45 protein-coding genes (2 of these 45 only partly in view) are annotated in these 57,671 nt (G+C 40.7%); 23 read left to right on the plus strand and 22 right to left on the minus strand.

All coding sequences use genetic code 11. The features are described from left to right. The 8 genes from OQ289_RS08025 to OQ289_RS08060 all read right to left on the minus strand — a co-directional run. Positions 1–58: the beginning of a heavy metal translocating P-type ATPase gene (locus OQ289_RS08025; protein ID WP_270090214.1), read on the minus strand. The gene continues 2,360 nt to the left of window position 1, outside the view; 58 of the gene's 2,418 nt are visible here — the first part of the coding sequence; the start codon lies at positions 56–58; the stop codon falls past the left edge of the window. Between the two features lie 158 nt (positions 59–216). Continuing rightward, on the minus strand, positions 217–1,308 hold the full coding sequence (locus OQ289_RS08030; protein ID WP_270090215.1) for an efflux RND transporter periplasmic adaptor subunit: 1,092 nt from the start codon (positions 1,306–1,308) through the stop codon (positions 217–219). A 25-nt stretch (positions 1,309–1,333) separates the two neighbouring features. Beyond that, a complete protein-coding gene (locus OQ289_RS08035; RefSeq protein WP_270090216.1) occupies positions 1,334–4,501 on the minus strand; it encodes an efflux RND transporter permease subunit in 3,168 nt (1,055 codons plus the stop codon). Positions 4,502–4,510: 9 nt separating this feature from the next. Then, on the minus strand, positions 4,511–5,887 hold the full coding sequence (locus OQ289_RS08040) for a TolC family protein (RefSeq protein WP_270090217.1): 1,377 nt from the start codon (positions 5,885–5,887) through the stop codon (positions 4,511–4,513). 109 nt (positions 5,888–5,996) lie between these two features. After that, entirely contained in the window at positions 5,997–6,404 is a 408-nt protein-coding gene (locus tag OQ289_RS08045) for a hypothetical protein (RefSeq protein WP_270090218.1), read from the minus strand. 287 nt (positions 6,405–6,691) lie between these two features. Then, positions 6,692–7,492 carry a glycoside hydrolase family 16 protein gene (locus OQ289_RS08050; RefSeq protein ID WP_270090220.1) on the minus strand — a complete coding sequence of 267 codons (801 nt, stop codon included), beginning with the start codon at positions 7,490–7,492 and terminating at the stop codon, positions 6,692–6,694. A gap of 4 nt (positions 7,493–7,496) precedes the next feature. Continuing rightward, on the minus strand, positions 7,497–9,083 hold the full coding sequence (locus tag OQ289_RS08055; protein ID WP_270090222.1) for a RagB/SusD family nutrient uptake outer membrane protein: 1,587 nt from the start codon (positions 9,081–9,083) through the stop codon (positions 7,497–7,499). A gap of 79 nt (positions 9,084–9,162) precedes the next feature. Next, positions 9,163–12,135, minus strand: a complete 2,973-nt coding sequence (locus OQ289_RS08060) for a SusC/RagA family TonB-linked outer membrane protein (protein ID WP_270090223.1) — start codon at positions 12,133–12,135, stop codon at positions 9,163–9,165. 240 nt (positions 12,136–12,375) lie between these two features. Here OQ289_RS08060 and OQ289_RS08065 point away from each other — a divergent pair, with 240 nt between their 5' ends. Together OQ289_RS08065 and ispE are read left to right on the plus strand one after the other, a co-directional pair. Next, on the plus strand, positions 12,376–15,249 hold the full coding sequence (locus OQ289_RS08065) for a triple tyrosine motif-containing protein (RefSeq protein WP_270090224.1): 2,874 nt from the start codon (positions 12,376–12,378) through the stop codon (positions 15,247–15,249). Between the two features lie 397 nt (positions 15,250–15,646). Continuing rightward, the gene (gene ispE / locus OQ289_RS08070; RefSeq protein ID WP_270090225.1) at positions 15,647–16,456 is read left to right on the plus strand and encodes a 4-(cytidine 5'-diphospho)-2-C-methyl-D-erythritol kinase; all 810 of its coding nucleotides are present in this window, start codon (positions 15,647–15,649) and stop codon (positions 16,454–16,456) included. A gap of 53 nt (positions 16,457–16,509) precedes the next feature. Here ispE and OQ289_RS08075 read toward each other — a convergent pair whose 3' ends face one another. Both OQ289_RS08075 and OQ289_RS08080 read right to left on the minus strand, forming a co-directional pair. Further along, complete coding sequence (locus OQ289_RS08075) at positions 16,510–17,256, minus strand: TIGR00730 family Rossman fold protein (RefSeq protein ID WP_270090227.1); 747 nt, start codon at positions 17,254–17,256, stop codon at positions 16,510–16,512. Positions 17,257–17,263: 7 nt separating this feature from the next. Beyond that, on the minus strand, positions 17,264–18,109 hold the full coding sequence (locus tag OQ289_RS08080) for an ATP cone domain-containing protein (protein WP_270090229.1): 846 nt from the start codon (positions 18,107–18,109) through the stop codon (positions 17,264–17,266). A gap of 108 nt (positions 18,110–18,217) precedes the next feature. On the opposite strand from OQ289_RS08080, the gene OQ289_RS08085 reads away from it, so the two are divergent. Then, the gene (locus tag OQ289_RS08085; RefSeq protein WP_033564395.1) at positions 18,218–18,517 is read left to right on the plus strand and encodes a YgaP family membrane protein; all 300 of its coding nucleotides are present in this window, start codon (positions 18,218–18,220) and stop codon (positions 18,515–18,517) included. 156 nt (positions 18,518–18,673) lie between these two features. On the opposite strand, the gene OQ289_RS08090 is transcribed toward OQ289_RS08085, so the two are convergent. From OQ289_RS08090 to OQ289_RS08105, 4 genes are all read right to left on the minus strand, one after another. After that, positions 18,674–19,756 carry an EamA family transporter gene (locus OQ289_RS08090; RefSeq protein ID WP_270090230.1) on the minus strand — a complete coding sequence of 361 codons (1,083 nt, stop codon included), beginning with the start codon at positions 19,754–19,756 and terminating at the stop codon, positions 18,674–18,676. 14 nt (positions 19,757–19,770) lie between these two features. Continuing rightward, positions 19,771–20,244 (minus strand): Lrp/AsnC family transcriptional regulator, encoded by a 474-nt coding sequence (locus tag OQ289_RS08095; RefSeq protein WP_033564397.1) that lies wholly within the window; start codon positions 20,242–20,244, stop codon positions 19,771–19,773. A 184-nt stretch (positions 20,245–20,428) separates the two neighbouring features. Beyond that, a complete protein-coding gene (locus tag OQ289_RS08100; RefSeq protein WP_270090231.1) occupies positions 20,429–22,306 on the minus strand; it encodes a CocE/NonD family hydrolase in 1,878 nt (625 codons plus the stop codon). Positions 22,307–22,470: 164 nt separating this feature from the next. Continuing rightward, entirely contained in the window at positions 22,471–23,001 is a 531-nt protein-coding gene (locus OQ289_RS08105) for an FUSC family protein (RefSeq protein WP_270090232.1), read from the minus strand. A gap of 293 nt (positions 23,002–23,294) precedes the next feature. Between OQ289_RS08105 and OQ289_RS08110 the strand changes: the two genes are divergently transcribed. The 6 genes from OQ289_RS08110 to OQ289_RS08135 all read left to right on the plus strand — a co-directional run bounded on the left by OQ289_RS08110 (position 23,295) and on the right by OQ289_RS08135 (position 32,242). Beyond that, complete coding sequence (locus OQ289_RS08110) at positions 23,295–26,219, plus strand: FAD-binding and (Fe-S)-binding domain-containing protein (protein WP_270090233.1); 2,925 nt, start codon at positions 23,295–23,297, stop codon at positions 26,217–26,219. A 132-nt stretch (positions 26,220–26,351) separates the two neighbouring features. Then, positions 26,352–26,978 (plus strand): hypothetical protein, encoded by a 627-nt coding sequence (locus OQ289_RS08115; protein ID WP_033564400.1) that lies wholly within the window; start codon positions 26,352–26,354, stop codon positions 26,976–26,978. A 69-nt stretch (positions 26,979–27,047) separates the two neighbouring features. Next, positions 27,048–27,956: a hypothetical protein gene (locus OQ289_RS08120; protein ID WP_270090234.1), complete on the plus strand. Its 909-nt coding sequence runs from the start codon at positions 27,048–27,050 to the stop codon at positions 27,954–27,956. Then, positions 27,940–28,764, plus strand: a complete 825-nt coding sequence (locus OQ289_RS08125; RefSeq protein WP_270090235.1) for an alpha/beta hydrolase — start codon at positions 27,940–27,942, stop codon at positions 28,762–28,764. Before OQ289_RS08120 ends, OQ289_RS08125 begins: the two co-directional genes overlap by 17 nt. A 258-nt stretch (positions 28,765–29,022) precedes the next feature. Then, positions 29,023–31,347 carry a TonB-dependent receptor gene (locus OQ289_RS08130; protein ID WP_270090236.1) on the plus strand — a complete coding sequence of 775 codons (2,325 nt, stop codon included), beginning with the start codon at positions 29,023–29,025 and terminating at the stop codon, positions 31,345–31,347. A 115-nt stretch (positions 31,348–31,462) separates the two neighbouring features. Next, positions 31,463–32,242 (plus strand): DUF4249 domain-containing protein, encoded by a 780-nt coding sequence (locus OQ289_RS08135; protein ID WP_033564404.1) that lies wholly within the window; start codon positions 31,463–31,465, stop codon positions 32,240–32,242. Between the two features lie 3 nt (positions 32,243–32,245). Here the strand turns inward: OQ289_RS08135 and OQ289_RS08140 are convergent, their stop codons facing one another. Then, the gene (locus OQ289_RS08140) at positions 32,246–32,854 is read right to left on the minus strand and encodes a polysaccharide deacetylase family protein (RefSeq protein WP_033564405.1); all 609 of its coding nucleotides are present in this window, start codon (positions 32,852–32,854) and stop codon (positions 32,246–32,248) included. A gap of 58 nt (positions 32,855–32,912) precedes the next feature. On the opposite strand from OQ289_RS08140, the gene OQ289_RS08145 reads away from it, so the two are divergent. The 5 genes from OQ289_RS08145 (at position 32,913) to OQ289_RS08165 (ending at position 38,018) form a co-directional block, all read left to right on the plus strand. Beyond that, a complete protein-coding gene (locus OQ289_RS08145; RefSeq protein ID WP_270090238.1) occupies positions 32,913–34,262 on the plus strand; it encodes a TolC family protein in 1,350 nt (449 codons plus the stop codon). Between the two features lie 26 nt (positions 34,263–34,288). Then, positions 34,289–35,665 carry an efflux RND transporter periplasmic adaptor subunit gene (locus OQ289_RS08150; protein ID WP_270090240.1) on the plus strand — a complete coding sequence of 459 codons (1,377 nt, stop codon included), beginning with the start codon at positions 34,289–34,291 and terminating at the stop codon, positions 35,663–35,665. Between the two features lie 55 nt (positions 35,666–35,720). Then, entirely contained in the window at positions 35,721–36,632 is a 912-nt protein-coding gene (locus OQ289_RS08155) for a helix-hairpin-helix domain-containing protein (RefSeq protein ID WP_270090242.1), read from the plus strand. 9 nt (positions 36,633–36,641) lie between these two features. Next, a complete protein-coding gene (locus OQ289_RS08160) occupies positions 36,642–37,172 on the plus strand; it encodes an adenine phosphoribosyltransferase (RefSeq protein ID WP_270090244.1) in 531 nt (176 codons plus the stop codon). Between the two features lie 78 nt (positions 37,173–37,250). Next, on the plus strand, positions 37,251–38,018 hold the full coding sequence (locus OQ289_RS08165; RefSeq protein ID WP_033564410.1) for a TerC family protein: 768 nt from the start codon (positions 37,251–37,253) through the stop codon (positions 38,016–38,018). A 111-nt stretch (positions 38,019–38,129) separates the two neighbouring features. On the opposite strand, the gene OQ289_RS08170 is transcribed toward OQ289_RS08165, so the two are convergent. From OQ289_RS08170 to OQ289_RS08185, 4 genes are all read right to left on the minus strand, one after another. Beyond that, positions 38,130–38,573, minus strand: a complete 444-nt coding sequence (locus OQ289_RS08170) for a VOC family protein (protein ID WP_033564411.1) — start codon at positions 38,571–38,573, stop codon at positions 38,130–38,132. Positions 38,574–38,661: 88 nt separating this feature from the next. After that, positions 38,662–39,120: an SRPBCC domain-containing protein gene (locus OQ289_RS08175; RefSeq protein WP_270090246.1), complete on the minus strand. Its 459-nt coding sequence runs from the start codon at positions 39,118–39,120 to the stop codon at positions 38,662–38,664. Positions 39,121–39,255: 135 nt separating this feature from the next. After that, positions 39,256–41,847 carry a DUF5686 family protein gene (locus tag OQ289_RS08180; protein WP_443020432.1) on the minus strand — a complete coding sequence of 864 codons (2,592 nt, stop codon included), beginning with the start codon at positions 41,845–41,847 and terminating at the stop codon, positions 39,256–39,258. Between the two features lie 240 nt (positions 41,848–42,087). Beyond that, positions 42,088–43,770, minus strand: a complete 1,683-nt coding sequence (locus tag OQ289_RS08185) for an RluA family pseudouridine synthase (RefSeq protein ID WP_270090250.1) — start codon at positions 43,768–43,770, stop codon at positions 42,088–42,090. Between the two features lie 274 nt (positions 43,771–44,044). On the opposite strand from OQ289_RS08185, the gene OQ289_RS08190 reads away from it, so the two are divergent. After that, positions 44,045–45,004, plus strand: a complete 960-nt coding sequence (locus tag OQ289_RS08190) for an aldo/keto reductase (protein WP_270090252.1) — start codon at positions 44,045–44,047, stop codon at positions 45,002–45,004. Between the two features lie 28 nt (positions 45,005–45,032). Then, complete coding sequence (locus OQ289_RS08195) at positions 45,033–45,506, plus strand: Dps family protein (RefSeq protein ID WP_270090254.1); 474 nt, start codon at positions 45,033–45,035, stop codon at positions 45,504–45,506. A gap of 44 nt (positions 45,507–45,550) precedes the next feature. Here OQ289_RS08195 and OQ289_RS08200 read toward each other — a convergent pair whose 3' ends face one another. Continuing rightward, complete coding sequence (locus tag OQ289_RS08200) at positions 45,551–46,468, minus strand: DMT family transporter (protein WP_270090256.1); 918 nt, start codon at positions 46,466–46,468, stop codon at positions 45,551–45,553. Between the two features lie 174 nt (positions 46,469–46,642). Between OQ289_RS08200 and fabV the strand changes: the two genes are divergently transcribed. The 5 genes from fabV (at position 46,643) to lysA (ending at position 52,877) form a co-directional block, all read left to right on the plus strand. Next, the gene (gene fabV / locus OQ289_RS08205) at positions 46,643–47,842 is read left to right on the plus strand and encodes an enoyl-ACP reductase FabV (protein ID WP_270090258.1); all 1,200 of its coding nucleotides are present in this window, start codon (positions 46,643–46,645) and stop codon (positions 47,840–47,842) included. Positions 47,843–48,127: 285 nt separating this feature from the next. Further along, a complete protein-coding gene (gene serC, locus OQ289_RS08210) occupies positions 48,128–49,195 on the plus strand; it encodes a 3-phosphoserine/phosphohydroxythreonine transaminase (RefSeq protein WP_270090260.1) in 1,068 nt (355 codons plus the stop codon). A gap of 126 nt (positions 49,196–49,321) precedes the next feature. Further along, the gene (locus OQ289_RS08215; RefSeq protein WP_270090261.1) at positions 49,322–50,269 is read left to right on the plus strand and encodes a D-2-hydroxyacid dehydrogenase; all 948 of its coding nucleotides are present in this window, start codon (positions 49,322–49,324) and stop codon (positions 50,267–50,269) included. 131 nt (positions 50,270–50,400) lie between these two features. After that, a complete protein-coding gene (locus OQ289_RS08220; protein ID WP_270090262.1) occupies positions 50,401–51,714 on the plus strand; it encodes an aspartate kinase in 1,314 nt (437 codons plus the stop codon). A gap of 5 nt (positions 51,715–51,719) precedes the next feature. Continuing rightward, on the plus strand, positions 51,720–52,877 hold the full coding sequence (gene lysA, locus OQ289_RS08225) for a diaminopimelate decarboxylase (protein ID WP_270090263.1): 1,158 nt from the start codon (positions 51,720–51,722) through the stop codon (positions 52,875–52,877). A 161-nt stretch (positions 52,878–53,038) separates the two neighbouring features. On the opposite strand, the gene OQ289_RS08230 is transcribed toward lysA, so the two are convergent. Beyond that, positions 53,039–53,992, minus strand: a complete 954-nt coding sequence (locus tag OQ289_RS08230; protein ID WP_270090264.1) for a DUF4377 domain-containing protein — start codon at positions 53,990–53,992, stop codon at positions 53,039–53,041. 338 nt (positions 53,993–54,330) lie between these two features. Here OQ289_RS08230 and OQ289_RS08235 point away from each other — a divergent pair, with 338 nt between their 5' ends. Next, positions 54,331–56,142, plus strand: a complete 1,812-nt coding sequence (locus OQ289_RS08235; protein WP_270090265.1) for an OmpA family protein — start codon at positions 54,331–54,333, stop codon at positions 56,140–56,142. Between the two features lie 37 nt (positions 56,143–56,179). Then, positions 56,180–57,013, plus strand: a complete 834-nt coding sequence (locus OQ289_RS08240) for a vWA domain-containing protein (RefSeq protein ID WP_270090266.1) — start codon at positions 56,180–56,182, stop codon at positions 57,011–57,013. Between the two features lie 60 nt (positions 57,014–57,073). Here the strand turns inward: OQ289_RS08240 and OQ289_RS08245 are convergent, their stop codons facing one another. Next, positions 57,074–57,671, minus strand: partial view of an NAD(P)/FAD-dependent oxidoreductase gene (locus OQ289_RS08245; RefSeq protein WP_270090267.1) — the 3' portion only. It continues 572 nt past the right edge of the window; 598 of the gene's 1,170 nt are visible here — the last part of the coding sequence; the start codon falls outside the window, past its right edge; its stop codon occupies positions 57,074–57,076.

Genomic DNA, 57,671 nt, shown 5'->3' on the forward strand with positions numbered 1-57,671 from the left:
GTTCATCATCTAGCCCCTGAATAGGTATTTTAATGGGTGTTATATTGTCTGTTGTCATGTTGTACTATTTTAAATTTCTAATAATACAAATGTAGCAATCAGGGAAGGCCACCCTGTTATACTTTTTCAGAAATCAAGTATATGATTATATTTTGAGCCAGTTAGTTTTTCGAAAGGAGTGGAGATCTACATTCACAGATCTCCACTTGAAATAGATTACAAGGTTTCTAACTCTTCCGATGGCTTTTTCAGGACTGCGTCTTTAGCATGTATCTCTCCAAAAACCTCTGACAAAGAATCTAATTGGATTCCTTCTTTGACCGAAATTCTTTTGAGTGCTTTGTCCGCTTGCTGTATAATGACAAAAGTTCCAGATTGAGTGCGCATCACACTCTTCTTTGGTACCCATAATGATGCTACAGGACGCTTTAAATGTAAATTAACTTGCGCATAGTCTCCCCCTTGAAGTTTATTGTTGCTGTTGTCTACGTCAAATTCCAGGGTTAGTGATCGGTCCTGTGCACTGAGCATTCCTGAAGTACGGGACAGCAATGCCGTGTATTTCTCCCCTGGGTGGGAGCTTACTGTAAAGTTGACGACGGTACCTGTCGAGATTGCTGACGCATGCTTTTCAGGAACAGATATGGTCAAGCGTAGACGATTATTTTGGGCAATCGAAAATAAGGGTTGGTTTGCATTCGTTCCAATAAGAGCGCCTGTCGACAAAAGCCGTTCTGTAATGATACCATCGAATGGAGCGGTTATCCGTAGATACTCCTGTAGTTGGGAGGATTGGGCCGTGCTTGCTCTTGCTGAACTATACGCAGAGCTGTCACTCATCATTTTGCTCTTAGCCCGATCCAATTCAATGGGTGCGACTGCGCCGCTGGTAATTGATGCTTCGGTGAGTCTATCATAAGCCTGTTTACTGAAAAGATAATTACTGTAGAGTTTCTCATGGTTCGATTTGTCGGATAGATACCGCTGGTTCACTTCTTGCGCCTCTAAGGTCGCCAGTAGCTGTCCCTTCTTGACTCGGTCACCTCGATCTACATATATTTTTTTTATAAATCCTGTCATTTTACCGTAGATATCTACCTGTTCATAGGGCTTTAGTTCTCCAGGAGTCACGATGGTATATCCTGGATTGTCTTCGATTGGAGATACCGTTTCATAAACCGAATCTATTTTTGAGGAAATTGTTGGCGTTTGTGGCTCGTCATTGGACGTACATCCGACGAGCAGTGCAGCACTCAGCAAGAGGCCGAAGCTGTATTTAATCTTATGTGCTTTTATTTGTATTTGCATGTTCATTGTTTTCTAGTGTCGATAATTATGGAGTATTGATGCGATAGTATTTGCTCTCTTGGTCATCAGGATCCAGAGAAGGTCCTACAATACCTGATTTGCGCATGGCCAAAGCAAAGAAATGGGGGAGTAGCAAAAGGATAACGATGGTTGAAGCAAGTAACCCACCAATGACTGCCTGACCAAGCGGTGCGATCTGCTCGCCACCATCGCCTAAGCCTGCAGCCATTGGCAACATACCCGCTACCATAGCAGCAGCTGTCATTAATACGGGTCTAAGTCGCGATGAAGCAGCCAATCTTGCTGAATTGTTGACTTTCAAAGCTAGTTTTTGACGGTAGTGCTCCGCCTGATTGATTAACAATACAGCATTGGATACCGATACTCCAATGGACATGATGACACCCATGTACGATTGCAAATTTAGGGTGCTTCCCATCAGGTGCAATGCCAAAAGACTACCTGCAATTACCGCAGGAACCACAGAAAGAATGACCAATGGTACTTTGAACGACTGGTAATAAGTCGCCAACATCAAAAAAATGACAATTACCGCGACCGCCAAACCACTCAGTAGACTATCCAAGGTTTCATCCAATAGTTGCAATGTGCCTTCTGTCCATACTTGGATACCTCGAGGAGGAGGACCTAATTCTTTTATTACATTTTTTACAGCCGCTGAAGCGTTCCCTAAATCTTTATTGTGTAGGTTGGCAATTACCGTTACGTATCGATTTGGCCCCTTTCTATTGACTTGGGCAGGACTGTTGGTCCTCTTGATTGTGGCGACATCATCCAATAAAGGACGAAGGCTCCCTTTCTTCAATGGAAGTGATTTAAGCTTTTCCTCAGATTGCATAAGGGCCTCAGGAATCTGTACCTGTACTTGGAATACTAATCCCGAACGAGGGTCTATCCATAAGTTCTTGTCAGTATATCGAGTGGAGGAGGTGGCTGTGGCTAGGCTGCGCGTTACATCCTGCATGGTCAGCCCGAATTGTGCTACTAAGTCTCTATTGACTTCGATTTCCAAAGTCGGGTAGTTCAACGGTTCGGCAATTCGGATATCCCTCAGAAATGGTATTTCCTTTAATTTTTCCATAATCTTAATAGCATGCCCCTCGGCCTGTTTCACTTGGCTGGCACTCACTTTTACTTCAATAGGCGTCATCGACCCTTGTCCCAATATCTTTTCTACAAGTTCCATTGGTTCAAAGTTAATCGTCGCCTCAGGATGATTTCGGGCAATGATACTTCGGATATCTTCTCTCAAAATACTGATCTTGCCGGTATATATTTTTTTGTCTATTGATAGTTGTAATACTGCCTCATGAGAGGCACTGGTGAACAAGAAGATTGGATTAATCGGATTGGCCGAAGGATGCATCCCTACGAATGCTGATGAAATGGCTATACCTTTGGACGGAAGCAATGACTCAATATCTTTGATGATAGCTTTCACCAGTTGCTCGGTTTTTTCCAGTCGAGCTCCTTCTGGGGCTTGAATACGAATTTGCATGTCACCACTGTTGGACGCAGGCATGATATCTGTACCCAATGTAGAGAGGAGCAATGCGGATATGCCGATTGCGGTAGATATGTATAATCCCAGCAATAATTTAGGACGTTTAAACCATGGCCTCATTCGATAGGTATATTTGATTCTGAATTTTTCAAAGAATCGACGTTGCGTCCCAGTCTTCAATGTCGCCCTATGTTTGTCTTTCATAAACCAATTGGCGAGTATGGGTACAAGAGTTTGCGAGGCTAGGAAGGAAACAATCATTGCCATAGCGACAGCGAGTGATAGGGGCATAAACATGTCACGGGGGATGCCCGTCATGATAATAGCAGGGGCCAGTACCGCAAGAATACAAAGCAAAATTAGCAGCTTTGGAATTGATATTTCCAATAAAGCATCTATTATAGCCCGTTGTTTGGGCTTTCCCATATCCATATGTTGATGGATATTTTCAATAGTGACCGTAGCCTCGTCCACGAGTATACCTATCGAAAGAGCCAATCCACTCAATGTCATGATATTGATGGTGTGACCCATGAGATATAGAATACTCACCGCTGATAGTATCGCAATAGGAATTGTCAGGATGACTATGAGTGCCCCCCGCTTATCACCTAGAAATAACAAAATCATCAATCCCGTAAAAATGGCACCCAGTATGCCCTCATGAATTAGATTCGATAAAGAATTCTGGATGTATTTTGATTGATCAAATTCATAATGAATGTTGACATCCTCGGGAAGTGTATTTTTAAGAGTTGGCAACGCATTTTTTAGATTTTCGACAACTTCAATGGTCGATGCATCCGCTTTTTTGATTACAGGGAGATATACCGATCTTTTTCCGTTGATTAGCGCATAGCCCACGGTTTGATCGGCGGCATCGTCTACTCGTGCCACATCACGGATATAGATGGTACGGTTTTCATTGGTCTTGATGGGAGTATTTAAGAATTCTTCTGGACCTTTGGCGATAGAGTTGACCGGGGCCATGAGATTTTGGTCTCCGATACGAATGTTTCCGGCAGGTGATGGGTGACTATTTTTTGTAATCGCTACCGTTATTTCCTCAGGGCTCATGCCGTGCGCTTGCATGGCTTCAGGGTCGATATTGACAACAAGTGTTCGAACATTTCCACCAAAAGGAGCAGGGGCAGTAATACCAGGTATCGTAACAAACATAGGCCTAATCTTAGTCAAAACCATAGTTTGCAATTCTGTGATGCTACGTTCAGGACTGTCAAATACTAATTGTCCAATTGGGAGGGAGCTGCCGTCAAATCTAACCACCATCGGTGGTACCGCCCCTGGGGGAAGAAATCCCATAGCTCGAGATACCTGTGTAGACACCTCCCCAGCCGCTTGAGACATATTGGTGCCCGCATAAAAAGTTAATTTCATTAGTGTCAAGCCTTGCACGCTTTTGAAATCAATGTTTTTGACCCCCCCGACAAAGAGTAGTACTTTTTGGAACTCATTTGCCATGAAGCCATCCATATACGCAGGGGTCAACCCTCCATAAGGCATCGCTATATACATGGCAGGCAATTCGATTTCAGGAAAAATATCAATATTGATTTTTTTCATGACATTGATGGAAAAATAGATGGTGGCCATCACCATCACCATAATAGCTATGGGTTTCCGTAATGCAAAACGTATTAAATTCATAAGAAGCTTTTAGATAGTGTCAAATAGAGTTTTGAAATCGGTAGTCAGGCTAGCTTCCTTTACCCATAAGTCCCAGTATGCTTTCGAAGCTTCAATTTGTTTCAGCTCGGTTTGCTCGAGAAGTTGCCTGATTTGTAATAACTCAGATAGTGAAAGAAGCCCACTTTTGTATCGTGCCGTGTACATTTCATATGCAGAAACAGCCTGTTGCACACTCAGTAGATTTTTGTGGAGTTGTAGCGCCTGTTGATTGAGTTCCTGGGTGTAGGCGGATAAGTCTGCATGCAACTTGTTTGTATATTCTCGAAGGGAATACTTACTGCTTAACGATAGTTGTTCAAAACTTTCCTTTTTCAAGCGATTGGTAAAGATGGAAGATACGTTCCAAGTCATGCCGATACCGATAAGATAGTTGTTGGTGGTATTGGAAAAGCCCTCTTGCCATTTGCTAGAAGCGTGGCCCTGGGAATTGATGCCAGATCCCCGGTAGGCATAGCCACCCATGATTTTGACAACGGGAAATCCCGAACGATTTATGGCTTTTCCACTCCATTCTAGGTGTTCTATCTTTCTTTCCAATACCGATAATGCGGGATGCTCCATGACGGATACCCGTGGAGACCAAGCAGGGGGGGACGCAATGATGAATTTTGGAATTGAAGCAGCGTAGTCGATACTGTCACTGCCATACAACTCAGCGAGATGTATAAAATCACTTTGTTTCTTACCATACCATTGGTCTTGATCCGCCAGAGATTGTATATAGGCGGATGACGATAGCAAAGTATCCGCTATTGGACGCAATCCAGCCGTAGAAAGGCTTATGGACACAGCTTTAATATCCGCCAGTCTTATACTGTTCTTAGTTGCCCATTCCATGCGGGTGTGGCTATACAGTAGGTCGATGTATCGCATGGCCAATTCTTGCTTTAATTTAAGTAGGTATAAGTCTTTCTCCATAACTGTTTGAGCAGTATGAGCATCACTGGCTTTGTTTTCAAATGTTTGACGGCCAAAGGTGTATAGATCCCATTCAATGGTGCTGGATCCGAATGTATTGGCTGTTATATCCGATCCAGATAATGATTGCACATTTCCACTGACATTGAAGAAGCCAGTTTGAGGAAAAAATGCACCATTACTGCCTTCAAATGTACCATACGAATTTTGAAGTTGGACTTTGCCTTGAGGTAAAGCTTTGCTATGCGTTGCCTTTGCTTGATATTGTGATGATTTAATGATGGCATCTTTTGCTGCCACACCTGGGTATTGCTTTTCAATCTTATTCCATAGCGTGTGCAGCACGGTGGATTCTTGTGCATAGGTGACTATGGGATATACAAAAGCCATTAAACAAGTCGTCATGACTTTGTTAAGCTTATTCATGATAGTGTATAGCGTTTAGTCTGATTGTTCCAATCAGGACGTTAAATAGAAAAAATAAAGAATAAAAACAGGGATATCTTGATTATGCAAGACGTCGAAGGAAGAGATACTAAATAACCAATTTTCTAAACTTTAAGAATATGGGAATCTGTATTCCATACGCTTTTCGATAGACACTTAATAGCGAATTCTTTTTCTCTGCATAGCCATTCAGGCCCAAAAAGCTTAAAAATCCGGTAACCAGTATGAAGAATAGATGATTGGAGATAGATGCCTGCTTGGGGTTGCTTAGGAGCGTATCCTCTTTATAATTAGCAAGACAGGAATTGGTAGAAGTAAATAGCTTATTGACTTTAGTAGATTGATGCGTTGTTTGCTCTATCGGTTGGGAGCCAAAGACACTCTTAATGGATGATTTAATGAGACAAGATGATAAGATTAGGCAAAGAATACTGACCAAAACAAACAAGTTTTGTGAGAAACGGGTCGATATCTTATGTGGAGGCCTGGAAATCATTGCTAGGCTAATATAGAATTGATTTTGTAGAATACAAAGTTTGACATGATGCTAAGTGGGGTGTGAAGACGATTTTACTTTGTTTAAGTATCTTGTATTTAGGTTTTTACGTTCGTTTGTAATAAAAGGGTTATATTTCGTAGCGCTCAAAAATCTTGAAGCTGTTGTGTTGAATTGTCCTGTACCCATAGTCTAAAAACGTCATTGCACTGTGTTGGTAGACGGGTTTTGGATGCTTTGCATCTTCGCCCCACAGCGACAATGACGTTATGAATTATCGAAAATAGCTACTTTGATTTTAATGGGTAATATCGAATATAGTCCACTTCAAAAGTAGCCGGGAATGTTTCATTTTCCACTCCCTGTCGACCACCCCAATTACCCCCTACGGCAAGGTTTACAATGAGATAAAACTCTTGGTCGAAAGGCCAAGAAGCGTACCCCTTACCATTATTAAGGTATTCATACACCTTCTTGTCATTGATGTAACCGATAATACTTTCTTCTGTCCAATCTATTCGATAGATATTGAAATGCGAAATCGCCCTTTCGACATATGTATTGCTTCCCTTCTGATTGTTGTTCATTCCGTTATAGTCCAAGGTATGAACAGTGATGTGCAATTGATTTGGGTCATATCCAACATGTTCTACAATATCTATTTCCCCTGATTTTGGCCATCCTCCATAGACATTATGGACAGGCATCATCCATACAGCCGGCCATGTACCCACTTGTCTCGGAACTTTGGCCGCCACTTCAATGCGTCCATATTTGAATCCCTTTTTACCCAAGGTCTTGATTTTAGAAGATGAGTAAGCCATTTCATTTGTTGGCTCGTGTATGGCATGGATCTTAAGTATTCCATTGTTTACAGCGATATTCTGAGGAGTATTTACGTAATATTGAAGCTCATTATTGCCCCATCCGTTTTCTCCTGTGCCATAGTCAAAACTCCATTTTAAACTATCAGGCTTACCTTCATAATTAAATTCTTCTGACCAGGATGGAACGCTTTCAAAAGTTTGTCCTTGCGTATACTGTGTCGTGGCCAATAGCGCACTGATACCTATTATTATTTGTTTCATTCGTTTAATAACCGTCATTTTGTGGATAGTTAGGGCCTAGAAGATTAATTTCGGATTGTGGGATTGGAAGATTGACCATGTGAGCTTGAAATAGCGTACGGGCATTCGCTTGATAAAGACCATTTCGTGAATTGCCTGCATACTTACTCATTTGTTGACCTGTGACCCCCAATCTTTTTAAGGTATACCAACGTTGACCCTCAAATCCCAGTTCTCGCGCATCTTCATCCAAAATAGCCTTTAAAGAAAGCTGAGCGATGGGTGACGCTTTCGCCCTAGACCTTACGGCATTGATATACTCCAAACCTTCTGATTCTAAATCTAACTTCCAAGCAGCTTCTGCCGCAATTAGATAGGTTTCGGACAAACGATAGACCATGATGTTCTTTGCCTGATCGACTTCGTTTGGTAGCCCTGTTTCATTTGAAAATTTGAGACAGCCTGGGTTAAGGCGTGCATAGAAAAGGTTGCGGTCGGCAGTATTACTACTCATTTCGTCATACGTATCTATGATGTCACCAATTTTTTTACCCGGAGGCAACGTGCTTGGATTGTTGAAATAGAACGTAGATATATAGTAGCTGCCTTTGGCGCGATTATCTAAAGGGTCCTCATTCAATAGGTCTCTAAAGTAATCATTTAACAACAAAAAGCCAGCTCCGCGACCACCCATTGCATTATCATATTGTGCACCTGGAGTAGCTCCATATTGCGGTAACAACAAAAAATTGAAGCGATGTGGTGCACCTCCACCGAATGTTTGAGCTTTGTATTGAATGACGAACAACGATTCTTTGTGGTTGAGATCACCTTTGAACACGTCAGAAGTATTGGGTAATAAATTATGATGACCTGATTGGATAACTTCCTTCGCTAGTTCAAGGGCCTTTTCATTCTCTTCTTTCCACAGGGCCACCTGAGCACGGACGTGGGTGGCGGTTCCTTTTGAAACTCTACCAGGTTGACTAGTTTCCCATTTCAGGTTATTTCTCGCAAAATCTAAATCTTCTTCAATCAATTTAAAAATGTCCTCCTTGCTGCTCTTATCTGTGACGATATTGGATGCATTTTCAGGAGTGGTCGGCTCCGTTGTGATATATATATTGTTAAAGAGCTTGTACAGGATAAAATACGAATGGGCACGAAAGAATTTCGCTTGCGCTAGCAATTCATTTCTTTTTGCCTCATCCATTTGTATGTTCGCACCGTACTTAATGATTGCATTGCTTCGGTCAATAATTTTGTAGTACGTTTTCCAATAATGACTATATCTTGTCGTGCCAAAATCACCTAATGTTGCACCCCAGGCCAATGTACTATAAAGAGAGGCCTCTCCTGTACGGCCTAGCACCAGATCTGTCTTGGCCTGTAATAAAAACGGAACAGCAAAATTCCACTCTCCATTTTCGTAAAAGGAACGATTAAGGTTGTAGAGAGCGACTACCCCCATGTCTAGTCCTTCAGGCGTATTGTAGATAAAATTCGCAGAGAAGGAAGTCGAAGGTTCTTCAGTCAAATACTTTTCACAAGAAGTGGTAGCCAGTAGCGTGGCTACTGCACTAGCAATATATAGTGTTTTAAATTTTTTCATCTTATTATTTTTTATTCATGAGTGTAGGCTTTAGATGTATTGTTGGGCTCGTTACACTCGAGATTTAAGGGTTGATCGTTTAGAAATCGAATTTAAGACCAGCAGTGAAAGCCTTTGCATCCGGATAAGAATCAGGATTGACCTCGGGGCTATATGATTTGTAGTCGGTAATGGTGAACAAATTGTTGGCCATGACATAGAACTTTAAATTATTCACTTTCAATTTTGAACTCCAAGAATTTGGTAGGGTGTAGCCCAGTGTCAATGTGCGAAGTCTCAAATAAGAAGCATCCTGTACGGCCAATGAATATAGGTGGCTTTGGGTGTCGCGATAGGGGCGAGGGTACTCCGATGAAGGGCTTTCAGGTGTCCAATAAGGAATCTTGATTCCATTGAGGATACCTTGAAGAGATCCACCAGTCTCATATTGTGCAAGATATGGGTTTAGCTTGGTCGCTCCTTGTACCACATACAGGTCGGCATAAAAATCAAAATTCTTGTATTGTACGCTGGTTGAGAACGATCCTATCCATTTAGGGTCTTGTGCAAATACGAAATTGTCTTGGTCATCTATTTTGCTATCTCCATTTTTGTCGATTACACGGATTGAACCTGGCATGATGATATTCTGTGTAGCCTGTGCTGAGGCTTTTATTTCTTCTTCTGATTGGAAGATACCATCAAATTTCTTTTCGTAAATAATATTGATGGGTTGTCCTACAAATCTATTACGGGCGATATCATCTTTTGGGTTACCATTAAGGTCATAAATACCTGTTTCTAGTATTTTGTTTCTATTGCGAGAAAACATGGTTGTGATTGACCAATTGAGATTTTCTTTGCGGATGATGTGACCCGTTAATGCCAGCTCAATCCCTTTGTTTTCGCTTTTTCCTCCGTTGGTAATGGTCGAAGAAAAGCCCGTACCACCAGCCAGTGAAATGTCAACAAGTAAATCTTTTGTCTGGGTATTATAGAATTCAAATGTTCCCGTAATTCTGTTGCCGAAGAGGGCAAAGTCAAGGCCCGCATTAAATGTGGTGGAAGTTTCCCATGTAAGGAATGGATTTGGAAGATTTGATCCTGTAATATTACCTCCTACGATTTCATTTCCAAAGATATAGGGGTTGGAGCCCACCGTTCCCAAAGTTTGATACGGCGCAATGGCTTGGTTACCGACCGAGCCATAGCTGACTCTTGCTTTTAATTCGTTGATGGCACTTATATTCTGGATAAAGGATTCGTTATGTGCTTTCCACGCCATTGAGACAGCTGGAAATATACCCCACTTTTCGTTTTCTGCAAATACGGACGAACCATCATATCTTGCAGTTGCACTGAATAAATATTTGTCCAGTAGACTATAACGGGCACGTCCCATGAAGGATGCAATGTTTCTTTTTGTTTCATTACGTACCGTGTTTTTGTTGAGTGCATCTGAGATACCATGATATCCAAGTATATCATTTGGGAAATTGGTCCCCGTCGTCGTACTAGTCGTATAATTGATTTCATTGATACTTTGTACCGCCGTGAGATCTAATTGGTGGATGTCATTTAGTGTTTTTTCGTAAGTCAAGATATTCTCGATTAGGTATTCTTGACGTCTATTATCCACTATACTGGCGGATCCATTGGTATTTGATCCACCTGAGTGTAATCTAGTGAGGTAGGTGCCTCTTTCTCCTGCATCTCTAGCGAGCAAAGTATTTAGCCGGTATCTCAAACCCGGTAGGATTTGATAGTTAAGCGCAAGATTCAAGTTCAAAAGATTCGTTTTTCTCTCATTGGTCGATTCTCTCAGATTCCAGAGAGGATTCACGGTTAGACTATTCGGTCCTAAAGGGAATTTAACCAACTGACCGCTCTCATCAAATGGTTTGGCTAGGGGCGATAGGCTGATGACATTCAGACCACTAGACTCGATATCCTGTTTGTCTATATTAAAAGTAATATTGGATTCAAACGTCAATTTATCGTTGATAGCGTGGCTTAGATTATTGCGTAATGATAGGCGCTCATAATCCGACCCTATAATCAAGCCTTTATTTTTGAAGTATGTAGCATTTGTATACACTTTGGTTTTGTCTGTACCACCCGAAAATCCTATTGAGTGACTATGGATAAGCGCATTGCGAAGCACCAGATCTTCCCAATTGGCATAGGTGTTGTTTTTGAGTGCTTCCAACTCGAAGTCGTCAAACATCTCCCTGTCTTCAGGGTAGTCGAAATTGGGCTCATTTTTCGCTCTCCACGCCTCTCTCCGTAGTTGAGCAAACTCTTGGGGTGAGTAGAGGTCAAAGTTCTTGGAAAGCTTCTGAGTCGTGACATATCCACTGTAACTGATGCTACTCTGGCCCGATGCCCCTCTTTTCGTTGTGATGAGGATTACACCATTAGATGCGCGTGCACCATATATAGCTTGAGATGAAGCATCCTTTAAAACTTCAATCGAAGCAATGTCCTCCGGATTGACTTGGTTAATATCATCAATAGGATATCCATCTAGTACATATAGGGGAGCATTGCCACCTTGGATGGACTTGGTCCCACGGATCAGGATGCTACTCGCGCCACCAGGTCTGGGGCTCTGCAAAGTCACCTGCACACCTGGTGCTTGTCCTCTTAGCATCTCGTTTATATTTGTAGTGGCCATTGCAGTGGCCTTATCAACCTGAATAGTAGATACCGAACCTGTCACGTCTGATTTTTTCTGAGTACCGTATCCAACAACGATTATTTCCTCCAGCGAAGTTTCATCGCTTTCGAATAGAAATACCAGCGTTTGTTGATCTCCTAATGCTTGAGAGATGGTCTTCCACCCAACCGATGTCAGCCTAAGTACGTCCGTAGGATTAGCTTCGATTATAAACTGCCCATTTTGATTGGTGGATGTACTTTGTCGTTTGCCAAGAATCTGAACGGTGACACCTGCAATAGGATTTCCCGTCAATGCTTCCTTGACCGTACCTTGATAAGTTCGTTGCTGAGCCATTGTTTCATGGGCAAAGCAAAAGAATAATACGAATAAAAATAGGTAATGTAGCCTCATAGATTTGTAATTTGATTTAACAACATAATTTTTATAGGTAATCGACGTCTGGGTATATCCTGTCTGAAGACAAAATGCGATGTGCTGTCCTCATTTTGCACATGTCGCGATTTACAAAGATGTATTACCTTGGTTATTTCTACAATATTATCAGTTATTTATTAAATTTGGGGCACTACAAAAGCACTACATTTATATGTAATGTGTTGATTATCAAATGTATTTTTTGAAACACTAAAAATGAAATATTTAAAGGCAATCAAATATGGTGTCGCAGTACTGTTGTTCGTGCATAGTACCATCGTATCGGCACAAGTATTGATGCCCAAAATAAAAGCCTTCATGAGCTACGACTATCATGCAGGATTGCAAAATTGGGAAGTAGAATTAGATACGGAGGGCCGGGTATATGTGGCCAATAATGAAGGGTTATTGGTTTATGATGGGGTGACCTGGAAGTTGTTCCAGACGCCTAATAAAACAATTGTTAGAAGTATATATATCGATGCTCAAGCTAATCGTGTCTATGTCGGTGCGCAAGATGAAATTGGGTATTTCGAGATTGACCAGGACGGATCGCTTCAATATGTCTCCTTATTAACTTATCTAGCTGAAGCCGATCGTTATTTTGAAGATGTGTGGTCTATCCATAGTTTTGAAGGTCGGCTATATTTTCAGACAAATAAAAAATTATTAATCTATAAAGATCGGCATTTTGATATCTATCAAGCACAACAGAAAATAGAGTTTTTGAACAAACTCAATCATCAATTATTTTTGCATGACACTTCCAGGGGATTGTTGATGGATGAAGGGCAGGGATGGAAGATAATCGGTCAACATCCCGAATGGGTGAAGAAGGGAATTAGAGGAGTAATTCCTCAGTCTAATGGTGGCTATCTCATTGTGACCCGTGTTGGTGATTGTTATACATTAACTGCCGAAGGGCAGGTCAAAGCGGCAGCCTCTGCGTTTTCGAGTATTTTTGACGGACTTAAAATCAATATGGTCGGAATGATTAGGAAGGGAGTGTGGGCTGTGGGAACAATGGATGGACAAGTCATCCTGATTAATGATGATGGCGTTCTGTTGAATGTCTTGAATAAAGATAAAGGATTAAAAATGGGAGGGATACGAAGTGTGACCTCTGATATCATGAACAACATATGGGTTGGGACAGATGTTGGAGTTGGATATATTGGTATAGATGATCCGATTCAAATGATCGTCCCCCATATGCAACAACCCACTAAGATTTATAATGCGACCTACTATAATAATGAACTTTATCTTGCTACCGCCCAAGGCCTTTTAAAATTAGATAAGAATCAACAATATGTAAAGCTTGATAACAGCATTGCAGAAGTCTGGAATCTGCAGAAAATCGAGCATAAACTTTTGGTTTTTTATGACAATGGATTGGCTGAAATTAATGGAGACAAACTTCGTCATATTGTCCAAGGAAAGGGAACATGGATGATGTCTCCTAATGCCGAGAAAAACACCGACTCTTACTTGTTGGGGACCTATCAAGGACTGAGTTGGGTTAAATTAGCACGGGAAGATTCTCTATCCGAACGTGTTGTCACCGATGTCGTGCAGATGTCTACACGGTTTCTATGGTATGATATTCCGAACCAATCAGTTTGGATATCCCATCCCTATAGAGGTGTTATGAAGATATCCTTTAATAAAGAAGGCAATGTGCAGGCAGTGAAAAGTTATGAAAAAGACCATGGGTTGCCTTCCAATATTAATAATTATGTATTTCACATTCAAGATGCATTAGTCGTTGCGACAACTGATGGTATTTATACCTACAAATCGGAGCAGGATGTATTTGTGAAATCTGATTTCTATGCTCAACTCTTTGGCAATAAACTTATCCAGTATTTAGAAGAAGACCAAAATGGCAATATTTGGTTTGTCAATGAAAAAAAAGTTGGAGTAGTTCATTTTGAAGGGGGGCGAGCAATTGAGCATGCTAAAATCTATTTCTTTCCTGAACTTACAGGTAGACTCATTGCAGGGTTTGAAAAAATTAACCCTATATCAGGGAGTCAAGTTCTGTTTGGAGGTTATGAAGGACTTTTTCAGCTTAATTTCGATAAATTCAGACAACGGACAGATTCTTTTAAGGTATTGATATCTTCCGTCAAATCAATTGGGACCATAGAAAAACTGTTGTATGGTGGCTTTTTACAAGCCTCAGGTCCGAAAGGTCGATTACAAATAAATCGACCCATTAACTATGCTGATAATGCTATTGAGATCATTTATGCTGTAGCAGGCCTTCAAGAAGCGCACCTTGTTTATAGTTCTTTGCTAGTTGGGGTCGATAAAGATTGGTCGGCTTGGAATACGGAGCAAAAGCGAAGCTATTACAATCTTGCACCAGGTAAGTATGAGTTCCAAGTGAAAGCCAAAAACAATGTTGATCAAGTATCACCCACGCAGACGATTTATTTTGAAATCCTACCACCTTGGTATTTAAGTATTTGGGCCAAAGTCGGGTACATCATCCTTATCATTGCACTTTTCTATTATCTGCTTAGGTATCTCAATAAGAGGCATCAGCAAATTCTCCTAAAACAACAGTATTTGTATGATTTGGAACTTAAGGCAAATAAGCAACTGATAGGGGAACTTGAAAAGGAAAAATTAATAAGCGAGATACAGTATAAAAATAAGGAATTATCGCTCAATACGATGCATCTTCTGCAGAGAGGTAAATTATTATCGACATTAAATGAAGAACTACGTCCTGCTTTAAAAAACAGGGCCGAAGATCCTTACGCTGTGATGGAGCGTATGTCTCGCTTTATCAAGAATGCCGAACGGTCCGATCAGGATTGGGAGCAATTTGTGTCGCACTTTGACAAAGTCAACAACGATTATTTGTCAAGACTAAAGAAGAATCACCCCACTCTCACCCCCAATGACCTTCGATTATGCGCCTATATCATTCTGAATTTCAATAACAAAGAGATTTCGCAGCTGCTCAATGTCACAGGTAAGGCCATTGAGGTAAGTCGTTACAGACTGCGTAAAAAATTGTCATTGGAGACCGAAGAAGGACTGTTCGATTACTTAAGTAAATTTAACAACCATTGATTGGGATGTTAGATAAGACGAATCCGTAAGATAGAAGAACAGCATTTTTCTTGAATTATAACTACAGGTTGTGGTAGCTTCGATTTTTAATATAGATCTTTGAGATGTTTATAAAATGTTCAAATCAACGCTGTGCATCATGGTCAAAGTCTATTGTGCGTTGGTTTTGGCTATCGTAAAGCTGGATACGTTCCCCAAAACGTAACGAACTTGACAGAAGGAGGGGGCTCCTTCTGTCTTTTTTATCAATATCAACGATTAGATTCCAAAATATCATTCGTGTTGCGGGTAAAGAATAGTTTGACGCGGTTATCAATAGAGGACTGATGTTCAACTTGCTGAAATAAAAAATACGTATGGTCCATGGGGGCGCTGGAATATTTCTTAATTTCGTAATATGATTTCGTTTCCTAATGCTAAGATTAATATTGGACTACATATCGTAAGTAGGCGTCCAGATGGTTACCATAATCTAGAGAGTATCTTTTACCCCCTAAAGATGTATGATGTGCTGGAGCATGTTGAGCGGGATGGCGATACCATTCTTCATTTGTCCGGAGTACGCATTCCTGAAGGAGGCGAAAACCTTTGTGAGAAGGCTTTGAAGTTAGTGCAGCGAGATTTTTCTATCCCTGCACAGGACATTTATCTGCACAAGCACATCCCTATTGGTGCAGGATTAGGCGGCGGTTCTTCGGATGCAGCGTTTCTATTGAAATCATTGAATGAAACCTATCGTTTAGGACTGAGTCAAGAGCAACTCTGTACCTATGCACATCAATTAGGTGCGGATTGCCCTTTCTTTATTGCCAATACACCCGTCTACGCTTATGACATTGGCACAAGCTTTGAATCTGTACCCTTGAATCTAGAGTCCTTTTTTATTGTAGTTGTGAAGCCTGATATCCATATCTCGACGGCGGAAGCCTATAGCCACATTATACCTAAAACAGCCAATGTGGACCTTACGCGTGCAATACAATTGCCAGTTCAGGAATGGAAATTCATGATTGAAAATCATTTTGAAGATGGACTATTTGAGAAGTACCCGCAAATAAAGGCAATTAAGGAAGCATTCTATGAATCAGGAGCCGTATATGCCGCTATGTCTGGCTCTGGCTCTGCCGTTTATGGAATATTTTGGGAAGAGACCAATCTCGATCACTTGAAAGACTACGGTACGGTCTATTATCCAGTCAAACTTTAATACAATCTCCTTGTACTACGACGATTGTTGAAATACAAGGAGATTTCATCCTTTTAAGCCTGTCTCTTGAGCGATTTTTCACCCAATACCCAATTTGCCTTACGAGGAGGTTGAAGTTTCAGAATCTTGCTCTTTTCAGCATGTCGTCTAATGTGTTCAATAGCTTCGTCCACATCGTCTGTAAAAAGTATAAGCTCTTCATCATCTGGACTAATAGTCCCTTCCAATGTCATTGTTCGTATATGTTCTTGGATATGCTGATGATATTCTATTCCCATAATGACCACAGGGAATCTTTTGATCTTGCCCGTTTGGATTAGTGTAATCGTTTCGAACAGCTCATCTAGTGTCCCAAATCCACCAGGTAGGGTGATGATACCAAAAGAATATTTTCTTAACAACTCTTTGCGGACAAAGAAATATTCAATATTGACGTATTTATCGAGATAGGGGTTCGGATGCTGTTCGTGGGGCAGCACGATATTGCAACCAACGGAAGGCCCTCCAGCTTCTTGTGCACCCCGATTAGCAGCCTCCATGATTCCGGGACCTCCTCCTGTCATGACCGTGAAGCCTAATTGGGATACCTTACTACTGACGTCACGAGCCAATTGGTAATACGGATGATCTTCTTTGAACCTCGCCGATCCGAATACCGTGATACATGGACCGATGAAGTGAAGCGCACGAAACCCCTTGACAAATTGATATACCACCCCGCCAACATACTTGAGCTCCCGCCATCTGCTGCGCGCCCCTTCCATAAAGTGGAACTCTTCCTTTAAAAAAATGTTCTTCATATTATTGTTAGTATTCTACTTCAACTGGGCTATTGATAAGTTCACATGCCTCTTTAAGTATTTTTTGCCCTTTTTCCTTATCAATATTGACCCGTCGCAGCACACTGGGATTTTGGACAAGCTCCTTGACTAGGATAATTTGATTTTTAAGCAAGAGTCCCTTGTCGATATCTGTTAAGCTCGTTAGACAGGTGATGGGATATAGTCCATTGTCATCCACTCGGAGTTTGATACTGCTCGACTTAGGATAGTCCCAAGACAAAAGGTTCATGCTATAATACTGTCCAAAGTCTATCGAGTCGGAGGTGAAATAAGCGTTAGTTACCAACCAACCCTCACTAAAGTGGTTTTTTTGACCAAAAAAGGTGTACGGAATTCCAGTAATGTCTTTAACCCGGGACATGAAGTACATAGGTGTTGTCACGGATATCTTAGCATCGATGTCGTTTCTAAACTTACATTCCACCGCCAACATTTTGTTTTCCTTTAAGGCGACTACATCTATTTCGTGACTCACGGCATGACCTTGTACAGTCTGTCCAGTGGTGCTGTCATATCCTTCGTCTGCAAACAGGCGCGCTACCCATTTTTCAAAATAAAAACCTTCCGGACCTAGCTCTCGAAGAGCTTTCTTGAGGCTATAGCGCGCAGCATAGGATTCGCGATGATTTTTGAGTTGTTCGAATGCAAGCTTATAGAGCTCTTTAGTGGAGATGCCATCATAAAGCTTAGGTTGGATTTTCTCGTACACGGTTGTTACTTCCTCAGGCGCTGCTCCGGATCGGGATAGCGAATATTTGAGGCTGCTGGGGTCAAAAGGGACCAGTTCGCCAGAATGTTTTTTTACTTGCATATGGATTGCTTTCGTTTGATATCAACCACTGAAGGCTTGAATTTTTAAAACCCTTCCAAAACAATAGAAGAAGCCATTTGTTATAAAGTTAAAATAAAGGAACAAATTATGAGCAATATATTGAATTTAGCTTTAGGAAAAGTAAAAGATAAGTTGGATGCGGGTTGTGAAGATGGAAATGTCGGTAGTTCTGAACGCGTTCTTTCAGTCATTGCAGGAGGATTTATTCTTGGCATTGGAGTCCGTAATATATTTAAAAGCCCATTGACTGGATTTTCTACACTAACATTAGGTGGAGCACTAGTATGGAGGGGCGTTACTGGTAAGTGTGTTGTCAAAGAGGCCGTAGCAAAAGCCACCGGCGAGAAAGATGTAACCGTGATTGAACATCGCTACTTTGTAAAATAAGTTTTTATTCTATCAGGGTCGGCTTTATCATCCATTAAAAAAAGAAGGTCTCCAAGAGTATTGGAGACCATTTATGTGCAATCACTTTTTCCTGACATGATCATCATTATTTTTATGATTATTCGCAGCCCATCTGCAAATCACAAAAACTTTGGGTTAGATTAAAGCTTTAGGATTACGTTTTTCAGATTCAACTTCTTTTATACTGATGCTTTCCTTTGGTGTTATCACAGATTTTCGTCTGAAACCCTTATTCCGTACGGCCATTACTGTTTTATTGTTTTTATACAAATTCCAGTTCATAAGCAGTACACTTACCAGTACAATGACTAACCCGGATATTTGAAGGCTCGTGACCACATGGGCAGTGAAAAAGTACGCGAGTATTACAGCTACGATTGGATTGACGTATGCATATGTACTCACTTCCGTTGCAGGTCTTACCTGTAGCAGCCAGATATACGAGCTGAAAGCTAGGATAGAGCCAAAGCCAATCAAATATAACAGTGCCCACCAATCTTTAGTCGCCACGGTCGTATAATCAAAGTTGGCATATTCACCATTAAAGAGTGCGACAAGACTAAACATGACACCTGCGATTACCATTTGCCACGCAGTCTTGACCATGACATGTAAATCCTCCTTCGGCACATTTTCGTTTTCTTCTTTTTTTGAGCTGTATTTGGAATACAGCGAACCTGCCGTCCAAGCAATAGAACCTACAATCATAGCTACCATAGCCAAGATACGAAGCGTTCTTTTTGACGGGTCGTCTGCCATTGTCAGCTGTTCCCCAAAAAGCATCACCACACCCAAAAAACCTAAGAATAGACCTGCCACAGTCGGTACACTCGTGAAATTCTCTTTCCATTTAGATTTGTCTAACAGCACAAACCATATGGCTGCTGCTGCCGACATGATGGCAACTATGCCGCTTGATATGTATTGTTCAGCCCAAATGACCGCTCCCATATCAATGAAAAGCAATAAAAATCCTACAAGTAGAGCATCAAATACAGCCTTTTTGCTAAAAAGTTTATAGCCTTTCATTTGGCAATAGGTCATGAGGATTAAACTTGCAGAAACAAATCGCAGTGACCCAAGTACAAATGGTGGGAAGCTGTGTAGTGCTTTTTCAATAAAGAAAAAGGTAGAACCCCAAACAATATAGACAACAGCATAAGCTGCAATGACCATCGCGCTGTGGTTCGATTTTTTTAATGTAACATTATTTTGCATAGTGGATACCTCCTTTACTCTGGAATAACAATTTTCTGTTGTTCCTTAACTGTCTGTAATACAATAGTGGTGCGAGTAGAGATAATTCCATCAATTTTTGAAAACGTATTACGCATCAAGTCGACGAGACCTGCGGAGTCATTGGTTCTTACCTTGATAAGGTAGCCGTCATCACCTGCGATATCATGTACTTCTTGGACTTCGGGGATTTCAGCCAAAAGAAATCCAACTCCCTGTTCGCCTATGATATCATTAGCCTTAATGAAAATAAAAGACAATAACTTTTGATCTACAGCAGCTGGATTGATTTTTGCATTATACTCCAGAATAATGTTTTTTTGTTCCAATTTTTTGACTCGTTCCAAAATTGCAGAAGGGGCCATGCCCAATTCTCTCGCGATATCTGCGTTATTGGTGCGTGCATTGTCTTGCATAATACGTAAGATTTGCAAGTCTATTTGATCTAAATTATATTCTACTTTTGCCATTGTGCTGCAAAGGTAGTGATTTTTGAATAATATTCAAAATATAACATTCAAAAATGAACATTATTCTGTCATTAAAATGTTGTTAAGAATATTGTGCAGTGAGAGAGTGGGATTTACTCGTCCAATGATGCTATTTTTTTAGTAAGGGATTCATTTTGAGTTTAATCCCGATTAAAGCCTTCGATTAGTCTGCGAGCACTGGTAGCGTGATATAAGAGCTGTTGTACACGTCATGAAAAATTCGATGGGTAGCTTTTTGGAAATCTGCCGGTCCGGCTTCGTAGATATTCATGAATTTTTGAGGATTTCGGTCCGCCAATGGAAACCATGAATGCTGAATCTGTATCATGATGCGATGCCCTTTTTTGAATGTATGCCCAATATCTGGAAGTTCATAGTTGACTTTAGTAATCTCTCCTGGCACGAAAGGTTCAGGATGCGAAAAACTGTTCCGGTATTTACCTCTTAGTATTTCACCTCTTACGAGCATCTGGTAGCCACCCATAAGAGTTTGATTTGGATTTGGCTCCGGGTTTGGCGTATCTTCTGGAAATACATCTATGAGTTTGACGATATAGTCCGCGTCGGTCCCTGTTGTTGTAACAATCAGATTCGCAATCACGGGACCTGTCACCGTGATATTATCTGTCAATACAGCTGTTTGGTAAGTCATGACATCTGGACGTTTAGCGGCAAAGCGTTGGTCATCTATCATATACTCTCGTGATCGAGTGTCCCATACTCCGTCTTGAAAAGGGACTGGTTTGCTAGGGTCACTGATGTATTCGTCCCAACTATCCGTACGCTGTACTTTCTCAAAGGAGAGTTGGCCATTGGGGTGTAGGTATAGATTTCGGGTTGTCACATCTCTCGGTGGCCATGCCGTAAAGTTTTTCCATTCATTGCTTCCCGTTAAAAAAATGGTCGCTTCAGGTGGCGAAAATTCACCCTTTCCTTTTAAGTAGTATTCAAAAAAAGGCAATTCTAGAGATTGTTGGTAAGTGATGCTCGTTTTGTTATTGAATGATATATCGCCGAAAGAACTTCCGTCTCCTCTTACCCACCCGCCGTGGAACCAAGGTCCCATGACCAATATATTCTTATTTTTCTGATTTTGTTTTTCGATAGCTTTATACGTATGGAGGGCACCATAAGCATCCTCCGCATCGAAAAATCCACCTACAACCATCACCGCAGGTTTTACCTCGTGCAAGTGCTTGGTCACTACGCGGCTTTGCCAAAAATTGTCGTAATCAGGGTGAGCAAATAGGTCATTCCAAAATTTGATACTGTCGGCGAAGTACTTATCCTTAAGATTTTTGACGCTTCCCTCTTGTAGGTAAAATTGATACTGATCCTTTATTGGGAATTGAAAGCCTTTAGGTCCTTTATCAGGAGTGATGGGCTGTGGGCGAGGTACGCCAAATGTAGACATAAACCTAAAAGCATCCATTAAGAAAAGTGCACCCCCATGGTGAAAATCGTCTCCAATAAACCAGTCTGTAACCGGTGCCTGTGGTGAAACCGCTTTTAAGGCTGGATGCGAATTCACAAGAGAAGCGGTTGCGTAAAATCCTGGATACGAAATTCCGTAGAGACCAGCGTTACCATTATTGTTTTTAATATTTTTGATTAACCAGTCTATCGTGTCATAAATGTCCGTGCTCTCATCTACGTTTTGTTTAGATGAGTAATCTGTCTGTTGAGGTCTGACGTCTTCAAAGTTTCCTTCACTCATCCATTTTCCCCGCACATCTTGATAGACAAATATATATCCCCTGCGCATCATTTCGGGGAAATTGCCCAAACTCTTTTTATATTCCTGCTCGCCATAGGGAGATACAGTATAGGGTGTTCTATTGATTAAGAATGGATAAGCATTTCTTTGGTCCTTCGGGATATAAATTGCCGTGAATAGCTTAACGCCATCACGCATTGGTATTAAATGTTCGATTTTAGTATAATGGTCTCGCACATACGCCGAATCGCTTGATTGCTGTTGAGCGAAGAGTGGTACAGAAATCGCAAAAAACCAAAAGAGTAATAGCGTTTTAAAGTTCATCCGGTTGTATTTTCTAATCGCAGATGTACGTCCATTTTTTTGGAAGACCGCGTTCCTGCATACTTGTTAGTTGCTCAATGGCATTCCTATTTGATATGAATATTTTCTCCAAGAGCTTACTATATAAGGTTAAACTTAGAAAAAAAAATAAATAAATTCAAGGATTATAATTGTTCTGAAGTATTTTCCCTTAGAAGATTTAGTTTTTTACGCAATCTATTGATTATCGCGGCTGTAGATACAGTGACCATCAACCCGATGAAGCAGCCAAGTCCTACAGACAGAAATCGTTCGAATGCCCCGAAATAACTATGTTGTTGCTGCTCGTGGACCAAGACTATGATTAATGCCACCATAGACGTCCGAGCCACTGCCAAAATATTGAAAATTCGGCAGACGATGATAGAGGATATGATGCCAATCAGCATCATGAAAACTTGATGTACCGGAATGAAATAACAAGCCAATCCTATTGCCGAACCAATAAAATTGGACTTGAACCGTTCAATCGACAGCTTAAGTGCATCTTTCTCCTCAGGAGAAATAACGAGAATAATTGAAATCAACATCCAATAGAGCTCATGTTCTGGAAATTTCCAATAGATGTAGTAACCAATTGAGAATCCAATGAGGCACCGTAACGTGTATATAATAAGATCTGAACCTAAACTGTATCTTAATAGTTTGTCTTTCATGCGAGAAGTCAAGTAGTCTGTACATGGTATCCCACTAATTAACACCAAGGTCAGTGGAAATCAATGTGGGTGGTAGCATTGCATTGTGGCAAAAGAGGAGAATGCTGACCAATTGGCACAAATATAATAACCATTAGAACAAGCTCGCAATAATTTTTATCTAAAATATTGCATGTTTTTGCGCTTTTATATTTTTTATTGGAAAAATTACGCATAATTTAGCCTTTTAAATAGTCTAGCTTTTAAAACAATAGTTAGTAGCTTTGCTGACACATATTTAATTAGATTTAAACGTGGAAAGTATTCAATCTTTAGACCAATTGGCCGACCTCCTAAACGGAGAATTTTATTACAACGATACACCTGCACACCACACTGTTCGTATAGCTTATTCCACTGATGCCTCTGTGTATCAGGAGATGCCCCTTGCGGTTGCTATTCCAAAAGACGTGCAAGATATACACTTACTGATTAGGTATGCTTTCAATAACCGTATTACTTTAATACCCCGGACAGCAGGCACATCCTTAGCGGGGCAGGTAGTTGGACGAGGGATTGTATTAGATCTATCTAAGAATTTTACCCAAATATTGGAGTTGAATACGGATGAGAAATGGGTTCGGGTAGAGCCGGGGGTCATTCGCGATGATTTGAATGCTTTTCTAAAGCCCTATGGTTTGATGTTCGGACCAGAGACATCTACAGCAAGTCGAGCAATGGTTGGTGGCATGATTGGAAATAATTCCAGTGGCCTACACTCCATCGTATGGGGAGATACCCGTCAAAATTTGATTTCGGCAGAAGTAATACTAGACGATGGTTCAGAAGTACGGTTTGAACAATTGGATGAAGGTTCTTATTTCCAAAAGTTAATCCAACAAGATAGGGAAGGAGAGATATACCGACATCTCAATGAGATCCTTACAGACAGAAAATGTTTGGAATCGATTAAAAAAGGGTATCCCAAGTCGACTATCACAAGGCGCAATACGGGATATGCATTAGATATACTGACCGACAAGACTATGCCCTTCAATATGTGTAATCTTTTGGCCGGATCCGAAGGTACACTCGCGATTGTCCGCGAAGCCAAGCTTCGGCTCATGCCCTTGCCTCCCAAAGAATTGGGACTGTTATGTGTTCATTTTGACGATATGGTGGCCTGTATGGAAGGGAATATTGTTGCATTAGCTCATAACCCCGAAGCATCCGAGCTTGTAGATAAATATATTATGGATTTTACGGTAGGACATCCTACCTATCAACACAATCGATTCTTTATTGAGGGAGATCCTAAGGCATTGCTTATTGTCGAATTTAGGGGGGCTACCGAAGCAGAGGTAAGACAAAAGGCAGACGCATTACGTGACGATTTGATTACTAAAGGATTGGGTTATGCTTATCCTTATGTCACAGGTCCGCAGACTGACTTAGTATGGGATGTCCGCAAAGCTGGTCTTGGGCTCATTCGCAATTTGCCAGGAGACAGTCAGCCCGTCAATCTTATAGAAGATTGTGCGGTATCTCCAGAAGATTTGCCTGCCTATGTACGAGATATACAAGCACTTCTGATTGAAGAAGGTGTTCATGCATCTTACTACGCCCATGCAGGTGCTGGTGAACTTCATATAGAGCCCTTCGTAAATCTGAAGACAGCCGCGGGAAAGAAAACGTTTAGAAGTATATTAGACAAGACAAGCGACTTGATCGTGAAATACAATGGGTCTTTAAGTGGCGAGCATGGAGATGGAAGATTGAGAGGGGAGTTTATCGGTAAGGTACTCGGAGAAGATGTGTACCGCTTATTAGAGCGAGTAAAATATATTTTCGATCCCAAGGGCATCTTCAATGCCAATAAAATAGTAGATACCCCTCCTATGGACACGCATTTACGGTATGACAACAATCATAATCGTAAAGATATCACGACCTATTTTGACTTTAGTAAGGAGGAAAGTATCCTTCGACTAGCTGAAAAATGTTCAGGATCTGGAGACTGCCGAAAAACGGAAGTGACTGGTGGGACCATGTGTCCATCTTTTATGGCCACAAGGAAAGAGAAAGACACAACGCGTGCACGCGCAAATATGCTGCGGCAGTTTTTAACCAATTCGACACAGACAAATCGCTTTGATCATGAGGAATTGAAAGAAGTAATGGATCTATGTTTGAGTTGTAAGGGGTGTAAGACCGAATGCCCATCGAGTGTGGATGTTGCCAAAATGAAAGCCGAATTCTTGCAACACTATTACGATGCCAACGGGTCGTCATTTCGTACGAAAGTGATAGCCAACTTTACCAAATCCCAACAGCTAGGCGTGATGTTTGCGCCCATATACAATTTTATTGTCAAGAGCAAACTATTGTCGGGAGTCGTCAAGTCCATTGTCGGCTTCGCTCCTAATAGATCGCTTCCTACAGTTGGAAATATGACGCTTTCTTCTTGGGTGAAGAAGCAAAAAAATACCGACAATAAGAAAAAGGTCTACCTGTTTTGCGACGAGTTCACGGAATATAATGATGTAGAGATTGGAAAGACGGCTTATAAACTATTGACAGCGCTTGGTTATCAGGTTATCGTGCCCACACATGAGCAAAGTGGACGTACCTACCTCTCCAAAGGATTCGTTAAAGATGCTAAGTCCCTAGCTAATAGAAATGTCCATTTATTGAAAGATATAGTTTCGGCAGATGTTCCACTTATAGGTATCGAACCCTCTGGCATTATCAGTTTCCGCGATGAGTACCCTGCTTTGGTCGATGCTGAGCTCCGCAGTGCAGCAGAGCAGCTCGGTAAGAATGCTTTGATGATTGATGAGTTTTTGGTTGCAGAAATAAATGCAGGTCGAATACGCCAAGATCAATTTACTAGTCAAGCACAACGGATTAAGTTGCATGGACATTGCTATCAAAAAGCTTTCCACTTGGTGCAGGCCACGGAGACGTTACTGTCTTTTCCTGCACATTATCAGGTGGAAGTAATACCCTCTGGATGCTGTGGTATGGCGGGCTCTTTCGGTTACGAAAAGGAACACTACGATATTTCTATGCAGGTTGGAGAACTTGTGCTTTTGCCTGAAGTTCGAAAGACAGCAAATGATACGTTAATAGCTGCAGCAGGTACATCTTGTCGTCATCAGATTAAAGATGGTACTTCGCGGATGTCGTATCACCCGGTTGAGATTTTGTATAAAGCGTTGAAAGAAAAATGTATTTAAACCTATGGTTCTTCTCTGTCATGTCCGACGCAAAAAAATAGAGATTGCGCCCATATCGTAAAACAAATTGTATCTTATTGCTGTTATTCAATAAAATTGTTTTTTTTAACATCAATATTAATCAGACATAATATGAGCCTCGTTAGAATTCTATTAGGTGTTGGCGCAATTGCACTGACCATTTCCTGCGGCAATTCATCCAATCAAAAAAAGGAAAAAGGAAAAAATTCTGGTCCAACTTTACATGAAGTGGTAGATTCCCTAGATGCCAAGAAGCACTTCTACTTTACCATTACAGAAGATGGTAAGACTGATTCCTCAGTTTTTTATCTCGCTAGAGGGCTATATAAGTCGGATACAGTGGGTGTAAAACTTGAAGTACTGGGCGACATCAACCCTGGGATAAATGCGGATGGAACGCCCAATGAGGATAATGGATTTCGAAAAGGGGCAATCAAGATTTCCTCTATTGGCGCGGAGTCGGATGCTTTTGTAAAAGTCGTAGGACAGGTGTTCAATATGCCGACAAATAAACCAATGGTGACAACACCAATTTTGCCAACGGTATTCTCATCCAACAAAGGCAAAGTTGATTTGACTAAGAATAGCACCTATAGCTTTAAATTGTTTTTTGACACACCTGACAATCAGCAGGCTGAAGTATTCTCCGTTTTGGATATGTATAAAAATTCTTTTGAGATAACGGAGAAAGATTCCACTTTCCGCACGCAGTTCCTAAAAGCTTTAACCGGAGAGTAAGGAAGGATTCATAATTATAAATATACAAAGAAGGGATGTCGCAAACATCCCTTCTTTGTATATTAGCATATGCGATTCTTATTAGATAACCGTTTTTTTCTGTTGTTGTTATTTTATGTTGCGATGCCACAAGCGCAGGCGCAGGGAGGCCTTGATACTGAGAAATACAGACAACAACTGGGGCGACTCACATCACCCGAGCTACAGGAGGTATCTGGATTGGTGGCCTCCAGGAAATATCCAGGCCTCTTTTGGGGACATAATGACAGCGGAGATGATGCTAGAATTTTCCTCATCGATTCATTGGCCCAACTCAAATTCACTTGTAACTTGGATGGAGTGGCTGCTGTTGATTGTGAGGATATTGCATGGGTGGAAATCGACGGTAAGAGTCATTTGGTGCTGGCGGATATTGGGGACAACCTGGGTAAACGACCTTATACTACCCTTTATGTTTTTGAAGAACCCGAAATTGACACCCATCTACCACATGGCACCGTATCCAATAGCGCCATTAGAAGTATTAAAGTGATGTACCCCACTGGTCCTAAAGATGCCGAAGCATTGATTATTGACCCTATCTCAAAAAAGCTAATCATATTTTCAAAACGAGAACTTCGGTCAGGAATCTATATCACCGACTTCTTTCAGGCGTGGGAAAATCAGCAGGCGATCTTGACAAAAGCAGGTGAATTAGGATTCAACTTTGTGACTGCGGCCGATGTTAGTGCGGATGGACAGCAGATAATCGTCAAAAATCTGTTGAACATATATTATTGGCAGATTGACAGCAAGCGAGGATGGACTTTAACTATGCAACGACCGTATATTAAGCTACGCTATGATGCGGAAGCTCAGGGTGAAGCTATATGCTTTGGTATAGATGCACAAAGTTTTTACACCCTGAGTGAAAGACCTTTTGGGCTAAGTTCTTATCTTTATCGCTATAATCTCAAATACTATGATCAAACCAATTAATCGACTTTTCTTAACTGTATTATTTTCATGGGGCACACTAGCCGCTTTTGCTGCGCAAGTAGACACGTTGAGTGTTTGGAGTCCAAAGATGAAGAAAGAAATCAAAACAGTGGTAATCTTGCCAGACAATCACAGCAAGCTACAGGCAATGCCAGCGCTCTATTTGTTGCATGGATATTCTGGGAATTATGGCGATTGGGTCAACAAAGTACCCCATATCAAAGAGCTAGTTGACCGATATAAATATATGGTTGTATGTCCAGATGGTGGATTCGATAGTTGGTATTGGGATAGTGAAAATGAACCTGCTTATCAGTATGAGACCTTTGTTTCCCAAGAGTTGGTAAAAGAAATCGATCAAAAATATAACACTATTAAAGGCCGAGAGGGGAGAGGTATTACAGGATTGAGCATGGGTGGACACGGGGCGTTATCATTAGCGTTTAAGCATCAAGATGTATATGGTGCCGCTGGGAGCACTTCCGGTGGGGTAGATATTCTTCCATTTCCTAATAATTGGAGTATTACCAAACGAATTGGAAGTCGCTCTGCAGATCCAGAAGCTTGGAGAAAGCGGTCCGTGATAGAAATGACCCATCTCCTTATTCCTGGAAATCTCAAACTCTTCATCGACTGTGGATATGATGATTTTTTCTATCCCGTAAATGTCAAACTACATGAAAAATTGCAGTACCTGAATATCGATCATCATTTTTTGACTTTTCCAGGTAAGCATGATTGGAATTATTGGGGACAATCGCTAGATTTTCAAATGGCATTTTTTAATCAATTTTTTGGGAAAAAGTAGTTAATCTGTCTTTTTTGAATAAACTATTTGCTTTACTGGATAATAATGGTGAAATTAGCTTTTGCAGAACCATACTAATTACATTATAAACTTAAAGCAAAACCGCTCTCGACTACACGAGAGCGGTTTTTTTTATCATGTTGTATCCCATAGTTGAGAATCCTCATTTATCTAAAGAAATCAATATGTTAAATTAACCATTAAGCCAGCTCATGTCCTTTTTTTATTCTATTTTTATCGGCTGTTAAATAAAGCAATATGGTTATTAGACCTTTACTACTATTACTACTTTTGTCTATTCTTGAAGTATGTGCCGCACAGACCAACTACACGGTAAGTGGATACGTCAGAGATGGTGCTACCGGAGAAACATTAATTGGCGCTATCATTCAAGGAGAAGATCCAACCCAACTCACCCGTACCAATAATTATGGATACTACTCATTGACTTTACCGTCTGGCGCACATAAGTTGACGTATCGTTATGTCGGCTATACGAGCAATGAAATCAATTTGACTATTGTCGATAATGTAAAACAAAATGTGGAGCTTATCTCGGATCAAAACCAATTGGAGGAGGTGGTCGTATCCTCGCAAAAGAAAAGCAATAATGTGAAGAGTGCCCAAATGGGAAGTTTTAAATTCAACGCATCTGAAGTGAAAAATATCCCTGTAGTATTTGGTGAACGTGATATCCTTAAGACAATCCAATTGCTACCCGGAATTGCAACCGGAGGTGAGGGAAGTTCTAATTTTTATGTTAGAGGTGGTGGCGGCGATCAAAATCTGATTCTCCTCGATGAAGCAACCGTATACAATTCATCTCATTTACTGGGGTTTTTCTCGACATTCAATTCTGATGCCATCAAAGATGTCGAGCTTTATAAGGGAGGGATACCCGCTCAATACGGTGGGCGGATATCGTCAGTGATGGATATCAGTATGCTGGATGGAAATAGTAAAGAATTTGGAGTAGAAGGAGGGATAGGTCTTATTGCTTCACGACTAAAGGTGGAGGGGCCACTCGTTAAAGACAAGGGCTCATTCATGATTAGTGGTCGACGTACTTATGCCGACCTCTTCCTTAAATTGTCAAAAGATGAAGATGCGAAGAAGAGTAAACTCTACTTTTATGATTTAAATGCTAAGGCTAATTATAAGTTGGATGATAGGAATACGATTTATCTCTCTGGATATTTTGGAAAGGATGATTTGGGGTACTCCGACAAGTTTAGCTTTGATTGGGGCAATGCAACTGCGACTATGCGCTGGAATCACGTCGTCAACGACAAGCTCTTTAGCAACACCTCGTTGATTTACAGTAATTTCAATTACAATGTCAACGTCAATGACGATAGTTTTGATTTTAAGATTGCTTCTAAGATTAACAATTGGAATCTGAAGCAAGATTTTCAATATTTTGCCAACAATAATAATACGTTGAAATTCGGCGTGCACCTGTTGCATCAGAAGATTTCTCCAGCCAGTTTAAATGCTAGCGGCAATTCTGAAGTTAACTCCATCATTATGGAAGCTAGAAAAGGGCTGGATGTTGCTGCATATTTTACCCATGAATGGAAGCCGTCCGATAGGCTCTCTGTGTTGTACGGTGTGAGGTTGTCGGACTTCCTTGTATTGGGACCTGGTACATTCTATGATTACGATACGGATGGCGAGCCAATCAATACCAAAGTATATGGCGACAATAAAGTTATCAAACAGTATCTTAATATTGAACCTAGATTGTCGATGGCTTACTTACTTGATGACAAGCAGAGTGTAAAGCTTTCCTACAATCGAATCGCGCAAAATTTACACCAACTGACCAATACGACTTCTAGTCTGCCTACCGATCAATATGTCATGAGTAGTGAGCATATCAAGCCCCAGTTTGCCAATCAAGTTGCGCTAGGTTTTTTTAGAAACTTTAGTGATAATATGTACGAGTTTTCGGTAGAATCCTATTATAAACAAATGGATAACCAGATCGATTTTAGAAATGGAGCAGATTTACAGGCAAACGAATTCTTGGAAGGAGAATTATTGTATGGCAAAGGTCGGGCATATGGGGTTGAATGGTTCATAAAGAAAAGAGAGGGTCGATTGAACGGTTGGATTAGCTATACCTTAGCCAAAAGCGAGCGTCAATTTGATTTGATTAATAATGGAGATTGGTTTAATGCCAGACAAGATCGTACACACGATATTTCGGTCGTTGGTATTTATCAATTGAGTAAAAAGTGGACATTGGGAGCTACCTTTGTATATAACACCGGAAATGCGATTACCTTCCCGAGTGGGAAATATGAAGTAGATGGACGTACTATGTTCTATTATACTGAGCGGAATGGTTATCGTATGCCTGACTATCATCGGTTGGATGTATCCGCGACATATGCGAAGAAAAGACCGAATAAAAAATCTCATTCCAGTTGGTCATTCGGACTATATAATGCCTACAACAGAAAGAACGCATACATTATTGATTTTAGGGAGAGTGAAACCAATGCCAATGTGACTGAAGCATATCGCATTGCACTTTTCGGAATTATCCCATCCATTACTTGGGATTTTAAATTTTAATATGAACAATTATCCTGTGTCAAACAGGGGGTGAATAGAGAAATGGATGAAACTATCACGACCGCGAGAGAGAACAAAGATTTGATAGTTTCATCACCATCAAAAAAATATACAGATGAAAGCAATACCCTATATCTTAACCGTTTTTACGATCCTATGTTGGTCATGTGAAGACAAAATCGATATTAATCTCAATGATGCCGATCCCAAATTAGTGATTGTCGGCGATTTAACCAATCTTTCGGATAAGCAGCAGATTCGGGTCAGCAGGACTGTCGCTTTTAACGAAACGGTAAACAGCCTACCTGTCAACGATGCAAAGGTAGAAGTTTCCGAAGTCGGCGGGCGAGTGTTTGTATTTCAAAGCGCTGGGCAGAACGGAATATATTCGTTTTCGGGGATGCCTTTGCGTGAAGGCAAGACCTATCGTTTGAGCGTTCAAGTAGGAGACGATTTATATGAAAGCGAATCTACTGTCCCCAAATACGTACAAGTAGAGCAGTTTGGTATTAAGGAAGAGACCATTTTTGGCGAAACCTATAAAATGATTACGTTTGGGTTTAACGATCCAGCTAATCTTGCCAATTATTACCGATATCTAATCTCGGTCAATAGTGGACCATTGGAGTTCAGTACTGTGTTAAGTGACAAATTTAATGACGGACTAAGTGTCACCCATGATATAGCCAACGAAGATAATGATCTAAAAAGTGGAGACGAGATTGTAATACGTAGGCAGTGTGTGGATAGAGGGGTATACCGCTATTGGAATGAATTCCAGTCAACAAATCCGGGTTCCGCTTCTCCCGCCAACCCTACTTCTAATATTAGCAATGGAGCACTAGGCTATTTCAGTGCGAGTAGTGCCCAAGAATACAAGACGTTGATGGAATGAAATTTATAGGATGCCAAATTCAAATCCCTTATTAAGGAAATGGACAATAGCCCTAGGTAGCGCGTACTCCACCCTCGGGACAGCTTTTATGTTGTCATGAAAGACGATGATAGATCCATTCTGAGAATGTTTTAACACATTCTGTAGGCATTTTTGTGGAGATAGTTGAAGGTCAAAATCACCTGATAATACGTCCCACATGATGACCTTATAATGCTGGAGCTGGCGGAGCTGGCTTCTTTTAGGACGTCCATAAGGTGGTCTGAACAGTGACGTCTGTGTCAGCTGTTGACATCGCTCAATATTGTCGATATAGATTTCGTCGGGCGTATTCCAGCCTTTCAGATGATTGTAGGTATGGTTGCCGACTTGATGTCCCTCTTCAAGGATCCGTTGGAAGATATCCGGGTACTTTTGCACGTTCTCACCCACACAGAAAAAAGTTCCCTTCACGTTGAATTCTTTTAAGGTGTCTAATATGAAGGGAGTTATCTCGGGGATAGGCCCATCATCAAAAGTCAGGTATAATTTTTTTTCATTTCTGGATTGATTCCACAGCACATCGTTGGGATAATACCATTTGAGAAAAAAGGGTGCTTTGACTAAATACATCTTGCGAAATTGAAATAAATATACCAAATTTATAAAATCATTACATTTTAAGAGAAGGATGGCTAGAAAATTGACCAAATACCTGCTTTTTGGAGGATGCCTTTCATTAGCGACATTAAGTCATGCCCAACGTAGTATTACTGTTCAGGATGCCATACAGGCTACTTTAGAACGTAATCTGGAAATCAAAGAAGCAGAGTATAGGCGACAATTGACAGAACAAGATGTGTATCAATCCCAAGCGGAAAGATACCCTAGTCTAAGTTTTGGAGCAAGTGAGAATAGTAACTATGGCTTTGGGTTCGATCAGGTATCTGGTCAAGTCGTACGTGGCAAGTGGAATCACTCTGCCAATGGACAACTTTCATCAACTTTTGTGTTATTTCAGGGCTTTCAGCTAGTCAATCAGATTAAGGCTAACAAATTGCAATTGCTAGTAGATGCAACCGCCATAGAAAAAGCAAAGAACGATTTAATTCTCTCCGTACTCACTAATTATTTGCAAGCCATCACCAATAATGAGTTGTATGAGGCTAGTAAGCAACAATTGCAATTGTCCAAGGAACAATTTCGAACAGATTCTATTCAATTTGAAGTTGGCAATAAGACCTTGGCAGATTTATCCCAGGCTAAAAATCAAATTGCTACAGACGAATTAAATATGTTGAATTCAAACAATGCTTATGAGCTTTCTTTATTAGAGTTGAAGCAGCTAATGGAGTTCCCCGGTGATACCGTTATCACCTTAGTAAAACCAGATATTTCAAATTTGACATCTAATGCCGCTCATATTACAGCGAGGGAAGTTTTTGAAAGAGCTTTATCCGTACAGCCCGATATTAAACAAGCGAAAGTTGGTATTGAGTTGGCTGAAAAAAATATAGAAATAGCTAAAGGCTCTTATTTTCCAAAAGTATCCTTGTCTGCTGGGTATGGAACCAATTATTCTTCAAATTCTGTTGAATTTGGAACAAATACAATCATGCCCTTTGGAAATCAACTTGATCAAAATAAATCTTTTTCTGCTGGAGTGAACCTATCAGTGCCTATTTTCAATAATAGAAGAAACAAGACTGCCGTCAGCAAGGCAAAAATCAGCTATTTGCAGTCAGTAAACCAAGAAAATCTCACAAAACGTAATCTGAATAAGACCATCAATCAAGCAGTATTGGATTTGAAGGCAGCGAAACAGCAGTATGTGGCTTCGGAGACAGCTTTTAAGACAGCGAAGGAAGCCTATGAGGTTATCAAAGAACGTTATGATGTCGGCATGGCCAATGCTATGGAACTATCGACCGCTCAAACCAAGATGAACAAAGCTGAATTTGATATGATTCAGGCTCGGTACACCTCTGTATTTAGAGAGAAAGTGATTGATTACTACATTGGTGATACCATAAAATTTTAATTCCAAAACTAATTATTAGACTATAAATGGCTAAGAAAAAAAACAAACTTCCTCTTTTTTTGGTAATATCAGCAATAGTTATTTTGATTGCATTCGTTGCAGGAAATAAATTAGGCTGGTTTGGAGATGGAAATGTCACGAAAGTGGCTGTAGATAAAGTGCAGGAGAAGACAGTTCATGAACTTGTTTCGGCCAGTGGAAAGATTCAACCAGAATTTGAAGTGAAGCTTAGTTCCGAGGTTTCAGGAGAAATCATCGAATTAAATATCAAGGAAGGGGATGTGGTCAAGAAGGGGCAGATTCTTTGCCGTATCAAACCAGACATCCTTCAATCGGGATATGACCAGGCGATTGCGTCTTTGAACATCCAACGTGCCACATTAGCTTCATCAGAGCAACAATTGAAGCAGCAGGAGGCCAACTTTGTCAACACTGAAAATACCTACAAACGAAATCAAGAACTCTTTAAGAAAAGAGTTATCTCTGTCGCGGAAATGGATAAAGCAGAAGCGGAGTATCGCAGTGCATTGGCATCCATCGCTGCACAGAGACAAAGTGTACGCGCTACCCGCTATGGGATAGATCAATCACAAGCCTCGGTAAAGCAAGCTGGTGATAATTTGGCAAGGACCACTATCTACGCGCCAGCAGATGGTGTGATATCATTGCTCTCTGTTGAACTCGGCGAGAGAGTAGTAGGAACGGCCCAAATGGCCGGTACCGAAATTATGCGAATAGCCAACATGGCTTCTATGGAGGTAAATGTAGATGTCAATGAAAATGATATCAATCGTGTGAAAGTAGCAGATGAAGCAGATATTGAAGTTGATGCTTTTCAGGGTAGAAAATTTAAAGGTGTCGTTACCGAAATTGCAAGTTCATCCAAAAATGCCGCTACGGCGACTGCTGCGACCTCTACTGCTGAACAGGTGACTAATTTCAACGTAAAAGTTAGGATAAATACGGAATCTTATGCGGATTTGTTGAACAATGATGTACCCAATCCCTCTCCATTTAGACCCGGACTTTCGGCAACGGTACAGATAAAAACGAAGACTGCGTCAGGATTAGTCGTGCCAATCCAGTCCGTGACTATACGTACAGAAGCGACCCCAGCACAAGAAAAGAAAGAGGATACACCTGCCCCTAAAGAAGGTGAAGCTTCAAAAAAGGAAAGTAAAGCAGATGAAAATGCAGGCGCTAAGGAATATGTATTCGTATTGAATGGTGCTCAAGTCGACATGGTTGAGGTCAAGACAGGTATTCAAGACGATAATAATATCTTAATATTATCTGGACTTAAGAAGGGGCAAGAAGTCGTGTCAAGACCATTTAATGCTATTTCAAAAACATTAAATGATAAAAGTAAAGTTGAAAAGGTAGACAAGGATAAACTTAACTAACCTTGATTGAAAAGCTTTTTCAGCATGTTAATACTCTATAACCCTATTGACCTGTATGAAAAGGCTTTTTGATTTTTTTAATTTTAGCAGAGCCGAACGAAATGGGCTCTTTGTGCTTCTATCTTTAATCCTAATTACAACGCTGGTACGCCCCTTGCTATCCTTCTATACTCCAAAAGAGCCTCAAGTCTTTGATTATAGTATTTTAAATGAAGGCTTAGCGGCAGCATTCCAAACTGATACGAGTACTCCCCGCGAGGATGTCGTAGATGCTCCCCAAAATAAAGCAATCACTTACTTTGAATTCGATCCCAATAATCTTTCCGCCACAGAATGGGCACAAATTGGATTTCGACCCCATCAGATCCGGATGATTCACAATTACCTGTCCAAGGGTGGAGAGTTTCGCAAAAAGGAAGATTTAAAGAAAATCTACGCCATATCGGCTACAGACTATGCACGTATAGCGCAGTACATCAAAATTTCTCCACCTACCAAGCAAGGACAGGTCAACCTGCAATCCCGTTACACCACATCCTCGAGTCAGGAAGCTAAGGGAGCTGCCGCAAATATAAAAGTGGATATAAATGGTGCAGATACCACTGAATGGATGAAATTGCGAGGAATAGGAAGTGTATATGCCAATAGGATTGTTAAATTTCGTCAAGCGTTAGGTGGATTTTATCATCCAGACCAGCTCATGGAAGTATATGGTATGGATAGCGAACGTTTTAGTATTATTCTTCCATATTTGGAAGTCGGTCAAGCCGAGGTTGTCAAGCTGCCGATTAATTCCGTATCGGTAGATGGGCTCCGCAAGCATCCGTATCTTAATAATAAACAAGCCATAGCGATTGTCAATAATAGAGAGCAACATGGTCCTTTTGAAAATGTAGCAGATTTAAAGCGTGTCCTTATTCTTGACGCAGATCTGTTACATAAACTTGAACCCTATTTGGAATTTTAATTATCGAATATGATAGAACAACGATTGATGGAAGTGATTCGGGATATTGAAGATTTTCCCAAGCCTGGCATTGTATTTAAAGATATAACGCCTATTCTCAAAGATGCCAGTTTATGTAATGAAGTAGTAGATGCATTTGCCCTGGAATTGCAGGGATTACATATCGATGCAATTGCAGGTATTGAAAGTCGAGGATTTTTATTTGGCCTGATGCTGGCCAATAAACTAAATCTTCCATTTATTCCCATTCGTAAACAAGGAAAATTACCTTACCGTACTATTTCAGAATCCTATGCTTTGGAATATGGGCAGGCGACGATTGAAATCCATGAAGACGCATTTGAATCAGGACAGCATATTCTGATACATGACGATTTGTTGGCAACAGGCGGTACTGTCGTAGCGGCTAGCAAACTCATTGAGAAGCTAGGAGGGAGAGTCGCTGGATTTAGCTTTGTCATCACTTTGGATTTTTTGCAAAGCCGCGGACGCTTAACTAGGTTTAGTGATAATATTGTGTCGTTGGTCAGTTACGTTTAGTCGCCAATAGAAATATCATCGTTAGTAGTAGAATTTCGCTATTTTAGATTTTTAATTGATAACTCAAATACATCATTTATGGAATGGTTGGCAGATCCACAGATTTGGATTTCTTTTTTAACCCTGACGATTTTGGAAATCGTACTAGGTATCGACAATATTGTTTTTATTTCCATATTAAGTGGAAAGCTACCTGCCGAACAACAAAAAAAAGCTCGTCAGTTGGGGCTTTTGCTTGCTTTGGTGACACGTGTACTACTTTTGTTTTCTATCAAATGGATTATGTCCTTAACGGAGCCCTTCGTTAATTTTGCTGAAATCTTCAACATCACCAATACCTCTTTTGCACGATATCTCGAATTATCTGGAAGAGATCTCATTTTGTTCATTGGAGGACTTTTCTTGATTTATAAAAGTGTAACGGAGATACATCATAAGGTAGAGGGACACAGTGAAGACCAACAGCTCAATACGAAGCGGGCGACGTTTACAAGTGTCATCATTCAAATTTTAATTTTGGACATTGTTTTCTCTCTTGATTCCGTCATTACCGCTGTGGGAATGGCCGATCAAATCGGTGTGATGGTGGCAGCAGTTATTGTGGCAGTGGCTATCATGCTCTTCTCTGCAGAGAGCATCAGTAAGTTTGTACATGACTATCCATCTATTAAGATGCTCGCGTTAGCATTCTTACTTTTGATAGGGGTCTCACTTACTGCTGAAGCCTTTGATCAACATATTCCTAAAGGATACATTTATTTTGCAATGGCGTTCTCCGTGTTAGTTGAGTATTTAAATATCCGCTCCGAGAAAAAAGCACTGAAAAAACAGCAAGCATCCAAATAAAACTTCCTGGTTCCTTTGAACCACCAACAGACATGGAAGTCCTTTAATACGGATACTTTCAGAAAAAATAAAGGGGCTATGTAAACATAGCCCCCTTGTTTTGTGCATAGTCTATTGCCCCCATCGGTCCAGCTTGCTGCCGTCATAATTGATCATCCAACAAATACCATACTTATCTTTGAAAGAGCTATACAATTGTGCCCAGTATGTCTCTTCCATAGGCATTTCAATCTCACCTCCCTCGGAAAGCCCCTTATATAATCGCTGTGCTTCTTCGGAGGATTCTGCAGCTAAGAGAATAAAAGAATTGTTGCCCTTTTGGATATTAAACCCATAATGTTGATGTACATCTGAACCCATCAGTACGAAATGTTTACTAATAGGAAGTACAACATTCAACACCATCCCTCTGATTTCTTGGGGTATTTCCTCGTCTGAAGGCATGTCTTGATATCTCATAAAAGACTTGAATTCTCCTCCAAAAATGGATTTGTAAAAATTAAATGCTTCTTCGGCTTGCCCGTCAAAATTAAGGTAATGGTGTACTTTTGCCATAGCGACTGATTTTAGTTTATATTAGTTATCCGTTTCCACGTTAGGCTTGTGGAGAGTATTAAATAGTAGATTGAAATATCTTAGTTTGCTACACCCCCATAGGGAATTTGTCAGCAATCAGATTCAGACTTATTCCCTTTTCAAGGTACGCTTTTAATCCGTCAATTACCGTTGTAAATCCTCCAGTAGAGTCTATGATGAACGACATCAATGTACTATCATCCAAGTCCTCAAATCCATAATTTTGAATGCGAAGATATGTGCTTTGTGCATCAATAGATTGAAATAGAAAATCAATATTCGTTTTGGGTTCTCCCCAAGACACGCTTATCTTTTCATTAGGGAGAATATCGAGTACTGTAACTGCTGTAGATACACCATACATCTCCCATTCCCAGGACACTGTTCTGCCTTTTTCAAGCAATGCACTTCCCTTTGTGAACCAAAAGTTTTTGGTGATTTCGGGATCCACGAAAGCTAGAAAGACATCTTGAGCAGGTTTGCGAATCAGCATCTGAACTTCAATCACAATATCCTTTTTGTTCATCTTTATAACGGTTTATTATCAGATACATAATAAATTTAAAGATTTTAATCTAGCATGTCAATAAAAAAGAGGAAGTTTTTACAAACTCCCCCTTTAAACTAGAAAACTAAATGTAAAAAAATATAATCGTTACGGCTAAAAATCAAATTTAATACGTGCCCTCACACCCCAAGTTGGAGCATCAGGCTGATCAAGGTAATTGAGACGTTTTACAGCATCGACCCTCAAGATTTTGAATATGTTGGAGAGGCCAACACTTGCCTCCATATAAGGACGGCCATCTGCAAACGTGTAGGAGATAGGCACCCCCTCTTCATTCTTTTGAAATGTAAATACCTTGTTGGTAAAAGCTGGATTGTTTTCATCCCGAAGCCCACCATATACTGCTTTAAAGCTAAATACCTCTCTCCACTTCAATTTTTTGATGAGCGGGATTTTGTTAAGAATAAAACCGTTCATATAGTATTGGATATTTGCCGACGCAGAATGATCGCTCACAAACTCCATAAAGTTCATCAAGTTGAATGAATTTAGCTGATATGCATAGGTCTGGTTCGCACGATGTATGGTCAACAAGGGAAACGGGATTTCGTTTCCAGCAATATACGTTCCTTCCATATTGACATCTGCATAGCCCAACTGGGATAAATAGAATCTTTTGAATACACCTGCCGTAAAATTGTGGTAGTTGTATTCGCCATCCAACATACCTTTAAAACCACCTGTATAGTTGAGCGTGAATATCGGATATTTATTAAATATTGGTGTACGATATAACTTTCCCTGATAATACTGCTCATGTGGTGCCCACCTAAGACCCACGGATACCTCGGTTGTATTGAGTGCATTGAAGATCTTCGATTCCCCGTTGTCACCTATCATTTGATAAGTTAGAATCCCCGCAGGTTGTTGTTTCCATTTCGTGAATCCTGCAGTGTAAGAAAGGTTATTTTCAAATTCCCGTTTATACTCCAAGCGATAAATATCATTGTACAAATAGCGCTCATTCTCACCACGTTTGAATGAAAGTAAGAAGTTGTCCTCCTGTACAAATTCTAGATTTTGCCCAGGAATCTTTGTATCCCGTTGGAATGACGCACGGATATAGTGCATTGGAAATGTATACACTGATTTATTGTTCAATGAATAGGTTCCACTTAAGAAATACTTCCATTTTTCATCTTTAAATCCATATGCAGCATATGACTCGGCAAAGAATCTCTTGCTCAAAGATTCCGTAGTCCGGCCACCTATTCTTAATCTTAATCCCTCTACCGGATTGAAGCTATAAAATGTATTGACAGGGCCGATTTCTACTGGACCTGCCTGTTTGTATCCCGACAGTAAAAGCGCAGCAATGTCCATAAACCGTTTGAACGACGGCATGAGTTGCAGTGAATCGATGTTGTGATAGATGCTCGACTCATTCGTCTTCAGTGGTATAGGACGGTGCGCCTCCCAATAATCCTCCGTATTAGCACTTGTATTTGACTTAACAACTACTACATCCGGACCTCCGTACACGCTGTCCGGTTGCACAACACCCGTCTTGAAGTTTTCATATGAAACAGTACGCTGACCCTTGATGCCCACACCTTTGTCAGACAGCGAAAAATCCATGGCAAGCGAACTTGATGTTAGGTAAAAGCGATTATTTTGATCTTTCGTGAAGTCAAGTTCTACCGCCATATCCCGTACAAAGTTGAGGTTTATTCCATCCGCAACCGAAAGCTCAGCTTTGCGAACAGCATAGTTGCCATCTAGTGTAATGTATAATTTTCCTTTGAATAGCATATCCGCCTTATTCCGAGGAAAAAAGCTGAGTTCGACCAAGTAAGGAGTCTCCGTTTTAATCGTATCGGTAATAAAGAATTTGTAGAACGTAGGAGAAGAACCCGCAATGGGACTTAGGAATTGATTGGTCACCAACGAGATGTTGTTCTCATAGATGTCAATATCCTCATACAGTCTATTGAAATAGTTGCTTAGACCGTCGTTGTCCACAAATTTGGGGTCGAACTGTGCCTTCTGCTCAGCCAAAATGTATTGTTTGGTCTTTTTAGGACTTTTGCGTTGATATACTTGGGATAGTTTTTCTTCAATATAGGCCGGTAATACGTATCTATTCTCGGTTTTTATAGAGTCATCTTTCTCAAAAAGGAATTGATATTGCTTAAAAACCTTTCTATTTTTGAATTTTTCAGAAAGGTTACTGAGCGCCATAGATAACTTTTCGTACTGCTGATATTCAGCGTACTCCTGTGCTTCCAAACGATTCTTTTCTTTGTTTGCAATGACCTTGCGAATTAATTCTACCGCAGGATTATCCTTATTTTTATACTTGGATTTCTTTGCTTTTACGACGACTTCATCCAACATATTTTCCTCCGGAACGAGATTGATAGTCAGATTTTCCGAATTTGTCGGATTGATCATAATGTCTTGCGACTCATAACCGAGGTAAGTAACTCTAAATTTGGTGAAACTCCCGTTAATCTTTAAACTAAACTCCCCATTTTCATTGGTTGAAGTGCTGTTGCCCGCTGGAGCACCAATCACCGCAATAGTAGCAAAGCCAACAGGTTTTCGGGTTTCAATATCCAACACTCTGCCCTTCAGAAGGATTTGTTGACCAAATAGCGAAGTGGTGCTCATAAATAGCACCATCATAAAAAGGAGCCTATTTATGATGCGTTTGGTAAAAATCTCTTTCATAACAGTTTTCATTTAGTATCTAGTTTTCTTGTTTAGTAGAATCTAAACTTTTGACTTTTTAATCAAAATGTTTAAAAGGTCTAATAAACAATGCAAAATTAAGTAATTATTAATGAAAAAATAACATTAGAGAGGAAGTAAAACTGATACTAAAACAGTAAAAGCCGTCAGCAAACAAATAGAGAGTGGTTTGCTGATGAAAAAGCAGATTAATTGACAGAATTTTGACTATTAGTCGGTAATGGTCAGTGCTTAAAAAGGTGCTGGAAGATCAAAGGACATTTGTGATTTGTTGGTGGGGTGCAGGAAAGAGATGTATGCGGCATGCAAATGCAGGCGATGTGCTTTTTTGCCATATAAATCATCCCCAACGATAGGTGTATTAAGACCTAAGCGATGTGCTGCGTGAACGCGCAGTTGGTGCGTACGCCCTGTAATGGGATAGAATAATATGCGCGTTTTTCCCTTCGTACGCTCCAAAATCTTAAACTTGGTAAGTGCTCGCTTTCCATATTGGTAGCATACAACCTGCCTAGGTCTATCGTCTAGGTCAACACGAAGAGGGAGGTCGATGATACCCTCATTTGGTTCGATCTGACCGTCTAAGACCGCGATATACCTTTTTTCAATGGTGTGGTCAATGAATTGTTGTTGCAATACCTTGTGTGCCTGCTTGGTCTTCGCTATCAACAGCAAGCCAGAGGTGGACATGTCCAAGCGATGCACGATCAATGGACCCTCAGCATGTGGGAATAGTATCTTGATGCGACTGTATACAGAATCTTCGATAGTAATACCCGGAACGGACAAAAGCTCTGCAGGCTTATCCATGACAGCCATATCGTCATCTTCGTACACCACGCTAAGCTCCGATTGTTGAACAGGTAAGGCCAGCAGTGGATTATCTTCTATCATCATTCCTTTGAGCATGTGTGTAAGAATAGGTTCACACTTTCCTTTACATGCCGGATAATAGTTCTGGTGTTGACGAATCTCTGAGGTAGGAGAGTCTCCCCACCAAAATTCGGCCATAGCAATCGGTGTCAATCGGTGGCTAAAAGCATAATGGAGTAATTTTGGTGCCGCACATTCACCAGCTCCTGCAGGGGGGACGGATTGATTGAATTCCCAAAAGATGTTTCGGATGTTTTTGGTTTCGCCAGTACCATTTAAAAAAACATATTGCTCAAATAGACGGTTTTGTAATGCCGCAGATCTTGCTTTACGTTCATTTTTTAAATCATTTAGTTTGCTTACGTATTGATCCACCTGATGTTGGGCTTCACTTATTCTGGTAGCCCACTTTGTTTGCAATACGGATAGTATGTGTTTGTCGCGCAGGGACTGTTTAATTAGGTCGGCTTCAAAATGCTGATACTCAGCAGGCGTCAAAATGTCTGCGGCTTTGGCTCTTTGTTGTTTTCGGTCGACTTTCTGATTCTTTAGCTTATTTTTTAATGCAGTCACCTCTTGAACGGCTTGCGTATTCAGCTGCTGGAGAGAATCTCTTAAATGACTCCCTATGGTGTTCTGCTCTAGATCGTTGATTCGGCTGTTCAATGCATTGATAACCGTTTCCTCTTGAAGGAAAAAACTGTCTTTTGTCAACATATCAAAGACAGGAGGAACAAAGTGTGGGTGATCGTTTTTTCCCGCCAATTTTCCAGAAAAGGCACATAAGTACCCCAACATGCCATTTTCGTCCCTGACGACGAGCACACCAAACATTTTACCGATAACTTGCTGGCCTATATTATCTCCCAGGCCAAAATTATGGCTCCAGTCCTGTTGATGATTGATGTAATGTTGTAATTCTTCACTAGCAATTATACTCAGTGGATGGGGAGTATAGCAAAAGGGGAAAGTAAAACGCTCGGGAATTTCTATACCTGATAGGTCTTTCTTAAATAAATGAAAAGATGGGGGATTAATCATACACCTAAAACACGGAAATCTTGTTCCACTACAAAGGTAAGAAGAATCTTGACAACAAAAGTGTCAAACGTTTTTCATGAAGGTGTAATAAACCGGATTTTTGACAATGAAAGGATTATTTATCGCAAACAAAACGCTACTTTCATTGTAATATCTTAGAGCATCTTCGGGAGTGCGAGATCTTGTTTTTTAGACCGGTTGAGTACAGATGTATATGTGCTGAACGTAGACTATACCATCGCTTATCATAAAATGAAAATCAAATAACATACATATGAACAAAATAACCTTAGGACAATCTACTCTCGAAATAGTCCCCATTGTTTTTGGAGGAAATGTCTTTGGATGGACGTTGGATGAACAACAGTCCTTTGAGATACTAGATGCCTATGTAGACAAAGGGTTTGACGCCATCGATACCTCTAATCAATACTCCCATTGGGTGCCGGGTAATACCGGAGGAGAGTCCGAAACGATTATCGGAAAATGGTTGAAAAAATCAGGAAAGAGGGATCAGGTCGTTTTGATGACCAAGGTAGGAGGTCGGTTTGCCGAGAATCCCACACCCAATACATCCAAGGCACATATATTAAAACAGGTCGATCTTTCCTTGAAAAGATTGCAGACGGATTATATCGATCTCTATCAAACGCATTATGATGACGAAGTCACACCCGTGGAAGAGACTTTGGAGGCTTACGACGAATTGGTCAAAGCTGGCAAAATAAGATGGATAGGAGCCTCTAATATTTCTCCTGAACGACTCCTGCGTTCTTTGGAAGTGAGCCGTCAGTACAATTACCCCATCTATCAGACACTTCAACCCGAGTATAATTTATATAGTCGAGCGAAATATGAAACCGAATATGAACAAATTGCACAAGACCACCAGCTAGGTGTGCTGACCTATTATTCCATTGCAAGTGGGTTTTTGACGGGAAAATATAGAAGTGAAGATGACTTTAATCAATCTGCACGAAGCGAGGGCGTTAAAAAACAATATTGGAACGAGCGCGGACAACGCATTGTCTCTGCATTGGGAGAAATAGCCGATACTTATAAAACCAGCGCCACGGCAGTTGCTTTAGCCTGGTTGGTTGCTAGACCCTCTGTAGCCGCTCCAATAGTGAGTGCAACAAAGATTGCTCATCTTGACCCTTTTGTCTCTGCCCTTCAATTACAATTAAGTACAGAGGCTTTGGACAAATTGAATATGGCGAGTCAATACATTTAATAGTTTAATCATCATAATTTAAGTAAACATGAAAATTAACATTGGAATTAAAGCGGATCATTTGGCAAAGGTATCAGAAGCCTTAAACATTCTTTTGGCCGACGAGAGTGTGCTGTATGTTAAGACCAGAAATGCACACTGGAATGTGGAAGGGAGTGACTTCCATGCTGTTCATTTATTTTTTGAAGCACAGTATGGCCAGCTTGCCGAGACCATTGATGACATTGCTGAGCGAATCCGTTCACTTGGACACTATGCTGTAGGTACCATGAAACAATATCTAGAGATTACACATCTATCGGAATCTACCCCCGGCAAGAATGATAGTGAGAGTTATATGAAAGAGCTATTGGCCGATCACGAATCTATCGTCATGTATATTCGGGGTTTGGTGGATGAGTTTGAGGAAAAATATGGAGATAGCGGCAGCTCGGATTTCGTTACGGCTTTATTGGAACAACACGAGAAAATGGCTTGGATGCTTAGAGCACATTTAAGCTAATTCAAATCATGCAATGTGCCTCGGCACATTGCATGATTTGAATTTCATTTTCGACTGTGGAGCAGCATTCCTAGAATAACCAAAGCCATTCCCAGTATAGAATAGGAATCTGGAAAATCACTTTTTAAGATTAGGACTTCTCCCAATAGCGCAAATATGACTTCCATGGATTGTGTGGCTTCTACTGCCGCGAGTTTGTGAGGGTCGTTTCTGACACGGTCGGTGGCCGTGAAGAATAGCACAGTCGCAATGACTCCAGAGGAGAGTGCTACCACAAAAGTCTGTGTCAACTGTCCAGAGGACGGAATCCCATCTTGTACAAAGGCTATGATGCCTAGGAAAATCCAAAATGGCAAACTACATATTGTCATCCCAAGTGTGCGTTGATAAGCATCCAATTTTCCATCGATGATTAGCATCATTTTTCGATTCCCCAATGGATAAGCTACAGCTGCGATCAATACGGGTATAGTCCCCGTCAATACTTCCGTCCAACTAGCAAACTGGGCATGGCTGATTTGCATAAGTGCAATACCCAGTATGATCAACGCTGAAAATAACAGTGATGCACCAGCAATTTTAGAAGTGACGCGGGGACTAAGGAGTGGGGCCAACAACATCCCGAATATGATAGTTGTCTCAAAAGTGCTCGCTACCAACCATGAAGGCCCAAATTTAGCACCAAACGTAAGTGTGCTGTAAAATATCCCAAATCCTACCGTGCTCCATATCAACCAGGCGGAAAGGTTTTTCTTAATCTCGTGCAACAAAGGGGCTATCCCTTTTCTCGCAGCGACCAATACCCATAGCATGGGGAGCATCCACAAAAAGCGAAGAGCGGCGGACCATATCCAATGGCCACCCCCTAATGACATCGTCCTATTCAAGACAAAAGTGGTTGCAAAAAACAAGGCGGATATCACCCCTAATAGAATTGGCGAAATCAGTTTTTTCCTAAACATAGTTTTTGATGCTCAAAATGATATACCTTTGACGGCAAGTTTCGAAAATAGGAATTTCATTTTACCAGATAAAGTCCAAGTGGATTTATTGTAAGAATAAATGTCTTTTTTAATTCGAAAATTGTTTATTTTGTACATTCAAATAGAAAATAAAAAACTGTAAAAAGTTAAAACATGATCATACAACCAAGAACAAGAGGATTTATTTGTTTGACATCTCACCCAGAGGGTAGTGCGCAAAACATTAAGAATCAAATAGAATATGTGAAATCAAAAGGTACAATCGCTAATGGTCCCAAAAAAGTATTGGTCATCGGCGCTTCTACTGGATTTGGCATAGCTTCTCGTATTACAGCAGCGTTTGGTTCAGGAGCAGCTACGATCGGTGTATTTTTTGAAAAACCAGCTGCAGAAGGAAAACCAGGTACAGCAGGTTGGTACAATTCAGCTGCCTTTGAGAAAGAAGCCCAAGCCGCTGGATTATATGCAAAAAGTATCAATGGAGATGCTTTTTCGGACGAAGTCAAGAAGGAAACCATTGAGTTGATTAAAAAAGATTTAGGTCAAGTTGATTTGATTGTGTATTCTTTAGCGTCACCGAGACGCACCAATCCAAGGAATGGTGTAAGTTATGCATCTGTCCTTAAGCCGATTGATCAACCATTTACCGATAAAACGGTTGATTTTCATACTGGAGTAGTTTCGGATATCTCCATTCAACCAGTTGAAAATAAAGACGATATCGAGAATACGGTAGCTGTTATGGGTGGGGAAGACTGGAAATTCTGGATTGAAGATTTGAAGGCTGCCGGCGTACTGGCTGAAGGAGTCAAAACAGTAGCTTATTCTTACATCGGTCCACAATTGACCTATCCAATTTACCGGAATGGGACGATTGGTAGAGCAAAGGATCATTTGGAAGCTACCGTCCCGGTTCTTAATAACCTTTTGAAGGATCTTAATGGAGTTTCGTATGTATCGGTCAATAAGGCCCTGGTCACACAGTCTAGCTCAGCTATACCCGTAGTCCCACTTTATATCTCCTTACTTTACAAAGTGATGAAAGAGAAGGGCATCCATGAAGGTACTATCGAACAGATGCAACGTTTGTTTGCCGAGCGCTTGTACACTGGTGAGGCCATTGCTACTGACGAGAAAGGACGTATCCGAGTAGACGATCTGGAAATGCGCGAAGATGTCCAGGAAGCTGTAGCCGAGTTATGGGGACAGGTTTCTACTGAAAATCTAAGTCAGATAAGTGATATACAGGGTTATAGAGACGAGTTCTTTAACCTGTTTGGATTCAATTTTGATGGTATTGATTACGAAGCTGACACCAACGAGGTTGTCAATGTACCGAGTATAGAAAAGTAATACTAAACTTCTTTAGGAAGATTAGGAGGGGCATCCATATAGATATGGATGCCTTTTTCTATTGAGCCCCTATTTTGGGTAGGCATTCATCCAGTTTGTGATAATTGAATCATGTGAAAATCAATAGAATTGTAATGATTTCGTATAATTTTATAAAAAACGTTAATTTGATTTTAATAAAACTCTTATTTGTGTGAAAAAAATGTAAAATAGTTCTACCTTTGCGATTGATTAGGCAAACGATTGTCTAATCTTAATTAAATCAACTATTTAAAATTTAGATCCATGAAACACAATTTTGGAGCAGGGCCATGTATTTTGCCAAAGGAGGTTTTTCAAGAGGCTGCACAAGCCGTTATCGATTTCAATAATACAGGATTGTCAATTTTAGAGATTTCGCACCGTTCCAAAGATTTTGAAGCCGTAGTTGTAGAAACTGAGCGATTGGTTCGTGAATTACTAAATGTACCGCACGGATATTCTATCCTATTTCTTCAAGGTGGAGCCAGCACACAGTTTGCGATGATTCCGATGAATCTACTTCCAGAAGGAGGGAAGGCAGCCTATTTTGATACGGGTGTCTGGGCGACAAAGGCAGCGAAAGAAGCGAAGAGAATTGGTCAAGTAGACGTCATTGCCTCTTCGAGCGATCAAAACTATAGCTATATACCTAAAAATATCGAAGTACCCACTGATGCAGCTTATTTCCACTATACCACCAACAATACCATCTATGGTACAGAGGTGTTCGAAATACCGAAGTCTACCGCGCCAGTTGTCGCGGATATGTCTTCTGATATTTTGAGTCGTGAGATCAATGTTGCTGACTATGGTTTGATTTATGCAGGAGCTCAAAAAAATATGGGCCCCGCAGGCGTTACACTAGTCATTGTTAAAGACGAGCTGCTTGGTAAGACAGGACGGACACTGCCTGCAATCTTTGACTATGATTCACATATTAAAGGCGGGTCCATGTACAATACCCCTCCCGTCTATTCCATATATGTCTCTATGCTGAACCTTCGTTGGTTAAAGGCTAAAGGTGGAATTGCCGTTATCGAGCAAGAGAATATTGTTAAAGCACGTGCTTTATATGATGAAATCGACCGTAACTCTTTATTCAAAGGGACAGCGGCAAAAGAAGACCGTTCACGTATGAACGTAACCTTTGTCATGAACAATCCAGCGTTGGAAGCTGAGTTTTTGGAGTTTGCAAAAGAAAGAGGTCATATCGGTATCAAAGGACACCGTTCTGTTGGCGGATTTAGAGCGTCGTTATACAATGCTTTGAGCATCACCTCAGTCAATGCATTGGTTGATACCATGCAGGAGTTTGAAGAAAAACACAAATAGTTGAAACATTGTTGCGCTATAAGTCAAGTGCTTAAGCTGTAACAGTATCGGTAAATAAAAAGATAAATCGAGTATTACGCGGTCATCTATACTGCAGCATGACCATACTCATAAAAAAATGTGCAAATGAGAATATTAGCAAATGACGGTATCGATCCAATCGGAAAGAAATTGTTGGAAGATGCAGGATTTGAAGTAGATACCACTCATATTCCTCAAGAAGAATTAGCTGAGAAATTGAATAGCTACGATGCAATTACAGTACGTAGTGCGACAAAAGTAAGACAAGCACTTATTGATGCATGTCCTAATATCAAAGTAATAGGCCGTGGTGGCGTTGGGATGGACAATATTGATGTCGATTATGCACGTTCGAAGGGCATTGCAGTTGTCAATACACCTGCCGCGTCATCACTATCAGTTGGAGAGCTTGTATTTGCTCACCTACTTAATGGTGTTCGTTTTCTGTATGATTCTAATCGTAAGATGCCTGTCGAAGGAAATACCAATTTTGCAGGTCTGAAAAAAGCATATGCAAAAGGCGTAGAGCTTAGAGGTAAGACCATTGGTATTGTTGGTTTCGGACGTATCGGTCGAGAGACCGCGAAGATTGCTTTGGGACTTGGGATGGATGTTATCTATTCCGATTTGTTCGAAGGACCTCAAACACTACCTTTGACATTGTCCGGCGGTATTCAAGTGGACATTCCTGTGAAGCAAGTAGAGGTGGACGAATTGTTGAAAACTTCTGATTTTATTTCCCTGCACGTGCCTTTTACGGACAAGCCGGTAATAGGTAAAGAGGAGTTCCCATTATTGAAAGACGGTGTAGCATTGGTGAATGCTTCTCGTGGAGGTGTAATCGATGAACTTGCTTTGGTCGAAGCATTGGATTCTGGCAAGGTCTCTTTCGCAGCACTAGATGTTTTTGATAACGAACCCACGCCTAGAGCAGAGATTATTAAGCACCCTAAGATTTCCTTGACACCTCATATCGGAGCTGCGACCAACGAGGCGCAGGAACGAATTGGCGAGGAACTCGCCAACCTGATTATTGAAAATCTGAAGAAGTAGGTAACTACAGCTATAATTTACGGCACAAAGCGTAAGTTCTGCACTTTGTGCCTTTGTAGTTTAATACCATGGCTTTTTTTGTATATTCACCCCGCAAAACATAAAACTGTTTTTAATAAATAATTATTTCAATGAAAATTCTAAAATTTGGAGGCACATCTGTCGGAAGTGCTGCACGTATCAAAGGGTTGTTAGAGATTGTAAACCCTTCTGAACGTCAGATCGTCGTGTTGTCTGCTGTTGCAGGTACAACAAACGCTTTAGTCGAAATCAGTCAAGCTTACCTCGTTGGTAAGAAGGATGAGGCCAAGCAATTGATCAAGCAGCATAAGGACAAGTATGAGACTTTAATTAAAGAACTTTTCAGTACGGATGCAGGATATCAAAGGGGTAAAGATTTAATCGACTATCATTTTGATTTCATATCCTCGCTGTCCAATGAGCTATTTACTCCCATCGAAGAGAAGGTAGTATTGGCACAGGGAGAATTGATTTCGACCACGTTGTTTCATTTTCATCTGACCGAAATTGGTGTGCCATCTGTCTTGTTGCCTGCATTGGATTTTATGAAAATTGATGAGGATAACGAACCTATGGTGGGCTATCTTGGTGAAAAGTTGGGTGCTATTTTGGCACAACATCCAGACAATGCTCTTTTTATCACACAGGGATTTATTTGTCGTAATTCCTTTGGTGAAATCGATAACTTAAGAAGAGGTGGGTCGGATTATACAGCTTCTTTGATCGGCGCTGGGATACAAGCCGATGAGGTCCAGATTTGGACAGATATCGATGGTATGCACAATAACGATCCCAGGATTGTAAAAAATACAACACCTATTGCCCATCTGAGCTTTAATGAAGCTGCGGAATTGGCTTACTTTGGAGCCAAGATCCTTCATCCGCAGTCGGTCTTTCCAGCACAAAAATATAACGTTCCCGTACGGGTGCTTAATACCATGGACCCTCAGGCAGCGGGGACATTGATCAGTAAGGATGGCGCTCAAAAAGGAATCATCCGAGCGATTGCCGCCAAAGACGGTATTACGGCTATCCATATCCACTCTTCCCGTATGTTGTTGGCCTATGGCTTTCTACGTAAAGTTTTTGAAATATTTGAAAGATATAAAACGCCGATCGATATGATTACCACCTCGGAGGTTGCGATTTCTTTGTCGATCGATGACACGACCCATCTGGCTGACATCATCAAGGAAGTAGAAGATTTTGGAACTGTTTCCGCGGATGAAAATCAAACAATTGTATGCGTGGTGGGAGATTTTGGACAAAATACACATGGCTATGCCGCGCGCGTATTAGATGCCGTCAAGCACTTGCCTATACGTATGATTTCATATGGAGGTTCGGATTACAACGTTTCTATTTTATTGGATTCGGAGTATAAAACAGAAGCACTACGTTCATTGCACAATCGATTATTTTAAGAGCTATGTTCAATAATGACCTCAAGGCGTTTTTTGCAGATAAGGAAACACCTTTTTATTACTACGATATGAAACTCTTGGAGCAGACGTTGGATACATGTGCTTCTGCTGCGGATAAGAGAGGGTTTCATGTACATTATGCATTAAAGGCTAACTTTAACGATCGAATCCTCCAATTGATCCAAGCAAAAGGATTTGGAGCCGACTGTGTGAGTGGCAATGAAGTCAAAAAATCCATAGACATGGGATTTGATCCGGGTAAGATAACCTTTGCGGGTGTTGGTAAATCCGACAAGGAAATCCGATATGCCTTATCTCATGGAATATTTGCATTCAATGTAGAGTCCATACAAGAGATGGAGGTCATCAATGACCTTGCTCGGGAGGCTGGACAGATTGCCAATGTGTCACTTCGTATCAATCCGAATGTGGATGCGCAGACCCACCATTACATTACAACAGGTCTTGATGAAAATAAATTCGGAATTCCAAATTCAGAGTTGGAAAAATCGGCAGCTGTGTTGCGGAATGCTACCAATCTGAAATTGGTAGGTTTACATTTTCATATAGGCTCCCAAATCACGGATTTGAATGTTTTCAAAAGCTTGTGTGTAAAAGTGAATGAGTGGAAAAATTGGTTTGAAGAAAGAGGGACCACCATTAGCGTGTTGAATGTTGGCGGCGGACTTGGTGTGGATTACAAAAATCCGGATGGCAATGCCATAGCGGATTTTGAAGCCTACTTCGATATTTTTGATAAGTTCTTGGAGCGTAATGCCAACCAAGAAGTCCATTTCGAATTGGGACGCGCCTTGGTTGCACAATGCGGTAGTTTAGTAAGTAGGGTGCTATACACCAAGAATGGTGTGAAAAAGCATTTTCTTATTTTAGACGCAGGTATGACCGAGTTGATGAGGCCAGCACTTTATCAAGCGTATCATAAAATAGAGAAAGTAGGGAGCGGTGAGCAAGCCACGATCAACTATGATGTAGTAGGACCTATTTGCGAGAGTTCAGATTGTTTTGGAAAGGAAGTTCCGTTGCCCATCAGCCAACGCGGAGATTTGATTGCAATCCGCACTGCAGGTGCTTATGGAGAGGTGATGGCATCCAATTACAATCTACGAGAAGAAATTCGATATATATATTCAGATCAACTATAATTTTAAAAGAGATTGGCTAAAAAAATGATATACGTCACCTTGAGCTTGGTTCATGGTGACGTATGTTGTTAAGCATGTTATATGAAGATGCTGGACTGGCTTTGCTTCTCAGCTTTGTGGTCAGCATGACGACCTATTTTTTTAGAACACCTCCTTTGTTATTATCGCTGTTTTTTCTCCATCATCCCGAAAATAGCCACAAGCTTGTCCGCATGATAGAGATTGAAAGTCTGTTCGGCTATATCATAGGTCAAACCATTGAGCGATAGCAAGTCTAAGAACTCCCGTTCGATATTATCATTCAAACAAGCTTTTTGCGTACTTCCGATTCCCAAAAAAGAAATGAAGTCCTTATCGAATTTGACCGTTCCGAAATAGCTATTACAACTCGAATTACCCGTTACGGCATTATTTTCTAAATCGAAATCCATAAATGCTCCACTGTGATCCTGTCGTTTTCCGTTCAGTGAAAGGAGTTTCCAACTATGCTTTGCCAAGAAAGCCATGACGCTATTTGACGTAACCTGTTTCTTACTGAGGACCTTTTTTACTTCATAGGTATAGGACGAGGCGTCGGATGGAGCGTTTTTTACGGGTTTACGCTTTACAAGTACCTCATATCTGTAGCCTTCTTTATAGTCAAAATTCTTGAAGGACGAATAAAAATTTTCCCAATCCTTGCTGCCGTCGTATTTCACTAAAAAACATTTCATTCTGCCCACACCCGTACAGTCTACTCTATTTTCTTTTATTGTCAATTTAAAAGTGCTGCTTTCTTCTGCGTTGGCGTTTTTTCGCTTCTTACTCAAGATTCTTAGCAGTTCATATTTGATACTTGGTGCATCAGCTGGCACATTTTTCAATTTCGTCTTTTTAACCAACAACTTGTAGCGGTAACCTTCTTCGTATTTAAAGCCCTCTATTTGGGCATAAAAATTTTCCCAATCTTTACTGTTGTAGTATTTGACCAGATAGCATTTCATCGGTGCCACACCTGTACAATCACCCTTATTCTCTTTCACTTCGAGCTTGAACCTATCGCTTTGAGCAAACAAGTTAGAAGCCCATGTGACCAATATCAAGCACGTGAGTATAGCTGTCCATTTTTTTTTCATGCTGTTTCTTTTATAGTTGTATGTATTCAAATGTCGACTATGCTTTCATGATTGTTAGTCAATACAATCTAATCACGAAGGTCTAGTAACATATGCAAATCTACTTATTGACAAATGAACGTTAAAATGGTTTATAAAAAAAATAGAAACCAAAATTCTTTCTATTTCTCCCCGTTGGGTAAAAGGGTTAGCTGTCAGATAGATGACTGCAGATTTACGAAGAGCTGCTATAATAAAAGAAAAAAAGTAACAGCAAGGGGGTAACAAATCATGTGTTGGGCTGATAACCATATGAAGACAGTAATTAACTAATGGTATTCATTTAAAAACACAGTGATATGAAAAGAACATCTACAACTTTTAAGAATTTTCTGGTTAGAAAGTTATTTTACGTGTATTGCTGCTCACTTGCACTTTTATTTCATCAGTCTACTAGTGCACAGCAGATACCCACACAGTTGAAGTCAAGCAAGATCTTGAAAAATGGCTTTCAGATCGATCCATATGTTGGATTTGACTTCCCTACTTACGATCATGATTTACCTTATATTGAGCACGGGTCAGGTCCATCGTTTGGCCTTTCGGTCAATTATTATTGGAATTGGTTCGGCATCGGAGGCGAGGTGGATTACATCATCAATCGAACTCGAAATACATATCCTACGGATTCAATTTTCGATCCTTCGTCTGCTGGGTATATGACCGATTTTTCATTGCAAAAGAAGAATGTATCTCGTCTTTTTTATGGTATAGGTCCTATTTTCCGTTATGCAAGTCCCAATGATAAATTGGCCGTAGAATTTACGGGCCGAGGTGGGATGTCGATTATAAAAGGAGGAGAGTTGACTTTAGAAGGAACAAATTCGCTCCTCCAACCCGAATTGCTCAATTATTTTAGTGGGTACGATTTGAAGAACATCTGGTCTGCCAAAGCCGATATCAAGATGAAGTATTTTTTTAACGATTATATCGGTGTCAACTTTGGAGCGTATTATATGCAGCATTTCAACGCTCATGCCATACATGATGGACTTCCTTACAATGCATACTACAAGCCATTCGAACAAGGAGATAATGGTCGCTATCAGTTTGCCCAAAAGGGAGCAATGGTCCGCGAAAATTGCTGTAACCATGGCATCAGGTCGATTGGCGTGTATGCCGGCGTAGCACTTAGGTTAGGCAAGCGAATTAAGCCACAACAAGAGGAAAAAGTTGAGGAATGTAAAACTTGCGATATTTTTAATTTAGCGATTACAGCTAAAGATCAATACACAGGTGAACTACTCCCTGAGACGGATGTCTTGCTTACGGATATCACAGGAGCAGTGGTTCGTACTGGAAAAACAAATAGCTTTGGAGTACTTGTATTCAACGATATTGCTCCAGGTAATTACAAGGTCAGTGGCAAATTGTTTGGGACGGATTTGAATACAAATACCACAGCGGTAGATGAGTACAAGCCCAATCAGACTCTTCAGAAAGAGATTCTCTATACCGATCGTAACTTCATCATCAAGGGCAATGCTGTGGTCTGTAATACCCAAATCCCCTTGTCCGATGTACAAGTCCTGTTACGAGAGGTAAGCCGTGCTGCCGAAAAAACAACAGTAAGTGATGCTCAGGGTAATTTTATATTCCATCTTAAAGAAAACTCAGCGATGCAGCTATATGGTAAAAAGCAAAGCTATTTCTCCCAGATAATAGATATCGATGCTTCCAATTACGATAGGGACAATACACTTTTCGTTAAACTGGAGGTTTGTATGGAAGCTACAGATTGTGACAAAGCTATCCGTCTTCAGAATATCCATTATGACCTCGATAAATATTTTATTCGGGAAGATGCCAAGACAGAACTCAATCGTCTCGTCCAATTTATGTCAGACAATCCTTTGGTTAAAGTAGAATTGTCTTCACATACAGACTCACGCGCGACACACGATTACAATCAGCGCTTGTCTCAAAATAGGGCAAACGCGGCTAAGGACTATATTGTTTCCAAAGGTATACCTGCCGAACGCATAGTAGCTATTGGGTATGGAGAGACTAAACTGTTAAATAGATGTGCCGATGGCGTGAATTGCAGCGAAGAAGATCATCAATTGAATAGGAGAACGGAGATGAAGGTTATCTGCCCAGATAAGCAATAAGGGACAATCCGTGGTAAAACATTAAATACGTAAAGACATGAAAACATATTATAACAATATAAAAAAGCAGGTATATGCAATAGCTATAGTTGCCACAATGATAGTAACGATTGGAACTTTAAATTCCTGCAAGAGTGACGAATGTGAGTTTGTCGAACTCAAGGGTTGTCAGACTGGGGTAGACGTAGCTTTCTTAGTCGATTATACCGGTAGTATGGGAGGTGCTATTGAGTCAATTAAGGCGCAAGTATCGACGATTGTCCAGACAATTGCTACACAATCCAACGGGAATTATAGGTTGTCACTATCCATCTTCGATGAAATGCCGACTAAACAAGCAACGACGTATACAAATTCAGCTCCATATTTGGCCTTGCCAGCCGCTCAGAAGATTATAAACACAAGTAATGCGCTCTTCTCGCAACATTTGACCATGTTGGAACCTTTTGCCCCTGTCAATGAAACGTCCTTTACCAATCAATTGGGGCAACTGTTGACCAATATGCCGATTGGAGGAGGAATGGGAACTCCTGAACCAGGGGATTTATTGCTCAAGGAGATTTTGTCCAATAATTTTGCTGGAGCATGGCGTACCGGTAATGTCAAAAAGATTGTCATCCTGATTACAGATGCTCCTGCTGGTGGGGACGATGATTTGGCAAATGCTACAGATGATGCCGAATTGGCCTCTTTAGCCAGCATAGCCAATGGGATGGGCGTACAGTGTGTGTTAATCAGCGCCATTGACAATTCGAATTACAAGCTTAGTCTGATTAATAATAACACCAATGGACTGACTTATGTGACGCCTGAATTCAAAGGTGTGTCTGATGAAATTGTTAACGCCATTAAAGCGAGCTGCGGAGAGTAGTTGTCGGGTAAGACATTTTTTTCTCCATGTAATCCCCGTTTGCAAAGTCTTACGGGGATTTTATACTTTACGGCTAATGGCCTTCGCGACCCACATGCCTGTACTGAAGCAAGCCTGGAGCAGATAACCACCTGTGGGGGCCTCCCAATCAATCATTTCGCCTACGCAGTATACATTCGGAAATTGGTGTAATGCCAAGTCCGTGTTGAGAGATGTAAATGCCACCCCACCTGCCGTCGAAATTACCTCATCTATGGGGCGTAATGCGCATACCTGTATCGGATAATTTTTAATCGATCGCGCTAAAGACTTAGGGCTGAGGAAAGTTTGCCTGTCTAATCTTTTCAATAGTGCGATGGCTGTAGTCGAAAGCTTTAGGCTGTTTTTTAACAGCCAACTTATATTGCCTGTTGCCTGAAGTTGTTTGATAATCGCTTCCACAGCCATACTAGGTTTGAGGTCTATGAATAGATATAATGGGAAATCTTGTGTTCTCGTGAAACGATTAAGATAATAAAGAGGGCTCCCTTCAACTCCATATTTAGTAAATACTATTTCCCCCAACTTTTTTGTGTCTTTGAAGGAAAGCTGAATATTTTTTAAGACCTGTCCCTCTAAGTCAATGAAATCATCTACGGTATTGTAGCCCGAGTTGGAT

The organism is Sphingobacterium sp. SYP-B4668 (assembly GCF_027627455.1).
In the GTDB taxonomy this organism is placed as follows: Bacteria; Bacteroidota; Bacteroidia; order Sphingobacteriales; family Sphingobacteriaceae; genus Sphingobacterium.

What these genes read in the sequence shown, in the direction of transcription:
- OQ289_RS08030 (WP_270090215.1), bottom strand. Translation starts at nt 1,308, where the DNA reads ATGCAAATACAAATAAAAGCACATAAGATTAAATACAGCTTCGGCCTC.
- OQ289_RS08035 (WP_270090216.1), bottom strand. Translation starts at nt 4,501, where the DNA reads ATGAATTTAATACGTTTTGCATTACGGAAACCCATAGCTATTATGGTG.
- OQ289_RS08040 (WP_270090217.1), bottom strand. Translation starts at nt 5,887, where the DNA reads ATGAATAAGCTTAACAAAGTCATGACGACTTGTTTAATGGCTTTTGTA.
- OQ289_RS08045 (WP_270090218.1), bottom strand. Translation starts at nt 6,404, where the DNA reads ATGATTTCCAGGCCTCCACATAAGATATCGACCCGTTTCTCACAAAAC.
- OQ289_RS08050 (WP_270090220.1), bottom strand. Translation starts at nt 7,492, where the DNA reads ATGAAACAAATAATAATAGGTATCAGTGCGCTATTGGCCACGACACAG.
- OQ289_RS08055 (WP_270090222.1), bottom strand. Translation starts at nt 9,083, where the DNA reads ATGAAAAAATTTAAAACACTATATATTGCTAGTGCAGTAGCCACGCTA.
- OQ289_RS08060 (WP_270090223.1), bottom strand. Translation starts at nt 12,135, where the DNA reads ATGAGGCTACATTACCTATTTTTATTCGTATTATTCTTTTGCTTTGCC.
- OQ289_RS08065 (WP_270090224.1), top strand. Translation starts at nt 12,376, where the DNA reads ATGAAATATTTAAAGGCAATCAAATATGGTGTCGCAGTACTGTTGTTC.
- ispE (WP_270090225.1), top strand. Translation starts at nt 15,647, where the DNA reads ATGATTTCGTTTCCTAATGCTAAGATTAATATTGGACTACATATCGTA.
- OQ289_RS08075 (WP_270090227.1), bottom strand. Translation starts at nt 17,256, where the DNA reads ATGAAGAACATTTTTTTAAAGGAAGAGTTCCACTTTATGGAAGGGGCG.
- OQ289_RS08080 (WP_270090229.1), bottom strand. Translation starts at nt 18,109, where the DNA reads ATGCAAGTAAAAAAACATTCTGGCGAACTGGTCCCTTTTGACCCCAGC.
- OQ289_RS08085 (WP_033564395.1), top strand. Translation starts at nt 18,218, where the DNA reads ATGAGCAATATATTGAATTTAGCTTTAGGAAAAGTAAAAGATAAGTTG.
- OQ289_RS08090 (WP_270090230.1), bottom strand. Translation starts at nt 19,756, where the DNA reads ATGCAAAATAATGTTACATTAAAAAAATCGAACCACAGCGCGATGGTC.
- OQ289_RS08095 (WP_033564397.1), bottom strand. Translation starts at nt 20,244, where the DNA reads ATGGCAAAAGTAGAATATAATTTAGATCAAATAGACTTGCAAATCTTA.
- OQ289_RS08100 (WP_270090231.1), bottom strand. Translation starts at nt 22,306, where the DNA reads ATGAACTTTAAAACGCTATTACTCTTTTGGTTTTTTGCGATTTCTGTA.
- OQ289_RS08105 (WP_270090232.1), bottom strand. Translation starts at nt 23,001, where the DNA reads ATGAAAGACAAACTATTAAGATACAGTTTAGGTTCAGATCTTATTATA.
- OQ289_RS08115 (WP_033564400.1), top strand. Translation starts at nt 26,352, where the DNA reads ATGAGCCTCGTTAGAATTCTATTAGGTGTTGGCGCAATTGCACTGACC.
- OQ289_RS08120 (WP_270090234.1), top strand. Translation starts at nt 27,048, where the DNA reads ATGCGATTCTTATTAGATAACCGTTTTTTTCTGTTGTTGTTATTTTAT.
- OQ289_RS08125 (WP_270090235.1), top strand. Translation starts at nt 27,940, where the DNA reads ATGATCAAACCAATTAATCGACTTTTCTTAACTGTATTATTTTCATGG.
- OQ289_RS08130 (WP_270090236.1), top strand. Translation starts at nt 29,023, where the DNA reads ATGGTTATTAGACCTTTACTACTATTACTACTTTTGTCTATTCTTGAA.
- OQ289_RS08135 (WP_033564404.1), top strand. Translation starts at nt 31,463, where the DNA reads ATGAAAGCAATACCCTATATCTTAACCGTTTTTACGATCCTATGTTGG.
- OQ289_RS08140 (WP_033564405.1), bottom strand. Translation starts at nt 32,854, where the DNA reads ATGTATTTAGTCAAAGCACCCTTTTTTCTCAAATGGTATTATCCCAAC.
- OQ289_RS08145 (WP_270090238.1), top strand. Translation starts at nt 32,913, where the DNA reads ATGGCTAGAAAATTGACCAAATACCTGCTTTTTGGAGGATGCCTTTCA.
- OQ289_RS08150 (WP_270090240.1), top strand. Translation starts at nt 34,289, where the DNA reads ATGGCTAAGAAAAAAAACAAACTTCCTCTTTTTTTGGTAATATCAGCA.
- OQ289_RS08155 (WP_270090242.1), top strand. Translation starts at nt 35,721, where the DNA reads ATGAAAAGGCTTTTTGATTTTTTTAATTTTAGCAGAGCCGAACGAAAT.
- OQ289_RS08160 (WP_270090244.1), top strand. Translation starts at nt 36,642, where the DNA reads ATGATAGAACAACGATTGATGGAAGTGATTCGGGATATTGAAGATTTT.
- OQ289_RS08165 (WP_033564410.1), top strand. Translation starts at nt 37,251, where the DNA reads ATGGAATGGTTGGCAGATCCACAGATTTGGATTTCTTTTTTAACCCTG.
- OQ289_RS08170 (WP_033564411.1), bottom strand. Translation starts at nt 38,573, where the DNA reads ATGGCAAAAGTACACCATTACCTTAATTTTGACGGGCAAGCCGAAGAA.
- OQ289_RS08175 (WP_270090246.1), bottom strand. Translation starts at nt 39,120, where the DNA reads ATGAACAAAAAGGATATTGTGATTGAAGTTCAGATGCTGATTCGCAAA.
- OQ289_RS08180 (WP_443020432.1), bottom strand. Translation starts at nt 41,847, where the DNA reads ATGAAAACTGTTATGAAAGAGATTTTTACCAAACGCATCATAAATAGG.
- OQ289_RS08185 (WP_270090250.1), bottom strand. Translation starts at nt 43,770, where the DNA reads ATGATTAATCCCCCATCTTTTCATTTATTTAAGAAAGACCTATCAGGT.
- OQ289_RS08190 (WP_270090252.1), top strand. Translation starts at nt 44,045, where the DNA reads ATGAACAAAATAACCTTAGGACAATCTACTCTCGAAATAGTCCCCATT.
- OQ289_RS08195 (WP_270090254.1), top strand. Translation starts at nt 45,033, where the DNA reads ATGAAAATTAACATTGGAATTAAAGCGGATCATTTGGCAAAGGTATCA.
- OQ289_RS08200 (WP_270090256.1), bottom strand. Translation starts at nt 46,468, where the DNA reads ATGTTTAGGAAAAAACTGATTTCGCCAATTCTATTAGGGGTGATATCC.
- fabV (WP_270090258.1), top strand. Translation starts at nt 46,643, where the DNA reads ATGATCATACAACCAAGAACAAGAGGATTTATTTGTTTGACATCTCAC.
- serC (WP_270090260.1), top strand. Translation starts at nt 48,128, where the DNA reads ATGAAACACAATTTTGGAGCAGGGCCATGTATTTTGCCAAAGGAGGTT.
- OQ289_RS08215 (WP_270090261.1), top strand. Translation starts at nt 49,322, where the DNA reads ATGAGAATATTAGCAAATGACGGTATCGATCCAATCGGAAAGAAATTG.
- OQ289_RS08220 (WP_270090262.1), top strand. Translation starts at nt 50,401, where the DNA reads ATGAAAATTCTAAAATTTGGAGGCACATCTGTCGGAAGTGCTGCACGT.
- lysA (WP_270090263.1), top strand. Translation starts at nt 51,720, where the DNA reads ATGTTCAATAATGACCTCAAGGCGTTTTTTGCAGATAAGGAAACACCT.
- OQ289_RS08230 (WP_270090264.1), bottom strand. Translation starts at nt 53,992, where the DNA reads ATGAAAAAAAAATGGACAGCTATACTCACGTGCTTGATATTGGTCACA.
- OQ289_RS08235 (WP_270090265.1), top strand. Translation starts at nt 54,331, where the DNA reads ATGAAAAGAACATCTACAACTTTTAAGAATTTTCTGGTTAGAAAGTTA.
- OQ289_RS08240 (WP_270090266.1), top strand. Translation starts at nt 56,180, where the DNA reads ATGAAAACATATTATAACAATATAAAAAAGCAGGTATATGCAATAGCT.